This is a genomic window from Paenilisteria rustica (assembly GCF_013820765.1).
Lineage (GTDB): Bacteria > Bacillota > Bacilli > Lactobacillales > Listeriaceae > Listeria_A > Listeria_A rustica.
Genome location: NZ_JABJVM010000010.1, coordinates 1 through 57,671 on the forward strand (window position 1 = coordinate 1; position 57,671 = coordinate 57,671).

General features: G+C 41.4%; 49 protein-coding genes. 43 read left to right on the top strand and 6 right to left on the bottom strand.

Going from position 1 to position 57,671, the window contains the following annotated elements; translation table 11 throughout:
• Window positions 1-37: 37 nt before the first annotated feature.
• From HPK16_RS10340 to HPK16_RS10370, 7 genes are all read left to right on the top strand, one after another.
• Window positions 38-535 carry a T6SS immunity protein Tdi1 domain-containing protein gene (locus HPK16_RS10340; RefSeq protein WP_246369387.1) on the top strand — a complete coding sequence of 166 codons (498 nt, stop codon included), beginning with the start codon at window positions 38-40 and terminating at the stop codon, window positions 533-535.
• Window positions 536-926: 391 nt separating this feature from the next.
• Window positions 927-1,208: a Mor transcription activator family protein gene (locus HPK16_RS10345; RefSeq protein ID WP_181676890.1), complete on the top strand. Its 282-nt coding sequence runs from the start codon at window positions 927-929 to the stop codon at window positions 1,206-1,208.
• A gap of 73 nt (window positions 1,209-1,281) precedes the next feature.
• Window positions 1,282-2,145 carry a hypothetical protein gene (locus HPK16_RS10350; protein ID WP_181676891.1) on the top strand — a complete coding sequence of 288 codons (864 nt, stop codon included), beginning with the start codon at window positions 1,282-1,284 and terminating at the stop codon, window positions 2,143-2,145.
• Between the two features lie 221 nt (window positions 2,146-2,366).
• A complete protein-coding gene (locus HPK16_RS10355; RefSeq protein ID WP_181676892.1) occupies window positions 2,367-3,017 on the top strand; it encodes a DUF998 domain-containing protein in 651 nt (216 codons plus the stop codon).
• Window positions 3,018-3,019: 2 nt separating this feature from the next.
• Window positions 3,020-4,096: a threonine aldolase family protein gene (locus HPK16_RS10360; protein ID WP_181676893.1), complete on the top strand. Its 1,077-nt coding sequence runs from the start codon at window positions 3,020-3,022 to the stop codon at window positions 4,094-4,096.
• A 108-nt stretch (window positions 4,097-4,204) separates the two neighbouring features.
• A complete protein-coding gene (locus HPK16_RS10365) occupies window positions 4,205-5,020 on the top strand; it encodes an AAA family ATPase (protein ID WP_181676894.1) in 816 nt (271 codons plus the stop codon).
• A 19-nt stretch (window positions 5,021-5,039) separates the two neighbouring features.
• A complete protein-coding gene (locus tag HPK16_RS10370) occupies window positions 5,040-5,324 on the top strand; it encodes a hypothetical protein (RefSeq protein ID WP_181676895.1) in 285 nt (94 codons plus the stop codon).
• 88 nt (window positions 5,325-5,412) lie between these two features.
• On the opposite strand, the gene HPK16_RS10375 is transcribed toward HPK16_RS10370, so the two are convergent.
• On the bottom strand, window positions 5,413-7,689 hold the full coding sequence (locus HPK16_RS10375; protein ID WP_181676896.1) for a Cna B-type domain-containing protein: 2,277 nt from the start codon (window positions 7,687-7,689) through the stop codon (window positions 5,413-5,415).
• 901 nt (window positions 7,690-8,590) lie between these two features.
• Between HPK16_RS10375 and HPK16_RS10380 the strand changes: the two genes are divergently transcribed.
• The 21 genes from HPK16_RS10380 to HPK16_RS10480 all read left to right on the top strand — a co-directional run bounded on the left by HPK16_RS10380 (window position 8,591) and on the right by HPK16_RS10480 (window position 32,651).
• The gene (locus HPK16_RS10380; RefSeq protein ID WP_181676897.1) at window positions 8,591-11,563 is read left to right on the top strand and encodes an immunoglobulin-like domain-containing protein; all 2,973 of its coding nucleotides are present in this window, start codon (window positions 8,591-8,593) and stop codon (window positions 11,561-11,563) included.
• 87 nt (window positions 11,564-11,650) lie between these two features.
• Window positions 11,651-14,590, top strand: coding sequence for an immunoglobulin-like domain-containing protein (locus HPK16_RS10385; protein WP_181676898.1), 2,940 nt, complete (start codon window positions 11,651-11,653; stop codon window positions 14,588-14,590).
• Window positions 14,591-14,712: 122 nt separating this feature from the next.
• On the top strand, window positions 14,713-15,372 hold the full coding sequence (locus tag HPK16_RS10390; RefSeq protein ID WP_181676899.1) for an SGNH/GDSL hydrolase family protein: 660 nt from the start codon (window positions 14,713-14,715) through the stop codon (window positions 15,370-15,372).
• Window positions 15,373-15,700: 328 nt separating this feature from the next.
• Window positions 15,701-16,282, top strand: coding sequence for a Crp/Fnr family transcriptional regulator (locus HPK16_RS10395; protein WP_181676900.1), 582 nt, complete (start codon window positions 15,701-15,703; stop codon window positions 16,280-16,282).
• 126 nt (window positions 16,283-16,408) lie between these two features.
• Window positions 16,409-17,050: a Crp/Fnr family transcriptional regulator gene (locus HPK16_RS10400; protein ID WP_181676901.1), complete on the top strand. Its 642-nt coding sequence runs from the start codon at window positions 16,409-16,411 to the stop codon at window positions 17,048-17,050.
• A gap of 35 nt (window positions 17,051-17,085) precedes the next feature.
• Window positions 17,086-17,553: a DUF4352 domain-containing protein gene (locus HPK16_RS10405; protein WP_181676902.1), complete on the top strand. Its 468-nt coding sequence runs from the start codon at window positions 17,086-17,088 to the stop codon at window positions 17,551-17,553.
• Window positions 17,554-17,571: 18 nt separating this feature from the next.
• Entirely contained in the window at window positions 17,572-17,943 is a 372-nt protein-coding gene (locus HPK16_RS10410) for a DUF4352 domain-containing protein (protein ID WP_181676903.1), read from the top strand.
• A gap of 29 nt (window positions 17,944-17,972) precedes the next feature.
• Complete coding sequence (locus HPK16_RS10415) at window positions 17,973-19,247, top strand: nucleotide sugar dehydrogenase (RefSeq protein WP_181676904.1); 1,275 nt, start codon at window positions 17,973-17,975, stop codon at window positions 19,245-19,247.
• Window positions 19,248-19,271: 24 nt separating this feature from the next.
• On the top strand, window positions 19,272-20,465 hold the full coding sequence (locus HPK16_RS10420; protein WP_181676905.1) for a glycosyltransferase family 4 protein: 1,194 nt from the start codon (window positions 19,272-19,274) through the stop codon (window positions 20,463-20,465).
• A gap of 2 nt (window positions 20,466-20,467) precedes the next feature.
• Window positions 20,468-21,709 (top strand): glycosyltransferase family 4 protein, encoded by a 1,242-nt coding sequence (locus HPK16_RS10425; RefSeq protein WP_246369386.1) that lies wholly within the window; start codon window positions 20,468-20,470, stop codon window positions 21,707-21,709.
• A gap of 7 nt (window positions 21,710-21,716) precedes the next feature.
• The gene (locus tag HPK16_RS10430) at window positions 21,717-22,373 is read left to right on the top strand and encodes a hypothetical protein (protein WP_181676906.1); all 657 of its coding nucleotides are present in this window, start codon (window positions 21,717-21,719) and stop codon (window positions 22,371-22,373) included.
• Window positions 22,334-24,514 carry a CgeB family protein gene (locus HPK16_RS10435; RefSeq protein ID WP_181676907.1) on the top strand — a complete coding sequence of 727 codons (2,181 nt, stop codon included), beginning with the start codon at window positions 22,334-22,336 and terminating at the stop codon, window positions 24,512-24,514. The genes HPK16_RS10430 and HPK16_RS10435 overlap by 40 nt, the downstream gene beginning before the upstream one ends.
• Window positions 24,515-24,529: 15 nt before the next feature.
• Window positions 24,530-26,677 carry a glycosyltransferase gene (locus tag HPK16_RS10440; protein ID WP_181676908.1) on the top strand — a complete coding sequence of 716 codons (2,148 nt, stop codon included), beginning with the start codon at window positions 24,530-24,532 and terminating at the stop codon, window positions 26,675-26,677.
• Window positions 26,678-26,686: 9 nt separating this feature from the next.
• The gene (locus HPK16_RS10445; RefSeq protein ID WP_181676909.1) at window positions 26,687-26,983 is read left to right on the top strand and encodes a hypothetical protein; all 297 of its coding nucleotides are present in this window, start codon (window positions 26,687-26,689) and stop codon (window positions 26,981-26,983) included.
• A gap of 14 nt (window positions 26,984-26,997) precedes the next feature.
• Entirely contained in the window at window positions 26,998-27,795 is a 798-nt protein-coding gene (locus tag HPK16_RS10450) for an alpha/beta hydrolase (protein ID WP_181676910.1), read from the top strand.
• Window positions 27,796-27,813: 18 nt separating this feature from the next.
• Window positions 27,814-28,863, top strand: coding sequence for an accessory Sec system protein Asp2 (locus tag HPK16_RS10455; RefSeq protein ID WP_181676911.1), 1,050 nt, complete (start codon window positions 27,814-27,816; stop codon window positions 28,861-28,863).
• A 2-nt stretch (window positions 28,864-28,865) separates the two neighbouring features.
• On the top strand, window positions 28,866-29,675 hold the full coding sequence (locus HPK16_RS10460) for an ABC transporter permease (protein ID WP_181676912.1): 810 nt from the start codon (window positions 28,866-28,868) through the stop codon (window positions 29,673-29,675).
• 15 nt (window positions 29,676-29,690) lie between these two features.
• Window positions 29,691-30,587: an ABC transporter ATP-binding protein gene (locus tag HPK16_RS10465; protein WP_181676913.1), complete on the top strand. Its 897-nt coding sequence runs from the start codon at window positions 29,691-29,693 to the stop codon at window positions 30,585-30,587.
• Between the two features lie 26 nt (window positions 30,588-30,613).
• Window positions 30,614-31,444 (top strand): hypothetical protein, encoded by an 831-nt coding sequence (locus HPK16_RS10470; RefSeq protein WP_181676914.1) that lies wholly within the window; start codon window positions 30,614-30,616, stop codon window positions 31,442-31,444.
• Window positions 31,445-31,460: 16 nt separating this feature from the next.
• Window positions 31,461-32,039, top strand: coding sequence for a hypothetical protein (locus HPK16_RS10475; RefSeq protein ID WP_181676915.1), 579 nt, complete (start codon window positions 31,461-31,463; stop codon window positions 32,037-32,039).
• Window positions 32,040-32,078: 39 nt separating this feature from the next.
• Entirely contained in the window at window positions 32,079-32,651 is a 573-nt protein-coding gene (locus tag HPK16_RS10480; RefSeq protein WP_181676916.1) for a helix-turn-helix domain-containing protein, read from the top strand.
• Window positions 32,652-32,695: 44 nt separating this feature from the next.
• On the opposite strand, the gene HPK16_RS10485 is transcribed toward HPK16_RS10480, so the two are convergent.
• A complete protein-coding gene (locus tag HPK16_RS10485) occupies window positions 32,696-33,322 on the bottom strand; it encodes a Crp/Fnr family transcriptional regulator (protein WP_181676917.1) in 627 nt (208 codons plus the stop codon).
• Window positions 33,323-33,594: 272 nt separating this feature from the next.
• On the opposite strand from HPK16_RS10485, the gene HPK16_RS10490 reads away from it, so the two are divergent.
• The 11 genes from HPK16_RS10490 (at window position 33,595) to HPK16_RS10540 (ending at window position 44,205) form a co-directional block, all read left to right on the top strand.
• Window positions 33,595-34,098 (top strand): hypothetical protein, encoded by a 504-nt coding sequence (locus HPK16_RS10490; RefSeq protein ID WP_181676918.1) that lies wholly within the window; start codon window positions 33,595-33,597, stop codon window positions 34,096-34,098.
• Window positions 34,095-34,604, top strand: a complete 510-nt coding sequence (locus HPK16_RS10495) for a hypothetical protein (RefSeq protein WP_181676919.1) — start codon at window positions 34,095-34,097, stop codon at window positions 34,602-34,604. Before HPK16_RS10490 ends, HPK16_RS10495 begins: the two co-directional genes overlap by 4 nt.
• A 21-nt stretch (window positions 34,605-34,625) precedes the next feature.
• On the top strand, window positions 34,626-36,536 hold the full coding sequence (locus HPK16_RS10500; RefSeq protein WP_181676920.1) for a BglG family transcription antiterminator: 1,911 nt from the start codon (window positions 34,626-34,628) through the stop codon (window positions 36,534-36,536).
• Window positions 36,537-36,838: 302 nt separating this feature from the next.
• A complete protein-coding gene (locus HPK16_RS10505) occupies window positions 36,839-38,134 on the top strand; it encodes a PTS sugar transporter subunit IIC (RefSeq protein ID WP_181676921.1) in 1,296 nt (431 codons plus the stop codon).
• A 12-nt stretch (window positions 38,135-38,146) separates the two neighbouring features.
• Entirely contained in the window at window positions 38,147-38,455 is a 309-nt protein-coding gene (locus tag HPK16_RS10510; RefSeq protein WP_181676922.1) for a PTS sugar transporter subunit IIB, read from the top strand.
• Window position 38,456: 1 nt separating this feature from the next.
• Window positions 38,457-40,730: a glycoside hydrolase family 3 N-terminal domain-containing protein gene (locus tag HPK16_RS10515; protein ID WP_181676923.1), complete on the top strand. Its 2,274-nt coding sequence runs from the start codon at window positions 38,457-38,459 to the stop codon at window positions 40,728-40,730.
• A complete protein-coding gene (locus HPK16_RS10520) occupies window positions 40,731-41,036 on the top strand; it encodes a PTS sugar transporter subunit IIA (RefSeq protein ID WP_036059074.1) in 306 nt (101 codons plus the stop codon).
• A 121-nt stretch (window positions 41,037-41,157) separates the two neighbouring features.
• Window positions 41,158-41,490 (top strand): PadR family transcriptional regulator, encoded by a 333-nt coding sequence (locus HPK16_RS10525; RefSeq protein ID WP_036059077.1) that lies wholly within the window; start codon window positions 41,158-41,160, stop codon window positions 41,488-41,490.
• An 18-nt stretch (window positions 41,491-41,508) separates the two neighbouring features.
• Window positions 41,509-42,501, top strand: coding sequence for a pentapeptide repeat-containing protein (locus HPK16_RS10530; protein ID WP_181676924.1), 993 nt, complete (start codon window positions 41,509-41,511; stop codon window positions 42,499-42,501).
• Between the two features lie 14 nt (window positions 42,502-42,515).
• Window positions 42,516-43,457 carry an ABC transporter ATP-binding protein gene (locus tag HPK16_RS10535; RefSeq protein ID WP_181676925.1) on the top strand — a complete coding sequence of 314 codons (942 nt, stop codon included), beginning with the start codon at window positions 42,516-42,518 and terminating at the stop codon, window positions 43,455-43,457.
• A complete protein-coding gene (locus HPK16_RS10540) occupies window positions 43,444-44,205 on the top strand; it encodes an ABC transporter permease (RefSeq protein WP_181676926.1) in 762 nt (253 codons plus the stop codon). Before HPK16_RS10535 ends, HPK16_RS10540 begins: the two co-directional genes overlap by 14 nt.
• A 49-nt stretch (window positions 44,206-44,254) precedes the next feature.
• Here the strand turns inward: HPK16_RS10540 and HPK16_RS10545 are convergent, their stop codons facing one another.
• A complete protein-coding gene (locus tag HPK16_RS10545; protein WP_181676927.1) occupies window positions 44,255-45,784 on the bottom strand; it encodes an AMP-binding protein in 1,530 nt (509 codons plus the stop codon).
• A 182-nt stretch (window positions 45,785-45,966) separates the two neighbouring features.
• Here HPK16_RS10545 and HPK16_RS10550 point away from each other — a divergent pair, with 182 nt between their 5' ends.
• Window positions 45,967-47,607: a DUF2075 domain-containing protein gene (locus HPK16_RS10550; protein ID WP_181676928.1), complete on the top strand. Its 1,641-nt coding sequence runs from the start codon at window positions 45,967-45,969 to the stop codon at window positions 47,605-47,607.
• A complete protein-coding gene (locus tag HPK16_RS10555) occupies window positions 47,604-47,966 on the top strand; it encodes a nucleotide pyrophosphohydrolase (protein WP_181676929.1) in 363 nt (120 codons plus the stop codon). Before HPK16_RS10550 ends, HPK16_RS10555 begins: the two co-directional genes overlap by 4 nt.
• A 43-nt stretch (window positions 47,967-48,009) precedes the next feature.
• Here the strand turns inward: HPK16_RS10555 and HPK16_RS10560 are convergent, their stop codons facing one another.
• Complete coding sequence (locus HPK16_RS10560) at window positions 48,010-49,422, bottom strand: MFS transporter (RefSeq protein ID WP_181676930.1); 1,413 nt, start codon at window positions 49,420-49,422, stop codon at window positions 48,010-48,012.
• 113 nt (window positions 49,423-49,535) lie between these two features.
• Here HPK16_RS10560 and HPK16_RS10565 point away from each other — a divergent pair, with 113 nt between their 5' ends.
• Window positions 49,536-49,925 carry an ester cyclase gene (locus tag HPK16_RS10565; RefSeq protein ID WP_181676931.1) on the top strand — a complete coding sequence of 130 codons (390 nt, stop codon included), beginning with the start codon at window positions 49,536-49,538 and terminating at the stop codon, window positions 49,923-49,925.
• Between the two features lie 208 nt (window positions 49,926-50,133).
• Here HPK16_RS10565 and HPK16_RS17010 read toward each other — a convergent pair whose 3' ends face one another.
• Together HPK16_RS17010 and HPK16_RS10570 are read right to left on the bottom strand one after the other, a co-directional pair.
• Window positions 50,134-50,262 carry a hypothetical protein gene (locus HPK16_RS17010; protein WP_281368041.1) on the bottom strand — a complete coding sequence of 43 codons (129 nt, stop codon included), beginning with the start codon at window positions 50,260-50,262 and terminating at the stop codon, window positions 50,134-50,136.
• Between the two features lie 220 nt (window positions 50,263-50,482).
• A complete protein-coding gene (locus tag HPK16_RS10570) occupies window positions 50,483-51,202 on the bottom strand; it encodes a YebC/PmpR family DNA-binding transcriptional regulator (protein ID WP_181676932.1) in 720 nt (239 codons plus the stop codon).
• A gap of 429 nt (window positions 51,203-51,631) precedes the next feature.
• Between HPK16_RS10570 and HPK16_RS10575 the strand changes: the two genes are divergently transcribed.
• Complete coding sequence (locus HPK16_RS10575; protein ID WP_181676933.1) at window positions 51,632-57,304, top strand: SpaA isopeptide-forming pilin-related protein; 5,673 nt, start codon at window positions 51,632-51,634, stop codon at window positions 57,302-57,304.
• Window positions 57,305-57,671 lie beyond the last annotated feature (367 nt).

Consider the following 57,671-nt stretch of genomic DNA (forward strand, 5'->3'; position numbering starts at 1 on the left):
AGTCCCGTTAGTTTTCGCATCGCGAAATCCATTAGGAATGATACCGAAAACCAACTCATTTCTAAGATATAAAATTAATCGATCGACACCTTATAAATTTTGTTCGAAAAAGGGTTGCCATTCCAATCTGAAAGTAATTGATCCAAAGGAATTTAACGATATACTTGAAGAATCCTACGTTCGGTATGATTCTGCTATTCCTTTATTTACTACTGCGATGGGAGATATTATTGTATGGGAAAAAAATAAATATTTGAATCTGCTGAATTTTCGTCGAGGTATAGTGAAAGTCATTGAGTCCGGGTTTGAGTTCTTTTTAGAAGACATAGAAGATGAGGATTTTTTAATAGAAGAATTAGATTGGAATCCGTATAAGGAAGCTTCTAAAAAATTAGGAAATCCCGCTTATGATGAATGCTTTGGCTATGTTCCAATTCTGGCTTTAGGTGGTTCAGAAAAAGTGGATAATTTGCAAAAAGTAAAACTAAAAGAGCATATTCTGTTAATCTCAGCTTTGACGGGAGCTATCCAGTAAGTAAAGCTGAAATAAAGCCAATATAAATGCTATATTCATGGGTCAATGTCTAAAACAGGCGTTGACTCTATTTTTATGCAGAAAGGAGGCGAAACATGCTTATTTTCAATAAAGAACGTTCTTCAAAAAACAATGTAGTTGAATTTGTGGGTAATTATTCTATATGAAGATATCAGACCTACTTTTTGTCAGTATGAAACGTGGAAAATGGTCGTCACCCCGATATTATGCTCTATTCTTTGCTATTTCTACCAGATTATTATCAGTCCAAAGAGATGATTTTTCATGGAATGTCATAATACACGCATATTTCGTGTGAAACGACTTGGGAATGGGTTTGGAAAATTGGTAAGCTAAGGAAGTAGGTTAAAAAGGGAGGAGTGATAGACAGATGTATACACAACAACACATTCAGCAAGATTGTTTGGCGGAGGTCTATAAGGAGATGGTGGAAGCGATAGGAATGGAGAGTATGCTGAAACTGTATCCGCTTTTGCGCGGTCAACAAATCAATTTTCCAGTCCGCTTATATGCAAAAGAAAAAGTCAGCATGAAAATCAGCCAAGAATATAATGGGAGTAATGTGCACGTACTGTCGCGAGAATACGGATATAGTTCGCGTTGGGTGCAGAAGATTATCAAGGAGCATCAAGAGGCAGGCGAAGCGACATGAAAACAGTGGACGCTAAGATTTGGAAGTCTAAAACTATTTAGAAGAAAAAATACAGAGAATGCGAGGATGAAACATGAAGAAACTAAGTCTAGTGGTATTGAGCTTCCTACTTTTGCTAGCAGGTTGCGGACAAGCGGATACAGAGGATGCCTATAATGCAGCCATACAAAAAGGGCTCGATGCGATTGCTAGTGAAAACTATGCCAAAGCAGAAGCCGCCTTTGAATTAGCATTGGAAGATAAGAAGGCCGATGAAAAAGCAGAGGCATATCTTGTACAAACAAAAGCCATGCAAGCGGCTACAGATGCCTACGTTAACAAAGATTATAAGAAAACCAAGGAAGAAGTAGCGGATGTTATCCAAGAGAAAAAAGGATCAGACGCGCTTGTTCAAAAAGCAACGATACTTCAAACCAAAGTAAATACTTTAGAAAAACAACAGCAGACCTTACAAACAAAATGGGCAGCGATTGAAAAGGCATTAAAAGCTAAAGACTATGACACGGCGTCGAAACAAGTCACAGCGTTGTTGCAAGCGGATTTGGCAGATTTTCCAGCTATGAAAAAACAAGCAGAAGAAGCGAAAACGAAGATAGCGGCGGAAAAGCAAGCGTTAGCGAAACAGCAAGAAGAGGCACAGGTGGCTAAGGAAAAACAAGAAGCAGAGGCGCAAGCAAAGGAATCGGCTTCCATTGAGCAGGATTCAGGAAATACATTGAGTGATGCAGATATCGTGGCTAAAGTAGAGGCGTATAATGGTGAAAGTGGGAACGGTGTCACCTATTCTGTGGAAGCGGTACTAGATGAGCTTACTGGTGGAACGAGCTATGAAATTTGGGTTCGTTCTGATGGGAGTGATGGGTTCCGTCCAGGGGCAGCGTTAGCCCATTACTATTATTATCCAGAAATTGATAAAGTAGAAGCAGTATCATCATAATATTGAAAGAGGCAGCCATCGCGTTGTCTCTTTTTGATAGAGAAAAGAAGGCAATGTATACTTTGCTTCCTACGCAATGTTACATGATTAAGTCACTTTTGTTGTATAATAAAGAGGTTATTGGTGAGTTGGTGCTCAAAAATAGCCTAAATAATACTACCGCCAAACGATATATGGTAAAATAAGCGAAAGTTCGAAATTTTATCACAGGAGGCTCGAAAATGAACTTTTTAAAAAGATATGGCTTCTATTTTCTATTGTTGGGGATATTAAGTGATTTTTTGACGCCTTATGTTTTGGGTATTTTCTATCCGGGCTTGAACCAAATGACGATGGTGATGAGTGTGTTTGGTGACGTGGAAAGTCCTGTTCGCGGGGCGTTTTTGGTGTGGTCGGTGGTATCTGGGGTATTCTTTGTTCTAGCTTTACCGGCGATATACGGAACGTTTGCTGAGACTTCGCGTACGTTGGCGATTTTGCTGGCTTCGGCGATTGGTTTATACGGAGTCGGGGATTGTATTTTCACGGGGTTGTTCAGTATTGATACGGAGCAGGCGACTTGGACGTTTTCTACTTGGGTACATAATATTGGCTCTGGACTGGGGTATATGGGCTTTTTACTGTTCCCGTTATTCTTGATTCTGCTTTACCAAAAACAAGGTCGGAAAACGCATAGGAAGACATACTTGGTGCTTTTCATCGTCAGCCTTATATCTGCGGGTGTGTACGGATTAGCGCGGATTCCGGCGGTTAATGATTTCCCGATTTTAGATCAAATTGGGTTTTGTCAGCGGATTAGTTTCTTTTTCAATTACTTACCGATAGTGATTTTTGCTATAGATCAAATAAAACTTGGAAATAAGGGGAGATAAAGATGGCAAACAGCAATAAATTGAAGGATTCATTCAAAAAAACGACGTATAAACTTTCGCAACATGGGCCGCGCAATGCTAGTGTTTTGAAAGAGGCTTTTGAAGCGGTGGATGGTGATTTGGAAAGTGATATTTACGGAGATGGCGCGGTTATTGAGAATTTTCAGGACAAAATCGCGGCGTTTTTAGGGAAGGAAACGGCTGTGTTTTTCCCAAGTGGGACGATGGCGCAGCAGGCAGCGTTGCGGATTTGGGCGGACGAGAAGGGGAACAAAAAAATCGCGTATCATCCGCTTTCTCATCTCGAAATTCATGAGCAGAATGCCTTGAAAGAGTTGCAATCGATGGAGCCATTATTGCTTGGAACGGCGGAACGGTTGTTGACGATGGACGATATTCGGAATCTTAGCGAGCCGGTTTCTTGTATTTTAATTGAGTTGCCGCAACGTGAAATTGGTGGGCAGTTGCCGTCGTTTGCTGAATTGGAGGAGATTTCGGCGTATTGTCGCAACAATGGGATTAGGCTTCACCTGGATGGCGCGCGGTTGTGGGAAGTTACGCCGTATTATCAGAAGTCGGAAAAGGAGATTTGCGCGCTTTTTGATAGTGTTTATGTTTCTTTTTATAAAGGGCTTGGCGGTATCGCGGGGGCTATTTTGGCTGGGGGCGAGGATTTCACGGCTGAGGCGAAGATTTGGAAACGGCGTTATGGTGGGGATTTGATTAGTCTGTATCCGTATATTGTGTCGGCGGATTATTATTTCGACAAACGAATTGGCAAAATGGGAGAGTATTATGAGGCGGCGAAGGATTTGGCGCACCGATTTAATGCGTGCGATGGTGTGCGTACGGTGCCGGAAGTGCCTGTTTCCAATATGTTTCATGTATATTTTGAGAAGTCAGCCGAAGCTATCGAACCGATTTTGGCAAAAATCCATGCGGAAACGGGCGTTGGTTGTTCGGGGTATTTGCAGGAAAAACCGGGTGGTGCATGTGGATTTGAGCTATCAGTTGGAGACGCGGTGGCAGAAATTCCTGTGGCATCGCTGGATCAGGTTTTTGAGAAATTAGGAGAATAAGTTGAGGGAGGGTCAATGTCGGGAAGTGTGGCAGTGATTCTCTTTTTTGGTTTGCCTCCTCCGCGAAATGGTATAATAGGTCTAAAGCTGAAAAAAGGAGTGCCCGCGATGCAATATGTCAGATGTTTTGAGCTGTCTAGTGGCTCTGTGACGAATCCAAATATTTATCCGTATAATATTTTGCGTGGGAAATCGGGCGAAATACTTATTTTGGATACCATCACCATTTTATACGGCAACAATGGCTCTGGGAAGTCGACATTGCTTAATCTCATGGCGACGAAGCTAGGTGTTGCAGGCGCTGAGCAGAACAAAGCGTGGAGCAAGGTAGATTATTTTTCGAACTACGTAGCAGGAAGTAGGGTGAGTTATGGCACTGCGGAAGATGGTGTTCGGGACCTTGCGCTTCCGGGAAATAGTCGCTATATTAAGAGTGAGGATATTTTATATGAAGTGAAGAAAATCCAGCAAGAGGCGATTTTACGTGAGGGTTATGTGTATGAGCGTGGCCGGTTGGGGCAAACGAAGGAGGAAATCGCGGAGCATCAAGGCTCTTATGCGATGAAAAAAGAAATCAAACGCCTTCAGTTTGCGCAGGAGAAATATTCTAACGGGGAAACGGCGATGCAGGTTTTTGAGGATTATATTACGCCGGATGGGTTTTATTTATTGGATGAACCAGAAAGCTCGCTATCACCGGAAAATCAAATGAAGTTGGCGGAAATGATCAATCAAGCAGCGCGATTTTTAGATTGTCAGTTTGTGATTGCGACACATTCGCCGTTTTTATTGGGTGCGCTATCGGGGACGATTTATAATTTGGACCGGGAAGGCTTGCAAACGTGCGCTTGGACGGAGCTTGAGAATGTGCAATTGTTAGAACGCTTTTTTTATGAGCGGCAGGATGCGTTTCGTAAGCGCTAAGAGAGGAAGGAGATTTAAGATGGTAATAATAATGGTGAGTCATGGCTGGCAGGTGCATTCTGATCAACGGGTGCGTATTTATCAAGAGGAGGACGGGAATCTCGCTATTTTTCTGGACCTCAGAGAATTCGGTGATCCAGCGCCACTGCTCATCGATTTGAGCGAGCAATCAGTAAGCATTGTATCGACACCACATTTGGTCGAAAAAATAGAGGTAAAATTGACAAAAGAAATCGTGATTACGTGGAGTGACGAGCCTTTCCAATTATCTGCGACGGAAGGCATTTACGAAGATACGGAATAATATAATGCAATAAAAAACCTTGTTATGATTTTCAGCATCACACTAAAAATCATAACAAGGAAGGTAGGCTTGATAGCAGTTTATGTTATCAGGCTTTTTTGCGTCTAGATACTAGAGCACCTAATGCGAGCAATAGGATACCGCCAGTCCAGACGAGCGTTTGATTAATCGCATCCCCAGTACTAGGCAAACGAGTTTCTTTGCTGATACGTTTTGTTGGTGTCGTCGGTGTTGTGTTGCTCGTTGGTGTCACGATGATTGTATTTGTCGGTGGTGTCAAGGGTGTAGTAGGTATAACTGGTGTCGTCGGTGTTACCGGTACTGGTGGTGTTGGCAATGGCGGTGTAGGAGGTGTCGGCGGAACAGGCAAATCCGGCACATACACATTCGTGAAATTATAGCCATCTTGGATTGTCATGTAGTTCTCGACAGTTTCCTCTTGTAACGTATAATCATAATCTTTTCCATTCGCATCCAACTTAGGCAACTGATCGAAGCTATAAGCCCAATCATCATCCGCCGTCACCACTTTCGACTGAATCATTTTTCCATTTTGATAAAGGTCAATCGTGATGCTTGCAGGGCGTTTTCCATCTTTATCCCCATTATCATCCCACGTTTTCTGCCCAGCAACCGATGTCGCTAGTTCGTTCGTTTTGTTCAATGTAGCTGTTGTTGTATCGCCATATGTCACAGTAAATGGAACAGGCGTCGTATCTAACAAATAGAGGTCTGGCGCTTTCGTTTCTACAAAAGAGTATTCGCCAGGTCTCAAAATTCCAGTACGCACCATGCCGTCATCATTAGACGTTAAATCAGAGCGAACAGTCATCCCTTGCGCATCTACAATTTTGAAAACCGCTCCTGCTAAAGGATTACCAGTTGTCGCATCTTTTTTTACCAAGTAAGCACTATTTTCAACTGTCGTCGTGATACTGTTACTATAAATATCCGTACCCGCATAGTCAATGTACGATCTGTTCACAATCTCATCGCCAGCACGCGCATCCGGATTCGAATAATTCGCTAAAAATTTCACGGTCGTTTTTTGACCCACATTCAAATTTCTGAGCAAAGTATACTCCAGCGTATTCGTGTCGGCATCATACGTCGCATCTGAAATAAAGTGATTATTAAACTCTATTGTTTTATTAAACGTAATATAGTCTGGCAACGGGTCGACAATTCTTGTTCCAGCTGGCACAGTACCATCCATATTTCCAAGAGTCAATGAATAAGTCAAGCCACCATCAGCCGTCGAGATTGTCGATTTATCAACCGCTTTTGTCAACGTTGTGTAGTTGTAATCAGACGTATCAATGGTTAACGCAGCATCGGCTGATTTGATAACCGCATCATTACTCGTAAGGTCCACGGTATTGTACCGAACCCCAAACGTATCCGCGGTAATATCATCATCCACTTTCTCAGCGTACATCACAACATAACTATCATCTTCCGTTAAATCGCCTAAATCGATAGAAAAGCCGTCCGCTGAGGTTTCAATTTTCCCTGAAAACTGCTCAGTGACATAGTTCCAAGCCGTCGGGAAGCCGTCATCGCCCCATGCCGTTACCTTCGCGATTCGAATATGTTGAAGCGGCGTTGCATCCCCAGAAGCGGTAATGTATTTTCCAGGATCGGCCAATTCAGTATTTTTAGGTGTTGTATCGACTAACTTCGCGTTTTTCACATTTGCTCTACTATAGTTAACTAAAATCGCAAAAATATTAGAAGATGGATTGGTCGTGCTCATCAACGAAACACTTTCTCCATTAATGTCTTTGTGCGACTGCGTGCTTCTTTTTTCTAGTAAAGGTAGGCCAGGATTATCTGTTGCTATGTTTGAAATAGCTTGATCAGAACTCACTTTTTGATTGCCTTTGTAAAGCGTATCGCCAAATGTTACCGAATCAGGAGTGTCTGAATTCCCGCTATAAAACCGTGGTGCCTTAAATTTGACTGTAAATGTTTGTCCTGTTGCGCTCTGCTGATCAATTTTCGTGTGGTCGTAGTGAACCGTTAATAAGTAGTCTCCGTTAGCATCAGTTTCTAGAGCGTTATCTTCTAACAGGAAAGGGTTTCCAATTACTAGCTTGTCTAAAATATCTTTTTTGTCTGCTACGACTGAGCTAGGAATAGATACAGTAACGTAGCCATCTTTATTTAGTTTTCCAGCAGAGGATGCTAATGTGACGGTTAGTTCTACTTGTTGTCGTGAATTAATAGTATCCGGACCACTTATGGTTATCCCCGGATCATCCCCTTGTTTTGCCTGTGCGCTAGGTGTTAATATCAGTGACTGGCTCAATACAACTAGAACAGCCATGAGAAAGTATACGGTTTTCTTCCAAGTTTGCTTCATTCATTCCGCCTCCATTTTTATATGTAATTACCAGATAATTTTACTAATAAATTAATAATTGTCGAGCGTTATTTAATCACTTTATCCGAATAATATGGCGATTTTGTGAATACTCATTATTTCAAAAGCATATTTCCATGAAATTCAGTCAATAAGGAATGCTCCCGTGATAAAGCAAAATAAAACCAAGTAAATCCATAAACCTACTATTAATAGGGAAAATATTTTCTGCAAGTATTATGGTGAGTCTCGGATAAAATAAAAGTTCACCGTAAAACAATTTATATAAAATAGTCACAATTAGTATATCAAACCGTGTAAAACACGCGTGACGATTATTTTTTCTATGCTAATATGTATAGAGTAGTCAGAGACAGGCAAGGCCAGTCAGTGCTACAGTGTTTATTCTAAATACAGCTAGTATAAGCAAATTATATAAAATGTTCACAATTTGTAAATGAAATTGTGTAAAACACACGCAGCCCAGATTTTTTAAATGTTAATATGTATGAAGTAGACAGCGATTTGCGTTAACTAGGACATGATCAGCACTAGATTTAAGAAGAAAGATATAATGGATAATAAATCCTGAATATTTTTTGTATTCCGATAAAATCTAGCGACGTGCGCGAACATAACTATATGAGCCATCCTGTCTTCTTCAAAACACTAAAAATTTAGAATAATACTCTATTGAAAGGTGGTATGTGTATGTGAAAAGACACAAACTGCAAATCAAGGAACAACATTTGAGATAAGCTATTTAAAAGTATGAACATACTTCATGTGAATACAAGCATACTTGATGATTATCTCTAACGAAAGAAGTTACAGGGGGTTTCGATTCCATAGTGAAGAGAAACGTTCACAAAAAAATAGAATTAAGAGGAGAGTTTCAAAAATGACAAAAAGAAACGTATTAAAGAAAACAGGGGTTGCGCTACTAACAACAGCAGTAGTAAGTAGCCAATTAATCGCAACCGTACCATACAACGTGTTCGCGGCAGAAAATGTTCAAGCAACACAACAGGTACAAGCTACTGGCTCAGTCAACATGATAAAGAACTCAGATTTTAGTGGGTCAACCAATTGGACAAGCTGGAAATCACCCAACAGTAAAGAAGCATCGGCACAAGATGCAAGTGGCGTTACGTTTAATGGAAACGGAACAGTGGATATAGCTTCGTTTAGCAGTGTTCAACAAACGGTGACAACTATTCCAGGTCACAAGTATAAAGCAGTCTATTCTTTGGGATCAGCACAAGGCCCTGGTACCCAAGTGAATTACTATGCAGCTATCCGTGATGGTGGTATTTATGATCCTCATACTGGAACTAAATGGGGACAGAGCAATGAGCTTGATCGTCAAGCAGGAGCTGTGTCAGGGCAGATTTATCAGCTTCCTTTCGTAGCGCAATCTACACAGACTACTATGAGCTTTACCAATTCAGAACTGGAACAAGGTGGTCCTGGTACTGTAAATCAGGTACGTGTAAGAGACCTTGTGGTACTAGATGTGACAGACCCTAGTGTTGTCAAAAAACCAACGGTAGACCCTGTAACATCGGCAGATACAGTGATTACAGGAACTGCAACGCCAGGTGTTTTTGTATATGCTATAAATCAAAATTCTACTGGCGATCTGATTCCTGCATTCACCAAGCAACAGACTGTAAAAGTAGATGCAACAGGGCATTATGAAATTAAATTACCAAGTACTCTGGTAGTGGGCACGCAATTTGCTGTAGTAGATGGAGTGAACTATGTTGGTTCAGGTCCAACTGAGGCTGATTACGATGACGATGGTGTTAGTTCTTCTCTAGATGATAATGAAATGAGTGCTGTGCAAACAGTAATGACTAACGAAAAACCAGTCATCAGTGGAGCAGCCAACAAATCCATCCAAGCAGGTACAGCGTTTGACGTGAAAGCAGGCGTAACAGCAACCGATAAAGAAGATGGTAACCTAACAAGCGCCATCAAAGTAACAGGTACAGTGAACAACAATGTAGCAGGCACATATCCAATCACTTATTCTGTAACAGATAGTGCTGGCAACGTCACAACAAAATCAATCACGATTACCGTAACAAGCAATGAAAAACCAGTCATCAGTGGTGCAGCCAACAAATCGATTAAAGCTGGAACAGCATTCGATGCAAAAGCAGGCGTAACAGCAACCGATAAAGAAGACGGAAGCCTAACAAGCGCAATCACAGTAAGTGGCACAGTAAACAGCAACGTACCAGGCAGCTACCCAATCACTTACACAGTAAAAGATAGCGATGGCAATACAACAACAAAATCCATCACAATCACCGTAACAAGCAATGACAAACCAGTGATCAGCGGTGCAGCAAACAAAACAATCGATCAAGGCACAGCATTCAACGCGAAAACTGGCGTAACAGCAACGGATACAGAAGATGGTAACTTGACAAGTGCGATCACAGTAAGTGGTTCCGTTAATTCTAACGTACCAGGCACGTACCCATTGACTTACTCTGTTAAAGATAGCGATGGCAACACAACAACAAAATCCATCACGATCACAGTGAAAGCAGCCGCAACACAAGGTACAGTAACAACAAACGATTTCACTATCAACAAAGATAGCTATATCACAGGAACATACACAGGTGATGTTAGCAAAATGAGCGTTATCGTGAATGGTAAAAAACTAACAACAGTTAATACATCCGGTTCACCATTCAAATACTATGCAGGTAGAAACGTTACAGGCGTGAACGATGTCGTAGAAGTAGTTGTTTACGATGCAACTGGTAAAGAACTAGACCGTTCGACTGTCACTGTGAAAAAAGAAATCAACACACAAGGTACAATTACAGCAAACCCATTTGTCATCGGTAAAGATGGTTATGTCAAAGGTAACTTGACTGGCGACGTAGCGAAAATCAGCATGATCGTGAACGGTAAAGAATTCAGCCGTATCGACAAAGCAGCTGGTGCGTACCAATACTATGCTGGTGGTAAAATTCTAACAGCAAACGACGATGTAACCATGGTCGCTTATGATGCTCAAGGAAAAGAATTATCTCGTGCGAACGTAGCCGTATCGAAAGATGATGCACCAGAAGTAGGAACGATTACAACGAACACTTTCACAATCGGTAAAGATGGTTATGTGACAGGAACATTCACTGGTAAAGCAGCACGTGTCGGCCTTATGATTAATGGAACTGCGCTATCACGTATTGATGTCGCTTCTAGCCCATTCAAATACTATGTAGGTAGCAAAATTGCATCTACCAACGATGCGGTAACAGCCATTATCTATGACGCAAAAGGACGCGAAATGGCACGTTCAAACGTGAAAGTAGAGAAAGCAGCACCAGTAACATCAGGAACAATCGCAGCGAATGCCTTCCAAGTAGGTGGCACCGATTCTTACATCCACGGAACAACAACAGGTGACGTTGTCAAAGTGAAAATGATGGTGAACGGAACAACAATTTCTCAACGCGCAGTCAATGCCGACGGTTCATACGATTACTATGCACGTCCAAGTATCACATCTGTGAACGACGATGTATACATGGTTGGATTTGACGCAACAGGCAAAGAACTAAGCCGCGTGAAAGTAGCATTAACAGCAGCAAAAGGAACAGTAGCAGCATCTCCATTCACAGTAGGTGGAGCAGACAAATACCTTCACGGAACAGCAACAGGAGACGTTGTGAAAGTACAAGTATTCATCAATGGCACACTAGATTCTCTAGCAGTTGTCAAAGCTGACGGTACTTTCCAATACTACTTGAACAACAAAGTAACATCTACGAACGACAAATTAGAAATCGTTGGTCTTTCAAACAACGGTCAAGAACTAGATCGTCAAGCCGTAACATTAAACTAAAAATTAGATAAAGCAGTATGGGTATATTAGAGGGTTCCCATAGAGCCCTCTAATATATAGAACTGCTAAAAAAGAGGAGAAAATAATATGACAAAAAGAAACGTATTGAAAAAAACAGGGGTTGCGCTACTAACAACAGCAGTAGTAAGTAGCCAATTAATCGCGACCGTACCATACAACGTGTTCGCGGCAGAAAATGTTCAAGCAACACAACAAGTACAAGCAATATCACAAAATATTGTTCAAAATCCAGAATTCAACACGTCTGCGAATTGGACAGGATGGAATCATTTAGCTGGATATAATCCAGGTCAATCATTTAATGGTTTCACATTCAACGCGAATGGTTCGGTAAATATCTCGCCAACAACAACTGGTTCTGGCGGTCGTCAAAAGAAATATTACCTACAACAAGCAATGACTACAGTATCAGGAGTAACCTATGAGATTAAGGCTGTAACTAATAATGTAGCTATTACAACGACAGATGGCGATGTACATTCCCCAACGGCTTCTGTGACGAATGTGCCAGTAACTAATGGGAGATTTACAGCTCAATCATCTCAGACAACGATTAATATGACAACTGCACCATACGGTACAGGTATTACATCAGCGAGCGTGTCTGGTCTCTCAATCACACCAATCGCATATGACAAACCAACTTTAGATGCTAACTATACTACAGATAACGTCCTCACTGGGACAGCAACACCAGGAACAAAAGTATTTGCATGGCCGATAAATGCTGCCGCGCAAGGCTATATGACTGACTCAGAGCAAATGCTCGCTATAACGATGGCACAAAATCCGGATAAATACCTTGTCACAGTAGATCCGTCAGGTCATTATTCTATCCCACTGCCATCACCACTTGCAGCTGGAACCGAATTTTATGTAGCTTATGGTTCTGTTACTGACGGTACATCTACATTGATTGATACTATTCCTGAGACAGAAGATAAATATGACTGGAATTTAATGAGTAACTACGTGACAACTGTTGCGAAAAGCAATGAAAAACCAGTCATCGCTGGAGCAGCAAACAAATCCATCCAAGCTGGAACAGCGTTTGACGTAAAAGCAGGCGTAACAGCAACGGATACAGAAGACGGTAACCTAACAAGCGCGATTACAGTAAGTGGCACAGTAAACAGCAACGTAGCTGGCACCTACCCAATCACGTATTCAGTTACAGATAGCGACGGCAACGTCACAACAAAATCCATCACAATTACTGTAACAAGCAATGAAAAACCAGTCATCAGTGGAGCAGCCAACAAATCGATCAAAGCTGGAACAGCGTTTGATGCAAAAGCAGGCGTAACAGCAACCGATAAAGAAGACGGAAGCCTAACAAGCGCAATCACAGTAAGTGGCACAGTAAACAGCAACGTACCAGGCAGCTACCCAATCACTTACACAGTTAAAGATAGCGATGGTAATACAACAACAAAATCCATCACAATCACAGTAACAAGCAATGAAAAACCAGTGATCAGCGGTGCAGCAAACAAAACAATCGATCAAGGCACAGCATTCAACGCGAAAACTGGCGTAACAGCAACGGATACAGAAGATGGTAACTTGACAAGCGCGATCACAGTAAGTGGTTCCGTTGATTCTAACGTACCAGGCACGTACCCATTGACTTACTCTGTTAAAGATAGCGATGGCAACACAACAACAAAATCCATCACGATCACAGTGAAAGCAGCCGCAACACAAGGTACAGTAACAACCAACGATTTCACTATCAACAAAGATAGCTATATCACAGGAACATACACAGGTGACGTAAGCAAAATGAGCGTTATCGTGAATGGTAAAAAACTAACAACAGTTAATACATCCGGTTCACCATTCAAATACTATGCAGGTAGAAACGTTACAGGCGTGAACGATGTCGTAGAAGTGGTTGTTTACGATGCAACAGGTAAAGAACTAGACCGTTCGACTGTTACTGTGAAAAAAGAAATCAACACACAAGGTACAATTACAGCAGGCGCGTTTGTCATCGGTAAAGATGGTTATGTCAAAGGTAACTTGACTGGCGACATAGCGAAAATCAGCATGATCGTGAACGGTAAAGAATTCAGCCGTGTCGACAAAGCAGCTGGTGCGTACCAATACTATGCTGGCGGTAAAATTCTAACAGAAAACGACGATGTAACGATGGTTGCTTACGATGCACAAGGAAAAGAATTATCTCGTGCGAACGTAGCCGTATCGAAAAATGATGCACCAGAAGTAGGAACAATTACAGCTAACACCTTCACAATCGGTAAAGATGGTTATGTAACAGGAACATTCACTGGTAAAGCAGCACGTCTAGGCCTTATCATCAATGGAACTGCGCTATCACGTATTGATGTCGCTTCTAGCCCATTCAAATACTATGTAGGTAGCAAAATCGCCTCTACCAACGATGCGGTAACAGCCGTTATCTATGACGCAAAAGGACGCGAAATGGATCGCGTAAACGTGAACGTAGAGAAAGCAGCACCAGTAACATCAGGAACAATCGCAGCAGGATCTTTCCAAGTAGGTGGCACAGATTCTTACATCCACGGAACATCTACAGGTGACGTTGTCAAAGTAAGAATGATGGTTAATGGAGAAACGATTTCCCAACGCGCAGTCAATGCCGACGGTTCATACGATTACTATGCACGTCCAAGTATCACATCTGTGAACGACGATGTATACATGGTTGGATTTGACGCAACAGGAAAAGAACTAAGCCGCGTGAAAGTAGCATTAACAGCAGCAAAAGGAACAGTAGCAGCATCTCCATACACTGTAGGTGGAGCAGACAAATACCTTCACGGAACAGCAACAGGAGACGTTGTGAAAGTACAAGTATTCATCAATGGCACACTAGATTCTCTAGCAGTTGTTAAAGCTGACGGTACTTTCCAATACTACTTGAACAACAAAGTAACATCTACGAATGACAAACTAGAAATCGTTGGTCTTTCAAACAACGGTCAAGAACTAGATCGTCAAGCCGTAACATTAAACTAAGAAACATAACATGTATAAATTATATAAGGGGGAGAGCTATACGCTTTCCCCCTTATATTGATTAGAGACAAAATGCGCAAACCTTATTTTGCCAAGATATTAAAAATTGCAGGAGGAACGAAATGGAAAAAATGACATCAGTAAATACAATGAAAATAAATGAATCTGAGATGGTAGATTGGACAATGGTGACCTGGAACGTTTTAGGAGACAGCCTAACAGATACAAGTAATCCACACTCGGAAAAAAAATATTATGACTACATCCAAGAAAATCTACACATCAAAAAAATCAATGACTATGGCATCAGTGGTTCTACAATTGGAACTAATTCTGAACCAATGAGTGAACGCTATGTAACCATGGCAGATGATGCGGATTTGATTACCGTTTTCGGAGGACTTAATGACTATGGAAGGAATCACCCACTTGGAGATTTGGGCGATACTGAAAATGATACTTATTACGGTGCACTAGATGTTCTTTTAAAAGGACTAGTTGAAAAATATCCCGATAAAAAAATTGGCTTCATATCGATGTATGCTCGAACTGCCACGCCACCAACGAATAGTCTAGGAGTTCCCGATTATGCATATGTTAATGCCGGATTAGAAGTTTGTGAACACTATGGTATCAAGCATTTAAATTTATATGAAATAGCTTCATTGAACCTGTCTTCAACAGAAGGAAGTGCGTATAAATCTGATAGAAGCCATTTAAATGATCAAGGCCAAGAACATCTTGCAAAGATAATAGAGCGTTTTATTAAAAGTTTATACTAACTTATGCAAACAGAATCTTCGGGTAAAAACATTATTTTGAGAATACTAAAGAAAATCAGTTCATAATTTGACGGTGTTAAAAAGCCATGAATTCAGCTACTTTCTTCCAAGAGATTGCAGTATTTTAATCAAAATATGCATTTATTGCGTACTTGAAGTATACACTCCGATAAGGCTGGAACAATAAATTAGAACAGGGGAACATCTAAAAACGTCGCCAAATTGCAATACTTTAGAAAGCAAAGTGTGTTTTTTACACAATCGAGTACGAGGATGTTTGGTAGTATTAGTAGTGTAATAAGAAATAGAGAAAGGACGGGGGTAACTGATGAATGATTTTGAAGAAAAAATGGTAGAAGAACTATATCGAAATGAACCGACGACGAAATTGGTTAGAATCATTGACTATCTAGAGAAAGAAATACTACCCACTCATCTACTCGCCAACAATATTATTTTTGTTAAACACGGGGTTTTGCATACCGAAGTGAAGGTGGACAATGAGTTTTGTATTTTTAACTTTATCCAGTCGGGCGAAGTTTTTTATCCGAATCATCTAGATGAAATCGAAGAACGACAAGTGGTTGTGGATTGCGATACGACACTGATTATCTTGAATTACGAGTTCTTTTTAAACTATGCGACGATGAAGCCGCCTTACATGAAGTGGTTGCTTGAGAAGACGAACCTGCATCTTCAAAAAGTGCTTTACGAGAGCACCAAGCAGAAAGATCAAGATGCGATCATGATGAATCTGGACTACATTCACGATATATTAGAGCAAGAAGGTCAGGATTCTGATATGGCACTGTTTGATTTATTCACAAAACGTAAACTTGCTTCATATTGCGGTGTATCACGTTCTACCTTTTATACGAAGCTCAAAGATTTAGAAGAAGCAGTAGGCTAATAAAGACCTTTCGCGTAATGTACAGGCTGTCAAAAAGAAGTCACAAATTAAAACGAAATGTGTTTAAAAGTAACGATGACATTCGTGTATGCCATGCTATAATTCTAAATGAAGGAGATGAGACTGGTGGCACCGTTCATAGAGAGCGAGTTAATAGAGTGGTTGGAAAATGATTATGGAGAAACGAGAAAAACATTTCCAGCTAATACAATTTTCCCTTTTGTGGAAGAAAAAATTATTCTTGTGTTAGGCGGTATATTGCATTTAGAGAATGACTCAGGAAGTGAACAACGAATTCTAACATACTTAAAAGGCTTTTACCTGTTAGATTTAGATGCTTTGTTTGAAGGTACACCAAGAGAAATAACCTTGATAAGTGATACAGAAGTGGAAATTATCGAGATTGACAGAGATATTTTTTTAAGATATGCGCTGAAAAAACCTTCCTACATGGAACTGGTTTTGGTATCACATGCAAGAGTTTTATCTAAAATATATACTGAATCTTCAAAAATTTACAAAAAAACATCGCTAAAAGTAAAAAATGCCTTACAAAATCTATACAATGACGATATTTTAATGATGTCTGACAAAGAGTCAGGTTGGTACGGTATTCCCGATTTTATGACAAAAAAAGGTCTCGCAAGCTATGCACAAGTATCACGTAAGACGCTTAGCATGGAGATACGAAAGCTAGAACAAAATAATGGCTTGAAATTTATTAACAATCAAATGTTTATTAACCCACAGTTTCTATGGCAAACATAGATTCTAAATAATAATAAAGAAGGATGTGCAAGATTTTGAATAAAGTATTAAAAAAAGTTGCAACAGGATGTATCATCGGAGCAAGCGCGCTAACGTTATTGGTAGGATGCTCCAACACTAGTGATGACAGTAGCAAGGTGGCAAAAGCAGATGCACCAATTACTTACGAAAAACAAGATGCCAACAACCTAATTATGAATGTCAAAAAAGTAGAGACTGTCAAAACACAAAAAACGAAAGATAAAGTGATTGTAACGATGACTATTAAAAATAACAGTCCAATGACGCAAGATATCGGTTCCATTGATTTTGTTCTGAAGACGGCAGACAAAACGTACACTGTTGATCCAGATTCCATTGCATTCGGTCAACCGATTAAAGCAGGCGCGTCGCTCGATGGTGATGTTACTTTTGTAGTACCAGATTCTGTTGAAAAAGGGACTGTACAATATAAACCAGCCAAAGAGAGTCTAGCGGAGTGGAAAATCGACATCGAAGAATAATAGAAGGGAAGTGCTGATATGAAATTAGGTTTCGCACCGAAAGCATATGTGTACGAGAAGCAAGACGCTAATAATTTTATTTTAAATATCGATACCGTTGAGACGATTCCGACGAATAATAATCAGACGAAAGTACTCATTACGATGGAAATCAAGAATAATGCAGGTAACACGCAAGATATCGGATCGATTGATTTTTGTTTGGCAGCAAACAAAGAGGTATACGATATTGACACGGATTCTAATGCATTCGGTCAACCAGTAAAAGCTGGCGAAACGATAATGGGCGATGTTACCTTTGTAATCCCAAGCAAGATAAAAAAAGCCAATTTAGCATACAAGCCGTCAGAAACTTGTTTAGCAGAATGGCATATATCGATTAAAAAATAAATGGTATGAAATAGAGAGGATGTTCCAATTTGAAAATCACTGTTTTAGGTTTAGGTTATATAGGTCTTCCAACCGCTGTAATGTTTGCGAATCACAATCAAGAGGTGCACGGAGTAGACGTGAATAAGCGAGTTGTAGCAGAGTTAAGCCAAGGTCGCGTTCATATTGAAGAACCTGGTTTGCAAGATGCGCTAAACGACGCACTACAAGCGAAAAAATTCGAAGTTGGCATGGAAGTGACGCCATCTGAGGTGTTCATTATTTCCGTTCCAACACCAAACAACGATGATGCGCTAAAATCATGTAACCTTGATTACGTGAAGTCAGCAGTAAACATGGTATTGCCAGTACTCGAAAAAGGTAATACAATCATCGTCGAGTCGACAATTGCTCCACGTTCGATGGAAGATCATGTGCAGCCAATGCTCGAGGCAGAAGGATTTAACATCGGTGAGGACATCTTCCTAGTTCATTGTCCAGAACGCGTATTACCAGGCCAAGTCTTACACGAACTCATTCACAACAACCGCATCATCGGCGGAATGACACCGGCTTGTACGCAAAAAGGTAAAGAAATCTACAGTGTATTCGTTGAAGGTGAACTAATCGAAACGAGTGCATCCGCAGCAGAAATGTCCAAGCTGATGGAAAACACATATCGCGACGTCAACATTGCACTTGCCAATGAACTAGTCAAAATTTGTGATGAGCTAAGCATTGATTCTCTAGATGTTATCAAAATGGCTAATAAACATCCGCGTGTGAACTTACATTTACCAGGTCCCGGCGTTGGTGGACACTGTTTAGCGGTTGATCCATATTTTATCGCAGCAGAAGCTCCAACCGTTTCACCACTAATCCAAACAGCTCGGAAAATCAACACAAGCATGCCAGAATTCGTCGTTCAAAAAGCCGAAGAAGCGCTTGAATACGAAGCGAACAAGAAAATTCTTGTGATGGGACTAACATACAAAGGCGATATCGATGACATTCGTGAAAGTCCAGCAATGGAGATTTATGAAATGTTGAAGAACAATTCGCGCTATGAAGTTGTTGCATATGACCCACACGTTCAGGCGGATTTTGTTGAAACGGACCTCAATACGGCAACGAATCAAGCTGATTTAGTATTAATTTTAACCGATCATAGTGAATTTAAATCACTACAACCTAGTGATTTCAAAAATACGAATGATGCCATGATTATCGACACAAAACATATTGCAGAAAAATATCAAGGTGCTGAAAATTACTATCATTTGGGTAATATCTCAAAGGTTGGTCAGAAATTAGTGCACATTTAAAAAATGACTCAAAGGATGCGACCAATGAAAAAAAAGATACTAATAATTACTCAAAATTTTTCTCCAGAGATTGGTAGCGCAGCGAATCGCATGAAAGGCGTCAGCGAAAATTTGAGTACTAATTATGATTTAACCATTTGGACAACGGCTCCGCAATATCCACGAAAAGATATTTACGATCAGTCAGAATTTCAACAAGAGGAATTAAAGAACGCGGAAGTAAAGCGAATTGCAACGAAAAATAAACGTTTCGAAAAAATCCTTTTCTTCCGTTTTTTATTATATTTAGAAGTGTTATGGAAACTTCTTCGGCTGGTTTGGGAGGATAAAAACGAGTATGACAGCATCTTAGTGACGACACCGCCTTTATCCATCCCAATCATCGGCTTGATTGCTAAACGGAAATTCAAATCTCGACTCATTGTTGACGTGCGTGATTTGTGGCCAGAAACGCTAAAAGCTGTCAAAGGCTTTTTCCCGAGGTGTATTCGTTATTTGGCTTATCCATTAGAACGGTTGATTTACCGACGCGCTGATAAAATTCTTGTGAATAGTGAAGGGTTTATCGATTATATTCGCCGTATTGTTGGCGATGAGAAGGAGATTTGTTTTATTCCGAACTCGCTAACAAAGAATGAGCTAATCGTTGAAAAACAAGAAGTTGTAGATAATCAAGTTACGATTATTTATGCAGGAAATTTAGGTGTGGCGCAAGATTTGACGCTCTTTCTTTCTTTGGCCCACAGTTTTAAAGAACAGTCCGATGTCCGATTTTTAGTCATTGGCTACGGCATCCATTATAAACAAATGCAGCAGGATATTATCGATCGAGAACTGACGAATGTGGATATCAAGCCACCAGAACCACGAGAAAAAGTTTTTCAGCGTTTACTTAAGGCAGACATTGCATACATGGGATTGGATAAACATCCAGTATTCCAGACCGTAATTCCCGGAAAAGTCATTGACTACATGGGAGCCTCATTGCCGATTATTGGCGTTACATCAGGCTACTCTAAGAAAATTATTGAACAAGCCGGTGCGGGTGTTGTTATCGAGAAAGACGGCGATTTTGAGATTCTTAAAAATACCGTCAAAGAATGGATTGAATCACCTGAAATACGGACGCAGCATGGGCAATGTGGTAAAAATTTTGCAATGGAACATTTTAATTGGGAGAAAAATAAAGAACCATTAGAAAGGATAGTTGCGAAATAGCGATGAATAGTAGCGTAACGATGTTTGTATGGAATGAATTCGAGAATGACGGACGCGTTTTGCGAGAATGCACGGCGCTTGAAGAGGCTGGATACGACACGACTTTACTTGCTCTTAGCAAAGACAAAACATTCACCGAAAACTACTCCGATCAGTTGAAAATAAAACGTTTAGGTTCCCAGTTGCCAATCCTCACGAAAACATGGCAAAAAAGTCTCCTCTTTATTACTTTACTCCTCCTCATTTACTACCTCCCACTTCTCGCGATTGCTTTTATAAGTGTCTATGCTCTGCTTTATAAAACGAAAATTCGTTTCTTATACCGCAAAGTTGCCTTGATTTTCAAAATGATTTACTGGGGTTGGAAAGAAAATACGGATATATATCATGCTAATGATTTAAATACGTTACTCCAAGCCGTCATTTGTGGAAAGTGGTTGAGACGCAGAAAAGTATTGTTTGATTCGCATGAAGTGAATTTAAGTCGGTCGGGCTATGACTCATTCATATATCCGCTTGCCGAGAGTTTTCTATTACGTTTTGTCGATCGAAGCATTCAGGAAAATCACACACGAGCCAAGTTTATTGAAAAAGTATATCATTTTTTACCAGATGTGATTTATAATTACCCGTTTTACCAAGCTGATATTGAGAACTCGGTGGATTTGCACAGTCAATTAGGACTCGCTGAAAATGAGCCGATTTTGCTTTATCAAGGTGGTTTGCAAAAGGATCGCGGGTTGGATAAATTGCTCGAAGCTGTGCCTTTTATCGAGCGTGGAACAGTCGTTTTCATCGGTGACGGTAAAATGAAGCCATACTTGGAGGAAGAGACGAAGCGCAGAAATTTAGGTGATAAAGTCAAGTTTTTGGAGAAGGTTCCTGTTGAAGAATTGCCACGCTATACTCGAGATGCCTATCTTGGTTTTCAATTACTAAACGATACGTGTTTCAATCATTATTCCGCGGCTTCTAACAAGCTTTTTGAATATTTAATGGCCGGAGTTCCCTTGGTTGCTTGCGATTTTCCAGAAATAAGACAAGTTGTACGGGAGAATAAGGTCGGTATTGTTGTGAAGTCTGACGAGCCTACATCCATTGCCAAAGGAATTAATCAGCTAGTTGCAGATCCAGAAATGCGTGAAAAAATGCATCAAAACGCGCTGATAGCAAGAGAAAGATACAACTGGAACAACGAGAAAGTAAACTTTTTGAAAATTTATCAAAAGCTAGTAGAGGTGTAGAGCCAAAATGAAGGGTAATCAAGTTAAAAAATATGATAAAAAGCAGAAAAATAAACCGTCTAATAAATACCAAATCGAACTGGCAAAAGAGCAAATTCAGCTGGTTACAGAAGAAAATGAACAAATGAAGCAAAAATTAGATGCGGCGTTACAGGAAAATGAGCGATTGAACGAGAATTTGGAAGAAAGTGTGCATCACGAGATTTCGTTACGCGTTGAGATAAAAAGGCTAGCACAAGCGAATGAAGTCCAAGCTAAAGCACTTGAATCTGAAAAAAAAGAACATCTGAAATGGAAAAATAAGTGTCAGGAAGTTCTTGCGATAAACGAAGAAATCAAGAATCAGCTCCGAAATGAAGCCGACCTGATGAATCAAATAAAAACAACACAAAAAGAACTGAATCAATACAAAGTCAAAACTTTCGATATCCTAGATAGCCAAAAAGGCGCATTGGCCGAACTAGTCACGGAATACGAACAGACGACTCAGAAAAGTAACCAATTAAAGAAAGAATTACTTAAAGTAAGAAAAGAACATGATGATGTAAACGAACGCTTGAACAAGTTGAGAGCGCGGCACAATCAATTAATGAATACAAAAATGATGAAATGGACTGGAGCATATTGGAAATTAAGAAAAAAACTAAGATTAACGAGCAAATAGACCTAGTACAATATACAATCAATAACTTTCAAAATGAATTAATGTCAGAACTTCATCCAGTATTTTTATCAGAGCAACAATTAAAAGAGGCAGCCAATTGGTGGTGCGTAAAAGACGAAGGATTGCAAGCTCAGACGGAGAATGGTGATTTAGTTTTCGTAAATGCGGATCAGCGTTCGAATTACACATCTTTTAGAGAAGAGAATGTAGCTTTTACACGGTATCCGCGCCATGAACTCAACGTTTTGGCAGAGGAAAGAATCGGAATTTTTGTGGAAGCTGAGCTAGAAGAAAAAATGTCAGTCAGAATCGCAGTTGTTGAATTCGATGGTCGGAAAAAGACAACGACGACAATGGTGGACGTGAATAAGGAGACGCAGATTGTGTTGGGAGAAACAACGAAACATATCCGTTTAGCCTTAAAAATTACTGGAAAAGGCATGATTCGACTGAAGAAAATGGCTTTTCATCGTGTTTTCAATCCTGTGAAAAGTCAGAAGCAACAAGTTATCACGCATAATCCGTTCCAAAGTTTGAAGAAGATTGAGGATTTAAAGATCGCATGTATTTTCGATGAATTCACGATGACGAGTTACCAAGAAGAAGTCGATTTAATCACGTTTACACCGGAAAATTGGCAGACCGTTTTAGAAAATAATCCGCCGCATTTCTTGTTTGTAGAATCAGCGTGGCATGGTAATTTTGACGCTTGGCAATATAAAGTTGGGCGTTATGCGAACGAGGATCGACACGAGTTATTTGAATTGCTGGAATGGTGTAACGAGCGCAGCATCCCGACCGTCTTTTGGAACAAGGAAGATCCGATTCACTTTGATAAGTTCATTGATTCGGCGAAACGCTTTGATTATATTTATACGACGGATGCGAATCGGATTCCGGACTATGTGAAGCACGCGAAACATAAGAATGTGTTTGCTTTGCCATTCGCAGCGGAGCCGAAGCACCATAACCCGGTTCAATTGGAAGAGCCACGAGAAGATGGCGTCTGTTTTGCAGGTTCCTATTATGCGAATCGCCACGAAGAGCGGCGCGCGGTGATGGATCAAATGCTTGAAATCAGTGATGAATTTGGCTTGACCATCTATGATCGTAACTACGAACGCGAAGAACCAGAATTCCGTTTTCCGAAGCAGTTTGAGAAGAATGTGAAGGGAAGTCTCTCCTATAGCGAGATTGACAAGGCGTATAAAGGTTATCGCTTCATGCTGAATGTGAATAGCGTTATCCATTCGCCAACAATGTTCTCACGCCGCGTTTTTGAAGGCTTGGCGTCGGGTACACCGATTTTGAGTAGCTATTCAGAAGGTATTGATAAAATCTTTGGAAACCTTGTGATGATTGCCGAAAAACCTGAGGATCTGCGTGCACAAATGAAACACATCTCGGAGGACGATCATCTTTACCGCAAAAAATCACTCGAAGGAATTCGAGAAGTTTACGGTAAGCATACGTATAAACATCGCCTTCATTTCATGCTCCACAATATGGGAATTAAGTTGCCTGTAGAGGAAAAAGAAGTAACGGTGATTAGTCGTGCCGGTTCTGAGAAGGAAATCAAACAAGTAATTGAGGCCTTCTATAAACAGAGCTACCGTTCGAAAAAACTGATTCTATTGATTCAAAGTATCGATGATTTTAACGATATGAGTCATATTCTGAACACATATCAGGACGAAACAGTGTCGATTTATTTACTGGATTACATGAGAAATTATACGCAACTCAGCGAATTTATTGACTCGGAGTTCATTACAGTTTGGAATCAGCAGCATTTTTACGGGCGACATTACCTGCAAGATTTAATGATTGCGGCAGTGTATACGGATGCCGATTTCATTGGGAAAAGTAGTTATTATACGAACAAAGACGAGACTTGTCAGGACGTCAATACTGATGATGAGTACCGTTTTGTAACGAATTTGAAATCGACACAAGCAATTCTGAGAACGAGATATACCTTCCGCAAAAACGTGAAGAGTTTGCTAGTCGACTTTATGCACGGTATCGATTTATCACCGCATATGAAACAGGGCGCGAAAATGTTCAGCGCTGATAAATATAATTTTATTGAAAACGGAAAACAGTTGGATGAAGCATCGTTTGTCCACGTTGAAATTTAGGAGGAAGATAACGCAATGAGTGAACTACGAATTCTTTTGTACGGAGACATTGATTTAAACTTTATGGACGGCTCGGCGGTTTGGCTTACGTCAATCGCTCCCGTGTTGAGTTTAAACCCTCATATTCAAGTGGACCTGCTGCTTAAGGCGAAAGAGCAGAATGACCGACTGACAGATGCGCTGAAAAACAAACCGAATCTGCGTTTAATCCAACCGTTCGAAGCTTTCCCAGCCATGCCTTTTCAACAACCAACTCGCCTAAAAGTAGAGGAAGCTGTAGAAATCATGGCAAAGTTAAACCAGGAAAAACCGTATGATCTTGTTATCGTGCGTGGCTTTGATTTAGTTCGCGAAGTCATGAAATACGAAGAGTTTCGTCATATTACGGTGCCATATTTGACTGATTTCAAGCATGACGAACGTTCGACGCGAGAAGAAAGAGAAGATTTAACGCGGGTGTACAATCATTTCGACTATCTTTTCTTGCAGACAAAAGAGACAAAACAAGCGTTTATTGACTTAATTAAGGTGGACGGTAAAAAGATTCGCCTGCTGTATCCGATGGTGCCTGAATCGGAAAGCATTCCAACTTTCAGGAATAAGCATCATCGTCTGATTTACAGCGGGAAATTCCACGAAGATTGGCATACCGAAGAGATTATTTCCGCCACAAAAAAATTAGCAGACATGGATTCGCGGATTCATACGCAGATCGTGGGCGACAAGTTCCAGGAACGTCTGCGCGAGAAAGAAACGCAACTTCGCATCAAAAAGGCGTTTAACGAAGAGGCGTCAATCGATTGGGTTGGAGCTGTTTCACGTGAGAAATGTCAAGAGTTGATTGAAGAAGCAGATGTCGGGATTAGCTGGCGCAGCGCTTCACTCGATAATGATGACAGTGTCGAATTATCAAGTAAGTTGCTGGAATATGGCAGACTCGGCAAACCAGCTTTAGTCAGAAAAACGAAGATGCATGCCGATTTACTAGGCGCTGACTATCCGCTATTTGTGGACACAGAAGCCGATTTTATTCAAAAAACAGAGGCCGTTTTGAACGACGAAACATTGTATTTAAAAGCTGCCACGATGATGTTTGAAGCGAGTCAGTATTTCACTTTTCAAGCTGCATATAATCGCTTAAAAGAATTTATCTGGTCTTTTGAAAAACGCAAAAAAAGAATTGTATTTGCAGGTCATGATTTGAAATTTGCGACGATGATTATGAAACATTTTGAAGAACATCCAGATTTTGAAGTGATGACGGATGTTTGGCAATCGCACGAGAAACACAGTGAGAAACATAGTAAGGCTTGCGTTGAATGGGCCGATATTATTTTCTGTGAATGGGGTCTGGGTAACGCTGTTTGGTATTCGAAACATAAGCAGCCGCATCAAGAACTCATCGTTCGGATGCATTTCCAAGAGAAGGATTTGAAGTTTCCACGTCTGATGGACGTCGATAATATCAACAAAATTATCGTGATTACGCCTTACATGATGGAAGAATTTCAACGGATTTTCAAAATTCCGCGTCATAAAATGGTCTACATTGATAATTTACTAGATGCGGAGAAATTTGACCTTCCGAAAAAAGAGGGCAAGGAATTCCGACTCGGTATCTGTGGTATTTTGCCAGCGCGTAAACGGGTGGATTTGGCTGTGGATTTATTTGAACAGTTGTGGCAGCAAGATCATCGCTACCAATTGTCGATTAAGAGTAAGCATCCGAAAGACGTTTCATGGTTGATGGCTCGTGAGAAAGAGCGCGCATATTATGATGGCGTTTTTGAACGGATTGAGCAGGCTCCTTGGAAAGATAACGTTATTTTTGAGCCGCACGGTGATGATGTGAATGAGTGGATGAGCACGATTGGTTATTTGCTTTCGCCAAGTGATTATGAAGGTTCGCACGTCTCGGTTTCTGAGGCGATGGCGAGTGGCGCGGTACCAATTATTAGAGACTGGAAAGGTGCCGATACCGTCTATCCGGAAATGTATATTGTGGATTCGCTTGACGACGCTATTTACTCAGTAGAACAGAACGGTTTCACGGCAAAAGAGATGCTAGATCGGAAGAATTTTGCGACGAATAAATTTGATCGAAAACGTATTGTGCGGGAGATTGAGAGTTTAGTTTATGGAAGTATTAGAGAAGCGAGGTAGATGAAATAGATGGAGACGCAAACAGTTATTCAAAACGTGGAAGTTTTTTTCACAGATGATTTTTTAGAGGCAAAAGTAATGCTAGAGAGTCCGCAAGAGGATTTAGTATACGCTTTTTATGTATATAAAGTAGGCACAGCTGAGGCAATTTTTAAATCAGCTTACAAGAAATTCGATACGCACCGATTGGAAGTAACCGAGCCAGGTGCGTATAAAGTGAAAGCCTTTGTGAAAAATGTCAAAACAAAACAAACCGTGGCGCAAACAAGCAAGGCGGTCCAAAAAACAGTTGTAAAAGAATACTGAAAGGAGCACGAAACATGTTGCACGGAAGACATCAAATGAACGGAAGCGATACGCTCGTCTTAGTTTTTCAAAATGCTGCGAAGCCTTTGAATGATGCAATACCAGGTATTTATAGTGGCAAGATAACGCAACCGGAAGTAGCCGAGATGCACGAGCGGTACACATGGATGAAATTCGCGCAACGTGTTCCAAGCGCAGATTATTTTTTCGTCAAGGACCATTTTTCAAGTGTGTACGGCTGGTATCTTATCGATAATGGCAAATTTATTTATGAACAATTTAATGCAGAACTAACAGCATTTATTCAAGAACATGGCTATAAAAGAGTCATCGCGTTTGGCTCAAGTAAAGGTGGTACTGGGGCGCTGATTTACGGCTTGATGAATCCACTTATTACCGACGTTTTTTCCCTTATTCCGCAAATTTATGTAGCGCGTTTTATCAATAAACTATGTCCAGATGAGAAAAGCTTGTTTTTTGGCACTAAAAAAGGTTTTGAGAAACAAGTGGACACGATTTTATTTTCCGACGCGTTATATCGTAATTATACAAAGAAGAAATTATATTTTTATACAGGCACGCTGGATATTCAGTTCGATGCGTTAATGAAATACCGCAAGTTCTTATCGAAAAAAGGCATTGACAGTGAATTATTTTTAAACCGAAGCGATGAGCGGCATACACGTTTAGTGAATCAATATACACCATTCATATTTGGCGTGTTGGAAGATTTAATTGATCAAAGCGAACGGCGAATAGAGCAACATGTCGTAACGGTTAACCCGAGTGTTCGGTTATTAAAAGAACAATAGAGATGAGGCATTAAATATATGAAAATCACGATGAAAGACTTGTCATATTCAGATAAAACAATACACCTTCCATTTTCTGTAGAGGGTGATTTGCAAAGTTGTGAGTTTGCTTATTATATTCACCAAGACGGCCAATTCATTGAGAAGCACTGGTACCAAGAGTTAACAGAAGATAGTACTATTCAATTTGAGCCGATTTATAGCGGTATGTATCAAGTTCGTTTATTTATACGTAAAGATGGACAGCTGTTTTTCAATGAATTATCAACGGAATTACATCTAGATCGTCAGCAGGACAAGCTGGTTGAAGTGACTTTCCCGAATGAAAAAGTATTCTATAGTGATGTGCCGGTCAAATATTTATTTCAGCCTGCTAAATCAAAATCTAACCACTTGATTTTATCTTTTTCTGGACTTTATTCAACGGAAATGAGAGGTGGAGCGCCTGTTTATAATCATATCCGGACGTTAGAACCAGTCGATGCACATAAGTTATTTATTTTAGATTCGTATAAAGAGCAATTTTGCTATTACGTTGGATTTGGTGGTTCCCATGATTTCGAGCGCAGTGTCGTGAGTTTAATAACGACGATTGCAAATCAGCTGAAAATTCCTCCAGAAAATATTATCGCGACAGGTTCGAGTAAAGGCGGAGCTGCTGCACTTTATTACAGCATAAAATACCATTTTGGCAAAGCGATTATTGGTGCTCCACAAATCTATATTGCGAAATATTTAGATCGACGTGCTACTTCGCCATCGATGCGTGAACGTTTTGATCGCCTTCTTGGAGATACCCCTGATTATGGTATGAAGTTCTGGAACGGTTTGATTCTAAATCAAGTAGCGCTAAATACGACTTTTCCAGAATTACATTTTCATGTCGGAAAAGGAGATTTTCATTACAAGGAGCATTTGGTGCCGTTATTTAAGAAATTCGATCAGAAAGAAATTCCGTATACGCTAGATTTAGCGGACTACATGGAACATAATCAAACAGGTCTGTATTTTACGCCATTCTTGCTGAAAAAAGTAGAGGAAATCGTAAAGTTCAGAAATGAGGTGTAAGTTTGAATGTTTTAATCAACTGGTGTCGCGTACAATTATACAGCACTAGTAAAATTTTTCGTGTGGCGCGATTCGATAAGAAAGCAACACATCAAAATCATTTTTTAGGCTTGCTTTGGGAATTTTTGAGTCCGACAATTCAAATTGTGATATATTATTTGATTTTTGGTTTGCGCTTAGGTGGACAAAATATGGTGAATTCAGATGTCCCGTATGTCTATTGGATGCTGATGGGTGTCATTCCTTGGTTTTATATAAGTGCGAGTATTAACGCAGGAGCCAATTCGATTAGTTCGAACTTGAACTTGATTTCTAAAACGAAATTTCCGGTAGAAATTTTACCAACGATATCGATTGTGAAGGGGTTAAATGGCTTCTTCTCGATGCTCGGGTTGTTCCTTTGTCTCTACATTGGGACGGGACATTTTCCAGATATATATTGGTTACAGCTGATTTATTATTTCCTAGCGATGCTGTTACTGCTCGTTTCGATATCAACGCTAAACGCTGTGGTTGTCATCTTTTTCCGCGATTATCAACTCATCATTAGTTCGACGATGCGCCTGCTATTCTTCATTTCAGGTGTCGTGATTGATGTCTCGGTGAACCCAGATTCGCTACTTACGAAAATCTTGCATTTGAATCCATTTGTATATGTGATTGAAGGATTCCGGGATGCGTTACTTGGTCGAGCTGGGATTTTGGATCATTTCTGGTGGGGTATTTATTTCTTCAGTGTGACTTTCTTGATTCTGGTAGTTGGCATTTATGTGACAAACAAGTATAAACGGCATTTTGTGGAATACATGTAAGGAGACGATACGCGTATGGAGAGAATTTTAAAACTGGAAGGCATCGATAAGATTTTTTATCTCGAACGGAAAAAGTGGAATACGATTTGGCGCAACCCGTTCCGTAAGAAAAAGGAGAAATTATTTCAAGCATTAGAGAATATTTCGTTTGACGTGAAAAAAGGGGAATGCGTCGGTTTCATTGGTCTAAATGGATCGGGGAAATCGACATTAGCTAATATTATCGCGGGGCATTTGGCGCCGACAGCAGGGGTTCTGGAGCAAAAAGGAAGCGTCTCATTACTTGCGATAGGTTCAGCGTTGAAGCCAAATTTGACAGGTGTCGAGAACATCCGTTTAAAAATGTTGTTGATGGGATTCAAGCCGAAAGAAATTGAGCGGCGGATTCAGAACATTATTCAATTTACCGAACTACAGGATTTTATCGATCAGCCATTAAAGCAATATTCGAGTGGGATGCGCGCAAGGTTAGGTTTTGGGATTGCGATTCAAACTGATCCAGATGTGCTTATTATTGATGAAGCGTTGTCCGTGGGGGATTCGACGTTTTATCAGAAATGTTTCGACGAGATTGAACAGATGAAAGCAGACGGAAAAACAATCTTTTTTGTCAGTCATTCTATGAAGCAGATTAAAGATATTTGCGATAAAGTGGGTTGGTTGCATTACGGACACTTAGAGGCTTTTGGTGAGAGTGATGAGATTTGCTTAGAATACAGTAAGTTCATACACCATTTTGCGAAAAAAACGCCAACTGAAAAGGCACAATATCAAAAAGAGATGATTTCAAAGCAAAAAAAGACGGTATTAAAAAAGCAGAAGGCTGAGAAAAACAGTTTTCCGATACTATATTTTATCATGTTACTCCTTACTTTTTGTGCGAGTGCAAGTAAACTACTTGGCTTGTGGTAAGCGAGATTTAGAAAGGACAGAATCAGATGACAGTTGCATTTAATGGGAAACATATTCAGAATCAATCCGATACGCTAGTTGTTATTTTTCAAGGTGTATTTACGAAAACGAATGAGGCTTACGCGACGAGAATTGTAAATGGGCAAATGCCAGATGAGAACGTGAAAAACCTCCATTCATATTATCATTTTATGAAAGTATCCATGCGAAATGAGACGCGTGATTATCTATATTTGGAAGACTATTATTCGAAATTGTACGGCTGGTACTTGTTTGACAATGGCCGTTTTATATATGAGGAATTGAGTGCGCAATTAAACGAATTTATCGAAAAGCATGGCTACAAGCATGTGTATCTTGTGGGGAGTTCAAAAGGTGGCGTTGGAGCGATTCTGATGGCACTACATTGTCCGAGTGTTGAACAAGTATACACGATGGTACCAGATTTACGAATTTCAACAGATGGTTTTGGGGAAAGCGGGCGGCGCTTGTTTTTCAACCAGGATGCGGCGTTTGAGAAGCAAGTGAAGACGATTTTTGAAGGAGAAGAGATTTTCAAAGCATTCAAGAAACAAGAGAAGAAAGCGCGATTCTTCTTTTTCACAGGAGTGCGCGATTACGGATTCCGGCCAGTGACGGCTTTTCATAATAAATTAATAAACGATTTTCAAGCGGAGAGCCACTTGTTGATTTTGCCGACGCCTGAACCGCATAGTCCACTCATCAAGAACCATTCGAATTTGATGAACCATCTAATCCAAAATATCGATAAAGATGTGCCGTGGGAAGCCGATGAATTCACGTCGGTCTCTAAGCACGCTCATATAGCAACATATAAAACAATCGGTATGAAGTAGAAAGGGGAAACCGTACATGAAAAAAATATTACTACTATGCAGCGCCTTTCTTGTCCTAAGTTTCGGATTAGCAGCCTGCGGTCAAGAAGTAAAAACACCAACAAAAACACCAGAAAAAACGACAGCAAAAGCAGTCACAACTAGAAAAGATACACGCCAATATTTCGAACAAAGTTGGAAACAAACGTGGAAAGGGCTAGAAACAAACATTAAACACGTGACGGTAGTTCAACTATCCAACGCCTCCAAAACGAAAATGAAAACCAAGGATCAAGGCGTTATCAGTGTGAAAATGCACGTCAAAAATACAACCGATCAAGATATGTACGTTTTTTCTGACCAAGCAACACTGGTCGTTGATGGCAAAACTAATCCAATTTTTAAAAATGATAGCCAAAATATCACGGAGAAATTAGCTAAAAATAGTGAAAAAGATATTTTACTAATTTTCCATATTCCAACATTGACATCGGTGACACAGTATAAACAAGTCATTCTGAAATGGGCAATGAGCACGCAAAAAGATGCAACGAAAACAGATGGTGACAATTCTAAAAAAGAGGAAGTAACACTGTCCTTAACAAGCGCGAAATAGATACTTAAATCATTTGAATTAAGAAAAGAAGGTGAGAAGATGCGGAGTATAGATGCTACGATGACGCTTCAACAAGGCGAGGAATTAAAGGAAAATGGAGAATATATTGTTTTGTCGGGGCATCTTACTTGTTGTATAGGAGACCAATTACTATGCTTTCTAAGAAAAAGTGAACGTGCGATAGTGCATAATCACTTACTACCTGAAAAGCTTCGATATCAAGCATGCGACACAGTGAAAGTACTGAAATTAGACAGTCATACAACGAATAGACGGATTGAATACCGATATCGAGCGTTTGAGAGAGAGCTAGTAGACATGATGGTGCAACGAATGGAGATGCTCCTGCTACGAAAAAAAGAGCGACTAGTTTATGCGCTTTCGAAGTTAGGCAATGAAGTGGGGATTTTAGAAGGCGGAGATTGCCATATCCCAAATGTCTGGAGTCAGGCCGAGTTAGCCAGTTATATTAATTGTACGAGAGAGTATTTATTAAACCAGAAAAAGGCGCTAAAAAAAGAAGGTCTCATATTAGATAACCGCCATTGGGTACTGCTAGACTGGAATCAATGGACCAAAGAGGAAGAGAAATACCATTTAATATATGACTAATAAAAAGACACCGAACCACGAAATTTGTGGGGCGGTGTCTTTTTTCATGATGCGGAAGTTTTAATATAGAGTTTTTGATTGTGTTGTTTAATAATATCTTGTTCCTCTAAAGAATCTAATTTATCATATAAACTTTTACGTGAGAAATTACCGTAGTGAGCGAGTTTGCTTTTATTTAGAAAGTCGGGAATTTCTTGATACTCACCATGTAAAGTGGGTGCTACTCGATCACAGAATTTTTGAAGCGTATAAGTAATACGAGGCTCTACAGTTAAATCGTGTTTCATCAATTCAAGGCAGAGATCCGAGGTGTTTTTGAGAACAGATTTTAAAAGGACTTCCATGTATTCTGTTTTATTTGCGGCAAAATCAGAAAAAATTTCGCGATCGACGAAGATAAGTTTAGTATCCGTATCACAAACAATGCTTACTTGATCGTGCACATTAATGTCGTACGGTGATTGGTAAATCATATCGCCTTCTTTATAAAACTGGAGTATTTGCGCGCGTGTAATTTCCAAATGGATAATACCATCCGCTACAATGACAAAATGGCTTATTAGATTTTTGTTGTTAATAACAGTATTCTTGGTAAATGTTTTATGGCTAATCCAAGTTGCGTCTGGTTCATTTTGGCTAATTTCCTCTATAATAGAAAGAATGCTTTTCATGATTATCGCTCCCTTAGATTTGATATACCTTAATTTTAGCAGGGAAATATGAGAGAGTTGATTTAATAAGATGAGAGACAGATGAGAAATGAAAATTTAGTATAACTACTAACACAAAAAATTTATACGCAGGCCTGTATTTCAGCATATATACCAAAGGAGTAAATACAATAACCAAGCTCAATTAGCAGAGACGGACATAAAGAGTCGTGGTATAATGGGCATTAGAACGCTTTCAGTACATAGAAAAACGGCAAAAGGAGGCCCAACCAATGCAGACATGCAAAACACAAGATCCAGTCATCCGAGTTAGTAGCTGGTTACTCATCATCTATTCCATCATCGAAATAGCGATTTACCTCCTATTTTTTATCCTAGGAAAAGTCGCCTCCAAATATTTAGGTGGACTCATCGACCAACTGGCGACAGGCTACATCGATTTCGCATTCCACGAACAAATCACGAAATTCGCGAGTTCATGGCTCATCAACCTAATACTCGATTCGTTCGTATTCACCACCGAAATATTTCTAGTGTTCAGCATCATTCGAATTATCGCAGCAACCCTCATCCTAAAGCAAAATAAGTTCTCATTCTTGCTTATTATCACTATGATTATCTGGGGAATATGGATTGCTGTAACCGCGATTATTTTCGTTCCACTGCTCACAATTATCGCGTTAATTGCGAACATTGGACTGTTTCTACTGATTGTGTGCAGAAAAGAATATCGATTACTCATGCGGAGTAATTGGAAACGAGGATTTGGTAAATGAAAAAAATCGCAATAATTATATTGGCGCTGCTCCTGTTATCTGGATGCGGAACCGTTACAAGTATGGAGGACCAAATCGAACAAACCACTCCAAAAATCACATTGAAATCATCACCAAGTACGAAAATCAAGCCTTCGAGAACGGATTTCAGTTGGAATGGAGCCGTAACGGATGCCTATTTTCCCGCACCGCAAGATTTTCTGAACAGCAAAACATTAGTTCAGACGGATAACACGGATAAAGTACAAATCAAGATACAGCAGAAAGTAAAAACTGGCATAATCAAAGTCTCAGATCTGAATTCGATTACATTAGAAATGGTCCCCAAATCTGGCGATAATTTTCTGCCAATCGATGTAAAGGAATTAGATCGGGGAACTTGGCAATATGATGTTCCGTTCAAACCTGGGGAATATATGTATATGCTGAAAGAAATGTATAGTGGCGACGGATACGAAGAGGGCTATTATGTCACTTACTTTTTTGGACTGGAAGTAACCGAATAATGAAGGAAGGAGGCGGACTGGATGATTTCTGTGCCGAGATGGCGGGACTTACTTCAACTATTATACGTAAAAATGGATTTTGTCAGTGGGAAGGAACTTGGAGAGCAATTGCGCGTCGATCCGCGTACGATTCGAAATGATATTAAAGCGCTTCATGATGTTTTAGCGGATTCAGCTAACGAAATTATTGCGGTTCGCGGCGTGGGATACAAGCTAATCGTGGGGGATGAATCGACACTGCGCCATTTACTGATCACAGATACTAGTGAACGATCGAACCTCCACATTACACCGATGCTTGCCGAGGATCGCGCAGACTATATCATTCGCTACCTCCTTCTAAAAAATAAATATGTCAAACTAGAGGACATTGCGGATGAACTTTACGTCAGCAAATCGACAATCAACACGAATATCCCGGAAGTGAAGAAAAAACTAGCCCAATTTGAGTTGAAGTTAGGCAAAAAAGCGGGATACGGGGTTAAAATACTCGGTACGGAGCTAAATGTTCGTTTTTGTTTTTCGCATTATTTGCTGACAGAATCGCGTAGTTTGCTGATTAGTGAGGCGGAGAAATCCTTTTTTAACGATGTCAATTTAGAAGGAATCCAGCATATTGTCACGAAAAATGTATCTAAATATGCGATTCATATGACCGATATTGCCTTGAAAAACCTAATTATCCATATTGCCATTGCGATTTGTCGGATTCGGGATGACTGCTATGTTGCGGCGGAAGAATTATTGAACATTGAATTCAATATGCAAGAGTTGCGGGCAGCGGAGGCGATGATTCAAGCGATTGAGCAGCAGGAAAAGGTGGCGTTTCCGGAGACAGAGCTTTCTTATTTATTATTGCATCTCAGCGCGAAACATACGGCAAGCGATTACGATGATTACCGGGAACTCCTATTGGTGAATAAAATGCTAGAACGTATCCAAAAGCGCTACGGCTACGCATTGCTAGGCGATCAAGCGCTCATTTCCAACCTCGTATTGCATCTAAAACCAGCGATTAATCGGATAAAATTTCACATGAATATTCAAAATCCATATTTGCCGAACTTAAAGCAAAATCACCCATTAGCGTTTGAGCTAGGACTGACAGCGAGGGATGTTCTGGAAGCGGAGCTGGAAACCAAGGTGAACGAGGCGGAAGCGGGTTATTTAGCTATTCATTTATTGTACGCGTTGGATAAAGTGCGAGAAGGTGCTAAAAAACAGGTTTTGATTGTATGCGCATCGGGATTAGGCACCTCACAGCTTTTGCAGTCGAAGGTTAAAAAGGCTTTTTCTGAGGAATTGGAAATTATCGGCGTTTACTCGTTTCATGAATACGAGAACGAGTCCGTTGTGTGCGATTTTGTCATTGCAACCGTGCCACTTCGGAATCAGCGCCACCCGTTTGTGCACGTTTCGCCATTCCTAACGAAATCGGATATGCGCGCGATTGAATCGATGCTAGGAAATAGTGCGCCATTTCAGATGGAGAGTGTATTTTCCGGAGCGCTATTTACAATCTCAGAAAAGAATTGGGATAAAGAGCAAGTTTTGCGGGAGTTAGCAAGGCTTTTGGAGAAACAAGGCTACGTTGGGGAAGATTATTTGCCGTCGATTTTTGAGCGGGAATTGGTTGTTCCGACGTTTTTGGGAAACGGATTGGCGACGCCACATCCGATTCAAGCTGATGTAGTACGGACGGCGATTGCGGTTTGCATTTGCGAGACTTCGGTATTGTGGAACGAGGAAGATTATGCGCAAGTCGTATTTATGCTGGCCGTGAAAAACAAAGAACAATCGCAACTTACGGATACGTATGAGTTAATTAGTGACATCGTTGAAAATCCGAAAGTGATGCGCCAATTGAAGGCAATTCGGGATTTTGACGGATTTATGGACATTTTGAAGAGTCTAGGACAAAACGCGAGATAAAGCAAAAACGCCTTCTCTTTAATTCGGGTAGGACGAAAAATTTTGCTTTACACAAATCGAGCGAAAGCGTTTGTATTCAGAGAGTTTGGTGGAAGCCGGAAGCGGAGCATACTGGTGTATGTGAGAACCGGAAGTCCGCCAAACTCTCTGAATGCGAACGCTTGCCGCCGATTTATCCGGATTATGTCCCAGCCCCTTTTTATGGATTTCCTTTGTGAGGTGACTCTTGCGGAAAAAGACTGGCTTTATTTCGACAAAAGAAAGCGCTACACTTAAGCTATAATTAAGAGGAGGTTTACAACATGAAAAAATTTGTTGAAAAATTAGGCTGGCTCTCGCAAAAGTTAGGAAATCAAATTCATTTGAAGTCAATGCGTGACGCGTTTGCCACGATTTTACCGTTTATTATGCTCGCTGGTTTTATGGTGTTGATCAATAACGTCATTATTAAACCAGATGGCTTTATGTCAAATGTAATTAGTTCGGAGACGCTGACTTCTTGGCAGGAGCTCGGGAATAGTATTGTGAATGGGACGCTGGGAATTATTACGATTTTGATTGGTGCATCGGTTTCTTATTTTCTGGCGCAAAACCGGAGATTTGAAAACCCTTTTGCACCAGCTTTGCAAACGATTGCATTGATTGTTATTTTCTTACCGCTTGTCAATGATGTGATTCCGATGGGCGCGACGAAGGCTGTGGAAGTGGCGGGCGTGATTCCGATGGCGCTTACTGGCTCGGCAGGGATGTTCGTGGGAATTGTGACGGCACTCTTGTCGACAGAACTGTTTATTTATTTTTCGAAGAGCGAGAAGTTGAAAATCAAGATTTCGGGCGAAAGTGTACCGCCTGCTGTTATTAAATCGTTTAACGTGCTGATTCCAACAATGTTGACGGTGCTTGTGTTTGCCTTTGTATCCTTCTTGTTGACGCAATTATTTACGCTTAATATTTATGCACTAATTGGCGCGATTATTCAAAAACCGTTGACGTTCTTGGTGACAAGCGTTCCAGGGTTCCTAGCGCTAATGACGATTTCACAAATGCTTTATTCGATTGGTATCGCAGGAAGTGGGATTTTGGGACCGATTATGGATCCGGTTTTGCTCGCGAATATGCAAGATAATATGACAGCTTATGCAAGTCATGCGGCGATTCCGCACATTATTAATACAACTTTCCGTGATATTTTTGGTGTTATGGGCGGTGGCGGAAATACGATAGCGCTACTGATTGCGATTTTTATTTGGAGTAAGCGGAAAGATTATCGCGAAATCGCGACGCTTTCTTCTGCACCAGGGCTTTTCAATATTAATGAGCCGGTCGTTTTCGGATTGCCGATTGTGTATAATTTGAGTTTGATGATTCCGTTTATTATTTCGACGCCGCTTTGTTTATTGCTTGCTTATATTGCGACAAAAATAAACATGATTTCTGAAGTTGTCGTGATGGTTCCGTGGACGACACCTGTTGTTGCGTCTGGGTTCCTGGCGACAGGTGGAGATTGGCGCGCCGCAGTTTTCCAAATTTTCTTAGTGGGCGTTTGCGTACTATTATACCTACCATTCTTGAAGGTAAATGACCGTATCAAAGTATAAGGAGCGTTTGAAATGAAAAAACTAATGTTGATGTGTAATGCTGGCATGTCTACAAGTGTGCTCGTTCGAAAAATGCAAAATATAGCGAATGAGAAGGGAATTGCGATTGATATTTGGGCGATTTCCGAGATCGATTTTGAGAAGAATTGGCGCCTGGCTGATGCGATTTTGCTGGGGCCACAGGTGAGCTATATGGAGGGCAAGGTGAGCGAGGCGGTAGGAGGTACGATTCCAGTGGGCGTGATTGCGATTGTGGATTACGGTCGGATGGATGGTGAAAAAGTTTTAGCGCAAGGCTTAGCGTTGTTGGAGGAGGATTAAGATGTCGCGATATTTAGACTATAAATTGGACACCGAGGAACGTGTGGCGGACCTCTTGGCACAGATGACGTTGGAGGAAAAATGCGGACAGTTGAATCAGCGACTCTACGGCTGGCAAACGTTTGAGCGTGTTGGCGAATCGTTTGAAGTGACGCCGAAATTCCAAGAGGAAGTCGCAAAATTTGGCGGGATTGGTGCGTTGTATGGCCTGTTCCGAGCGGATCCTTGGTCAGGCATGAATCAGGAAAATGGGATTAGTCGGGCGAATTCGGCGCGAGTTGCGAATCAGTTGCAAAAATACGTGATTGAAAACTCGCGACTCGGCATTCCGATGCTGTTTTCGGAGGAGGTTCCACATGGACATCAGGCGCTAGATAGTGAATCGTATCCGGTGAACTTGGCTCGCGGTGCATCGTTCAATACGGCGTTACAACAGGAAATTGCGGAGGCGATTGCTGCGGAAATAAGCGATAAAGGAGTACACCTTGCTTTGGCCTCTGCGCTTGATATTTTGCGAGATCCGAGATGGGGTCGCGCGGAGGAGTGTTTTAGTGAGGATCCGTTTTTAGCAGCGGAATTCACGAAGGCAATCACGACGGGTTTCCAAGCGAGTGGCCGGGTTGCAGTGATTTTGAAGCATTTTGCCGCGCAAGGCGAACCAGTGGGTGGACATAATTCAGGTCCAGTTTCAATCGGGATGCGCGAACTACGCGAAATTTTCTTACCGCCGATGGTTGCTGCGGCTGAGTCTGGCGCGCTTGGCGTGATGGCAGCGTACAATGAAATCGACGGCATACCGTGCCATGCGAATGGAGCGTTGTTGACAGGAATTTTGCGAGAAGAGTTGGGCTTTGATGGCATTGTGATGGCGGATGGTTGCGCACTCGATCGTTTGCTAGCGATGAATCCAGACGTGCGAAAAGCAGGTGCGATGGCGCTTACGGCGGGCGTGGACTTGAGTTTATGGGACGAAGTATTCCCTAATTTGGCGTCGGCAGTTGTTTCAGGCGATTTGGATGAGGCCGTATTGGATGTCGCAACGAGTCGGATATTACGATTGAAATTCCAACTCGGCCTATTCGAAAATCCATACGTGTCGGAAAACGTGCCAGAACGCGCAAAATCATGGCGTGACTTGAATCTAAAAGCCGCACGTGAATCAATCTGTCTACTCGAAAATCGCCGTGAAGTTTTACCACTTGAAAATACGCAACGTATCGCGGTTATTGGGCCAAACGCGGATGCTTTATACAACCAACTCGGCGACTACACAGCACCGCAAAATTTGGCGGATGGCGTCACCATTTTGCAAGGAATCAAGAAAATCGCGCCTGAAAATACGCGAATCAGCTATGAAAAAGGCTGCGATATCCGTGAAAAAGTAGTGGGTGGCATCGAACGTGCATCAGAACTCGCAAAATCAGCAGATACCGTCATCCTTGTTTTAGGCGGCTCGAGCGCGCGGAATTTTGATATGGAATTTTTGAATAATGGGGTGGTGAGCTCTAAGGGACCGAACATGGATGCTGGCGAGAATGTGGACTTGGCGGATTTAGCACTGCCAGCCGTTCAGTTGGAACTTTTCCGAGCGTTGAAAAAGCAAGGTAAGCCAGTCGTGGTTGTACTCGTGCAAGGGCGTCCGAATGCGATTCCAGAGATAAGCGAACAGGCCGATGCACTGCTCACAGCTTGGTATCCCGGTGCGCAAGGCGGAATCGCGGTCGCAGAAACGTTGTTCGGTATCGTGAATCCATCAGGAAAACTGCCAGTCAGCATCCCGCGCTCATCCTGTCAACTTCCGGTTTACTACAACCAAAAGGCGGGCGAATATAAAGAAGATTACTTCGACGAACGAGGCGCGGCGCTATATCCATTCGGGCATGGCCAGAGCTACAGCGACTTCGCGTATCAAGAAATCCACGCAATCCATCAAAGCAGGTCCATTGCCGAGTTAGAAGCGGGCGGTAAGTTCCAGTTCAAAGTAACCATTCAAAACCGCGCCAATCGTGCCGGTTCCGAAGTCGTGCAACTCTACATCCACGACCAAGAAGCTAGCATTACGCGACGCAAAAAAGAACTAAAAGCATTCCAAAAAGTCGAAATTGGGGCTAGTGAAACGGTAGAAGTGACGCTCGAAATCGGGCTTGCCGAACTACAAATCTGGTCGAATCAAAATCGATGGGAATTAGAAACAGGTACCGTGCGAATTTTTGTAGGTGGAAGTTCGGTGACGGCGCTTGAAACAGTGATTGAGATAACAAACGGGGTGAGGTAAATGGAAGGAATGGAGCTGGCTTCTTTTCAAATTATCGGGGCTGTTGGCGGTGCACGAAGCAAAATTACAGAGGCATTGCAACTCGCGAGACAGCGCAAATTTACAGAAGCATATCGAAAAATCGATGAAGCGAACCATTATTTAAGCGAAGGCCATAAAAATCACGTAAGCCTTATCCAAAAAGAAGCAGAAGGTCAGAAAATCCCGATGTCGATGTTGTTCATACATGCCGAAGATCAGTTCATGACGACGTATTTACTTCGAGATATTGCGTATGAGATGGTGGCTTTGTGGAAAGAAATTTAATATTTTTTGAGCGTATACCTTGATTGGTATGCGTTTTTTGATGTGTAACAGTAACTTGTCGAATCTAGTACCTTGACTGTCATAGTAATATGGTGTATATTATACTCATGGAGGCGATCACATGGCTGATAAGAAACTTTCCTCTGATTTACTGAGAGGACACACGGATACGATTATTTTGAAGTTACTGATGAGCGGCGATAAATATGGATATGACATTTTGAAGTTGATTCATTTGAATTCAGACGGGGAATATGAACTGAAAGAAGCCACGATGTATTCCAGTTTGAAGCGTTTGGAGAAAGAGGAGTGTATTGCTTCTTACTGGGGCGACGATGCTACCAAGGGCGGACGGCGAAAATATTATACATTGACCGAAAAAGGCGAGGAACTATACGCAGAAAATAAACGGCAGTGGGAATCAGCAAAACGCATTCTCGAACAATTATTATGAGGAAAGAGGTTAGGAAAAATGAATGAGAAATTGGTTGGATACATTGATGGGCAATTCAGCGCATACGAGGATACGGCGGAAATTAGCGAGCTAAAAGAAGAGCTGGTGCATGATTTACAAGAGAAATACGGTGAGCTAGAAGAGCAAGGTTATGATACCGAAGAAGCTTACGAGCTGACGATTCATTCGCTAGGCGATATTTCTGAGGTCATAGAAAGCATTGGTGTGAAACGGAAAATGTCACTGGAAGATAACCCAGCGTGGCAAGAAATTGAAGAAGCGAAAGCGCGTGCGGCGAATAATGACGGAACAATCCGAAGAAAAGTGACAGAAGGCTTTAATTTCAGTAATTCTGACTTGAGAAATAGCCGCTTTGATGAGGGCGAATTTCGTGGCGTGAATTTTAAGCATTCCAATTTATCCGGGGTTAATTTCGATCATCGGGTGTTTATAGATGCTAGGCTGGATTACGTGAATCTAACTGGTGCTTCTTTTGAACAGGCGGAATTTCATAACGGTTCTTTAAAAGGTGTGTACGCTAAAAAAGGTGAGGGATCGCCGAGCTTTCGAGGTGCTTTCATGCAAGGTGTTAACGTTTCGGTTGCGATGTTAAAAGGTGCAGATTTTAGCTATGCGAATTTGGCCAACTCGAAATTTAATGCTTCCGAGCTCTCTTACACTTCATTTGAAGGCGCAGATTTGACGTTTGCTGAATTGAAGCAGTCCAGTATAAGCAAGTCGAAATTTGACAATGCGATATTTGATCAAACGGATTTCAGCTATTCTGATTTATCAAAAATGAACTTTGACGGCGAAACGTTTAGAGGTACTATTTTCAGAAGTACTGGGCTTGTTGGCGCGACTTTCCGAGATGCGACTTTTGAGAATGTTTTTTTCAAAGGAAGTTATGTGAAACGGGCGGATTTCACTGGTGCGGTGATGGATATGGCGTCTTATGAAAGCTTGAAAACGAATCGGAAAGCGGATCTTAGCGGTATAATTCTAATGTAAAGGAAGCGTGTAAAATGGTACAAAATACGATTTCAGTCCATAATTTGGAGAAGTCTTATAAAAATGTAGAAGTGTTGAAAAAAATCAGTTTCACCGTTGAAAAAGGCACAGTTTTCGCGCTATTAGGGTCAAATGGTGCTGGAAAAACAACCACAATTCGGATTCTAGCAACGCTTTTGAAGCCAGACGGTGGCGACGCACAGATTTGTGATGCGGACGTTGTGAAGCAAGGGAATTTGGTGCGTGCGGCAATTAGTTTAACTGGGCAAAATGCGGCGGTCGATGAGATTTTGACTGGGCGCGAGAATTTGCGATTGATTGCGAAATTACGGCATTTACCAGATGCAGCGGGGATCGCGGATGAGTTGCTAGAGCGGTTTGGCTTGACGGATGCGGCCGATCGGGCGCTTTCAACGTATTCTGGTGGGATGAGACGCAGACTTGATCTCGCGATGAGCTTAGTTGGGAATCCGAAAGTTATCTTTTTGGATGAGCCTACGACGGGCCTTGATCCGCAGAGTCGTTTGGCAATGTGGAAAATTATTCGGGAGCTCGCAAGCAATGGAACGACGGTATTTTTGACGACGCAGTATTTGGAAGAAGCGGAGCAGTTGGCGAACCAGATTGCGATTTTGAATGATGGTAAAATTGTCGCGAGTGGCACGGTCGCTGAGTTGAAGCGGATGTTGCCGAACGGACATTTGGAATTGCGATTTGCGGAGGAACATGAGGTTACAGCTGCGAACGCGGCGCTCGCAGAATTTGAGCCAGTTTTAAATGTGGAAGAGCAGTTGGTAGTGGTGACGATTGATGGCAGTACAGCGCAGTTAATGGCGATTCTTGGGAAACTGGAAGCGGCGAATATAGCGGTACTGGAATTCTCGCAAAAATCGCCGACGCTGGAGGACGTATTCCTCACAATTATCGATAGAAAGGGTGAGCATGATGCGGAATAATTGGAATGATATGCAAGTAATGGTTGGACGCAACATGAAGCATGCCTTTCGAAGTGCGGATACGATTATCACAACCATTGCGATGCCACTGATGATTATGTTGATGTTTGTTTATGTTTTTGGAGGTTCGATTGATACTGGTTCAGAAAATTATATTAATTATGTTGTTCCGGGGATCATGTTTTTATGTATCGCAATGGGTTCAACGTACACGGCAGTAAGACTAAATCATGATGTGACGACGGGTATTATTGACCGTTTCCACTCGATGCCAATCGCGAAATCGTCCATTTTGACAGGGCATGTGGTGACTTCGGTCGTTTTCAATTTAATTTCGACACTGGTCGTTGTCTTGGTAGCATTCCTATTGGGATTCAGGCCGGAAGCAGGATTCGTCGGCTGGCTCGTCGTTATTTTGATCTTACTATTGTTCACGCTAGCGATGACATGGATTGCGGTGATATCCGGATTGCTCGCGAAAAGCGCAGAAGGTTCAGGCTCGTTCAGCTACCTCATCCTACTGCTACTATTCGTTAGCTCCGCGTTCACACCGACAGATTCGATGACAAAAATCGTTCGGGCATTTGCGGAAAATCAACCAATGACGCCGATTATCGAGAGTGTGCGATCACTTCTCGTGGGCAACGTAAACACAGGTGAAGTTTGGACGGCAATTGCCTGGTGCGGAGGAATTTTCATTGTCGCGATGATAGCCTCGATGCAGATTTATAAACGCAAAACTGAATAAGGCAAAAAGATAACCATCCAGTGAGGCGAATGGTTATCTTTTTTTGCGTCTAATTTTCGCTATTTTGAAGAGAACGTTCTAATTCCAAACGCTGAATTTTCATCGTTGCAGTCCGCGGCATCTCATCATATCTCATGAGAATTGGTTCATTCAGATGCGGCAAATCGGATACTTTTTTCCACCACAAATCCCAATTCATTTCCGCGCTCTCATTCACCGCAACAATCGGCTGCGGACTCCCATTTTTCCCACGAATAATCACGACCTCATCTAGAAAAGTCAGTTCATCAAGCAGCGCATCTTCAATCGCGAGCGTACTATCAATTTTATCGACGAGATCAACTTGGCGGTCAAGCAAGGAAAGGCCTCCGAGTCGACTTTTGACACCGTAATCGCCGCTGTCCCACCAAGCGCCGTAGACATTTTCCTCGAAGCGCGGCGTTTCTTTATAATACGTCAGCGCCCGGCCTTTCGAGAACATCTGGATATTGCCGCTCACACCAGCAGCAACCGGTTTCCCGTCCTGATTCACAATCCGAGCCTTCGTCAAACCTGGCATTCCAACACCCATCGCACGCGCATTCGTCCGTTTAAGCGTAGACTTCGTATGGAAACGCATAATCATCGGACCGCATTCACTCTGCCCATACACCTGCAAAAACACCGGCAAGCGATACTCCGAGCAACGCAAAAACGTCGCCATCGTCTCTTTGTTAATCGCATCAAACGTGGAATGATAATACTTCACACTCTGAAAAACGGCAGGTTCCTCCCGAGCAAGCGACGCCCACTGTACAAAATGATTCGGATGCGTTTCCAAAACCATCGGCGCGTAATCCGTCAAAACGCGAGTAATGTTGGCGCGACTCGGATTCGCAATTGGAAGTAGCGGGAATCCCTTCGCCATAAGCGACGAAATCCCGATATTAAAACGAGAATGCACCGGCGAAATATGAAAAGCGACCAAACCACGCTTGCGGATGAGGCTCAAAATATTCTTTTGCCATTTCGTTCGCCACCCCATTGAGTTCGCCGAGTGCGCAATGAGCTTCGGAACCCCCGTCGTACCAGAAGTATGCGTCATGTAGGAAATCGTGTCGGGCGTGAGGAAATCCTGCTCACAAAGCTTGTCAAAAGTCGTTGCGAGAATCTCCTCAACCGCGATTAATTTCGAGGCAGGAAGGTTTTTCAGACTTTGCGCTTTTGCCGCCGTATCCCCATCGAAAATCATCCAAGGATCGTCCAGCCGCGCAACTAAGATGTCCATCGTTGGAGCCGGAAGATGCGCTGAAATCATGATTGGAACCGCGCCGAGATAAGAAATAGCAACCGCTAAGAGGTACGTGTCGAATTTGGCCGACTTGTAAACAATGATCTTTTCGCCCTTTTTGACACCGATTTTTTGTAATTGCGTCGCCTTCATGATGAGTGCATTTTTTGAATCAAGATATGTAGTTTGCAATTGAAGTTCGGGGAAAGCAGTGAGCGGCTCGTCGAAGTAAATCGCCTGACTCGGAAAACGCTCCGAAGCTTCGGCGAAATTGGTATAGAGGTTTAGTGGTTTGTATTTGTTAAACATGGATGGGTGGTCAACTCCTTTTTTGGTTGTGATGGGGTTATTATAGCATTATTGTGAGGGAGTTTACAAAGTGTTAGGAGAAATTTAGTAGAAATCGATAATAATAGGAGGATAATATTTCTTTGTTTGGTATAATAGGAGAATATCATAATGATCTGTTCGATGCTAAAGGGGAAATGAACATGAATTCAAAACTAATCCAAATTAAAAAATTCGAAAAAGAACCAATCCAAGAAATCGATTCAGCGTATTTCAATAACTACCCAATCGTCTATATTCTCTATAACGATACCAAAAGACCAGCCGCATATATTGGGCAAACCGTTCATTTGCAACGACGAATGAAACAACATCTAAGCGATACAAAACGGAAATCGTTAAAAACCGCTCTATTCATTGGTAACGAAAAGTTCAATCAGTCTGCCACCTACAATGTAGAAACGAATCTGATCAACTTTTTTATTGCAGAGAAAAGATATAAACTTCAAAATGTCAGCCAAACTTTGGATAATAAAATGCATGATTACTACAACAAAGAGTATTACGATCAGACATTTTTCGATTCTATCTGGGATGAACTTCGTGAGCAGAATATTGTCAGGGAGACCCTCGACGATCTGAGGAATAAAGACGTTTTCAAGTTGTCACCATATAAAGAATTATCCGCAGAGCAGATGGATTTGAAGCATCACATTATCGATTATTGTAAAAGGCATATTGACGATGACAAGCACAGTATATTCTTCATTGAGGGTGACGCTGGTACGGGGAAAAGTGTGGTTCTAAGTTCGACTTTCAATACCGTACAAGATCTTTCACAGGATAAAGCTTCGAAATTATACGATACGGAAAATTATTTACTTGTAAACCATCAGGAAATGCTGAAAACTTACAAAGAAATTGCAGAAACATTACCGAACCTAAAGAAAAAGAATTTCATGAAGCCAACCAGTTTTATCAATAGAAAAACAAGTCCAGAGAAGGCAGTAGCTGATATAGTATTTGTCGACGAGGCACATTTACTACTTTCCAAAAAAGATAGCTATAATAATTTCAATCAAGACAATCATTTGGAGGAAATCATCAAGCAGAGCAAGATTACAATTGTCGTATACGATCGAAAGCAGGTACTAAAGTTCAAGAGTTATTGGGATGACAACCTAATTAATCATGTCAAACGCGGTATTCATAGTGAGGTACTTATGCTAACAAATCAATTCAGGATTCGAGCAGAGGAAGAAATTCTAAATTGGATGGACGCATTTACAAATAAAAAGGTCCTACCGCTACCAAAATCGGTCACGAACACGAGAAAAGATAGTTTTGAACTTGAAATTTTTTCAGATGCAGGTGAAATGTACAAGAAAATTCAGCAGAAGAATAAGAAGTACGGTCTGTCCAGATTAGTATCCACGTTTGATTATCTGCACAAAAAAGATAAGAAAGACTACTTTATAGAGGAACCCAATTTTAAACTACCATGGAACCGTACCGACTATAAAACAACATGGGCAGAGGTTGACGAAACGATTAATGAAGTCGGCTCCATTTATACGATTCAAGGGTTTGATTTGAATTACGTGGGAATCATCTTGGGACCGTCTGTATCCTACAATTTTGAAAAAGACGAACTGGAGATTATAACTACCAACTATAAGGATTCAGAGGCATTCAAGGCGAGGGCTGATATTCCTGCTGATCAAGTAGAAGAAGTAAAAACACAAATTATTTTAAATTCTATCAATGTCCTGATGAAACGAGGGATTCATGGCTTATATATTTATGCCTCTGATTCAAAACTGCGTCAGAAACTAGAGTCATGAACCAATTAATTTTTAGGAGGTACTTTGAAGTGGATGATCTACTGGCTAAAATAAATGCCTTCAGGGAAGAACGTGATTGGCGGCAATTTCATAATCCGAAAGACTTATCTATTTCGATTTCATTGGAAGCAGCGGAATTACTAGAAAATTTTCAATGGAAAACAAGTGAAGAAGTCCTAAATGGGGACATGGAGAATGTGAAAGAAGAGATTGCGGATGTTTTGATATACTCGTTGATGCTCGCGTCAGATTTGAACATGGACGTCAGTGAGATAATTGAGGAAAAGCTGCATAAGAACAGTTTGAAATATCCTATAGCAAGCAGTAAGGGAAGTAGTAAAAAGTACACAGAATTATAAATAAAACGGCTCATTCGCATCATGGAATGAGCCGTTTTTTTGTTCATATCTTCTTCGGCAATCTAAATACCAACACAAAACAAACCACAAGCAGCGCGATATTCACATACATACTCGTCTGTAGCCCATCTGAAAATGCCTCCGCTTGTGAAACCCCAGTAGCGTCCCCAAGCGTCCTGAAAAATACCGAACCAACAACCGCAATCCCAAAAGAGGAACCAACACGTTGCGCCGTATTAAACATTCCGCTTGCACCACCGCGCTCTGGCCCAACTACCGTCGAAAGCGTAAAACTGTTCAGCGGTGCAATAATCAAACCACTTCCAAGCCCTGCGATTAACAACGGCAACGCAATCCACCATGCCGAAAAAACACCATCATGCATCTGAAAAACAATAGAAACCGCAGATAATCCGATTATCACCAAAGCCACCCCAATATGCAGAAGCTTCCGTCCAATTTTCATAATAAACCGATTACTGTTCGCCGCTGCAACTACGCTCCCAATCGCGAAAGGCGTAATGGCAAGCCCGGACGAAATCGCGGACTGACCAAAACCAGTTTGCCATGTAACCGACAAAATGAAGAAAATACTCGTAAATGCCGCAAAATAAACTAATGAAAGCAACATTCCGGATACAAATGGCTGATTTTTAAGCAAGTTAGGTGAAATTAAAGGCTGATTTCCGCGTTTTGCCTGCCGTACACTCCACCAATATAATAACAAGAAGAATGGTATCGAGGACGCCATCCACATATAATCGACGAATCGGAACCCGTTGGAACCTCGTGAAATAACAGGATATAGCAATAACATCAACGCAAGCGTCAATCCGAGAACGCCAGGAATATCGAATCGCACCTTCTCTTTCGGCGCTTGATGTTTCGGCAAGTAAAGCATCGCCAGAACCAGCGTCACCAAAACAATCGGTACATTGACGAAAAACACCGCGCGCCAACCGTTATCTGGTCCAAATAACTCAATCAATAATCCGCCTGCAAGTGGCCCAATCGCGGTTGCAACACCGATTACCGAGCCAAGTATTCCGAAGATTTTTCCGAGTTGTTTGCCGTGATACATATCCATAATAACGGCATTGATTTGTGGAAAGAATAATCCCGCCGCAAGCCCCTGTATTACCCGGGAAATAATCAAGCTTTCCTCAGTTTGCGCGAACCCAGCCGTGATACTCATAATTAAAAATAGCAAAATCCCAAAGATATAAATATTTTTCCGACCGAAGCGATCGCCTAGCCGTCCAGCTAAAATAAGGACGACCCCAAACGCCAATGCATATCCCGAAATAATCCACTCAATCGATTCACTCGTTGCATGAAGCGCGGTCGTGATGTCAGGTAGCGCAACATTGACAATCGTTGTATCGAGCAATGATATAAAAGCACCCAGCATGATAGAAACCAGTGCCAACGTTTTTCGTCTATCTGTTTTCTCCATTTTCGAACCCCCTCGTTTAATTAGTCTATTTCCCCCAAGCCAAATTCTAAACGCCTATTCGAAAGTATATGCTATAATCGATACAAAATCCAATCTGAGAGAGGAATTTCGACATGATAAAAAGTGAAAAAGAGATTGTAAGCGAATTTTTCAAGATTGTGCGGTCTGGGAAAGAAATAGAGCGTGCATCGGAGTTTATGGCAGAGACGGTCATCGCGCACCAAGTTCAGGCTGAAAAGGAATATAGTGTGACGCGTTCACCGCAAGATTACTCGGATCATGTGCAGGAAATGTTGGATGAGTACGGTGATTTTTCGTTGGAGGTTCAAGAGGTGCTGGCTGATGGGGCGAAGGTGTATGTGAGGTGGCGGCAAATTGGAGAGAGTCAAAAGGGAAAAGAGATTATCGAGATTGCCAGTGCGGTTTATTTAGTAGAGAATGGGAAAATTGTGGAGTATTGGATTCAGATTGATCGTAAGGGGTTGGAATTGCAGCTGGGATAGAGAAATTCAATTTGAATGGAATATGTTTTAGTGTTGCAAAAAGAATGATGAATTGGTATAATAGTATTGAAAAGAGAGCTATGCGACTAACATAACTCTCCTAACAAGGTCATATTAAGAATGATTGGCCATTTTTGTCATAATAAACTATTCAATAGCCTCCTAAGCATGTGAGTAGTTTATTTTTTTCGATCATTTTTAATGTAGGTTAACAAGGCTGTACACGAAGGAGTAACAGCTCACTTTGTTCGCGCTTATATTGGAGCTGTAACTCATTTACAATTCGAACAGCCCCAACAAACAATAGCATCAACTCTATTGCCATACCAACGTCCATATTATCACCTCCACTCATTTCGAATCGAATGAAGGTACAAACAATCATAGGCATCACCCCGCAATCGCACTAGGATTTAGCCAACTACTCATAACATTTACTTGTTAGACTCTATTCTACATTATATCCTACACAAAAACAACTCGAAAAGAGTTGTTTTTGTGATAAATAAACGCTATGTCTCGGATATGAGACATAGCGTTTATTACAATTTCAGAGATTACTCTCCCAAATCCACATTATGATACACTTTCTGCACGTCTTCTAAATCTTCCAACGCATCTAGCATCTTCTCGAATTTCGCCAAATCTTCTTCTTCGAGTGTTACTTCATTTTGCGCGATCATTTCGATTTCAGCGACCGTAAATTCTTCAATTCCAGTGGCTTTCAGCGCTTCTTGCACGCTATGAAAATCTTCGGGTTCGGCGTAAACAATCGATTGACCGTCTTCATCGACGACATCACGGACATCGATATCGGCTTCCATCAATGACTCCAATAATTCATCCGCGTCTTTATCTGGAATTCCAAAAATCGCGGTATTATCAAACATATAAGCAACGGAACCACTCACGCCCATGTTTCCGCCATTTTTACTGTAAGCGGCACGAACGTCTGATGCTGTGCGGTTTACGTTGTTTGTTAAGGCATCTACAATGACCATCGAACCGTTTGGACCAAAGCCTTCGTAACGTAGCTCGGAGTAGTTTTCATCGCCTGTTCCTTTTGCTTTTTCGATGGCGCGGTCGATGATGTGTTTAGGAACGTTGTATGTTTTGGCGCGTTCAATAACGAAGCGCAGTTTTTGATTGGAATGGGGATCTGGATCGCCTTGTTTTGCGGCTACATAGATTTCAACCCCGAATTTTGCGTAGATACGACTATTATTTGCGTCTTTTGATGCTTTCTTTTCTTTAATATTTGCCCATTTACGGCCCATATTACCACTCTCTTTCTGATTAGGAGTTTCGCTTACTCTTTTTCATTATAAATGTATTAGGAGGATTTGTTAAGTGTGACGCGAAATTAATCGGAAATGATGTTTTCCAAATAAAAGATGCGATATTTCAAACTGGGTCTAAATACCTTATTTTTTTAAGGTCAATAGCGAAATTTTGTACTTTTGAAACTTTTTTGACATGAAAAAGCGCTAATTGTGGCGAAAATGTGTCTAAAAATAAAATTAGGACATCTAGGTGTAATGAATGTTACTATACTATCATTTTTCGATTTAGCCCTAGTTTTTAAAGAAGTTTATGTGTAGACTGAGGCTATTGTTAATAAGTAATATTTCCTTTTTGTTCATGTTTTTAGTTTGGTATGTGTATTTTTGGGAGATATTGCTTTGAGAATGGGAGGAGAATAATTGATGAAGAGGTTTTTTAGTCTTTTCGCTGCTCTTCTTTTGGTACTACAAATGATTTTACCGCAATTGGTTACTGCACAAACAACGGATGATACAAAAGAGGAAGATGTCGTTCAATTATTGGACGTGAGTGCGAAAAAGGGAACAGACGGTGTTGATATTTATGGGCTTAGTGGCCATGTAGTGAATCAAACGGAAAAAGAGATGACGGGGATAATTACGGTTTCAGGAGATGTGAAACTGAAAGCGCTGGATGATACATCGGTTTTTGATGATAATCATGCAGTATGGACTAGTTACAGTGTAGCAAATAATACTATTCATTTTTTAATTCCGGCTAAAACAGATATTGTTTTTAATTTTCAAGTAAATGGGGAGTCTCAAGGTGGTGTTGTGACTTTTTCGGATGGGAAGCGGGTGATTTCTCCTAAGGCTGGTGAAGAACTGGAAGCGCCTACAAACCAAATAGCTGCAAATCCGATTCAAAAAAGTGATGCTCCAAAAGATGTGAAAGACATTTTGAGTTCGCTCGGTTATGGGCCCAAAGAGCAGTCGATTCTGTCGGATATGGTTCTGACGTATACCGATAAGAACGGGAATTTTGTGACGGAGCCAACTGTGAATGACACGATTCATTTTGCGTTTGATTGGAAACTTCCTGATGATGTCGCGATTTTGGTGAATGCGGGGGATTATTATTCGTTTAAACTGCCTGATAACATTAAAATACAGAAAAATATGACACTGCCTTTGAATGAATATGCGTCGGCGATAGTTGGCAAGGATGGTACGGTGAAGATTGTGTTTACCGATGAAGTGAAGGGAAGTTCGGAGGTACATGGGACGCTTCATTTTACGGCTGGATTTAACGAAAATCAAATTGATGGTTCGGGGAATTTGATTATTCAGGTTCCGGATGAGGAGAATTTGCCAAGTACGGAAGTGAACATCAAGCCGACGGAAGGCGCGATGATTGATAAGAATGGGCATTTTGATAAGAAGCAGAATCCGGATAATGTGATTTGGAATGTGGAGATCAATAAAGGGCTTGATAGGCTTGAAAATGCGAAGGTTACGGAGAATTTGCCGGCTGGTTTGACCTATGAATCGGTGCAGGTTTATGAAGTGGCGATTGATTTGCATGGAAAGGTGATTGCGGGTAGCGAAAAGCTTGTGACGACTGGATATACGGTGGATCAGGCTGGGAATGTGCAGTTTACAAATCCGATTAATGGGGCGTATCGCTTGGTGTATCAGACGTCGATAAATGATGACGTGAAGCCATTTGAAGGTGGTGCGGTTAAATTTACGAATAACGCCGTGCTAACGAGTGATGAAAATCAGGAGGGCTTATCGACATCGGCGACGGTGGACGCAGAGTATGGAAAAATACTTACGAAGGACGCGACGAATTATGACCCGAAAAATCAAACGTTTGAATGGACGGTCAAATATAATTACGGCGCAAAACATATTGATAAAGCGGATGCGGTTATTAAAGACACGTTCGGTTCGGACAGAATGGTGCTTGTGGACGGTTCTGCCAAGCTATACACGATGACTTTTGATGCGAGTGGGAAAGAAATTCAAGGCGCGCAGCTTGTCGCGGGCGTGGATTATGAGCTTGTCAAAACAGCGGCGGGTTTTGAGGTCCATTTCCTACATGACGTGGATAGTGCTGTGAAAATTCAATACAAAACGGGTGTTACGGGAACTGTTGATGGCAACGTGGATATTTCTAATCGTGTAGATATTGATACAGGGCAGAGTAGCGGCTCATCAGGCACGGCATATCAGCAAAATTTGAAGAAGCAACTTAGCGCTGTGAATTATGAAACGGGGATTGCGTCCTGGGTAATCGATGTGAATGAAAACAATTACATCATGAAAAACTGGAAATTAACGGATACACTGAGTCCGGGATTGAAGCTTGACGTGGCGACGTTAAAAGTACAGGATGTGGACGGCAAACGTGATCTAGTCGAAGGCACGGATTATGAATTGGTGTACGATGAGGCGACGAATATATTTACGATTGAATTTTTAGGCAAGTATAAAACCGAAACGGAGAATCAGTTCCGAATTTCGTATGATACGGCGTTTGATATGAGCCAAGTTTGGTCGATTAATCCGGATATGAATTTTAAAAATACAGCGAAATCTACGTGGTTAGATCAGTACGATAATTCGCATAGCAGCAGTGATGAGGTCATTTTCAATCCGAATAAGCCTTCGAAATATAACGGTTTTAAAGAGGGGACGTATAACGCCAAAACGAAAGTGATTACATGGTCGATCGGCGTTAACTATGAAGGCACGAACTTGAGTAACGCTAAAATTGTCGATCCGATTCTTGGAAATCAGCGGTTTGTGAAGGACTCTGTGAAAATCTATAAATACTCGGTAAATCCGGATGGCTCGGTTGCAAAAGGCGAGGAAATCACCAATAAATCAGGATTTACTATCAGTGAGCCGTCGGACAGCAATAACGAGACGTTGACGGTTGATTTCCCTGATGGAAAAGTTGGGATGTATCTCGTTGAATTCGAGACGAGTGTGAAGGGTCAAATTGTTACAGAAAATTATAAAAATGATGCAGTTTTCACGAATGACACGTATCCAGATCATACGCTTAGCGCGGACGTGACCGTGAAATATGGTGGTAAGTTAGCGATGAAATCGGGGATGCAAGACGATGATGGCTTTGTAAATTGGTCGATTACTGTGAACCCGAGTCTTTCGCAAATGAGTGATGTTGTTGTGACTGATCGCCCGTCGACGAACCAGACGATTGATTTGGAATCGCTAGTCATTCACCCAACATCGGTAAGCGCGGATGGGACATTGACGGCGAATACGAGTGTGGCGCTTGTTGAAGGCGTGGATTATACGGCCGAATTGACGACGGATAACGTGACTGGCCAGCAAGAGTTGAAAGTCAGTTTTGCGAAGGAAATAAATGAGGCGTATGTGATTAAGTACCGCACGATGGTTCTTATGACTGGCGCCAAGGATAAAGTTTCAAATAATGTTAAAATCACGGGGAATCACGATCAGGAAGTGACTGGCGGAGATAGCAGTACGATTGATGTTGTCGTTTCTGACGGCGGCGGAACTGGCGTTGGAACGAAAGGCAGTATTTCTTTCCAAAAAGTGAATCCAAACGGTGACATTCTTCATGACGCGCAGTTCCAACTTTGGGATAAAAGCAAGCGGATGATTATGCGTGAAGGTAAAATTAACGAAGATGGTAAAATCACATTTGGAAATTTACCTTATGGCACATATATTTTGAAAGAAGTGAAGGCGCCGTCTGGGTACACGATTTCCGATGAGTTACTAAATGGGAAGACAATTACGATTTCTAAGTCGAGCAGTACAGCGAACGTCGTCGAAAAAATCGTAAACGCCCAAAATAAAGTAACGCTTATCAAACACGATGAGCAAGGCCAAACATTGGCAGGAGCCGTTTTTAAATTGCAGTGGCAGGTCGGTGAGGATTGGCTAGATATTCGCGCGGATGAAACATTCCAAACGGATGCGGACGGCAGATTGGTGATTGAAGGTCTTTTGCCAGCGAATTATCGACTGATTGAAACCCAGGCACCCCAAGGCTTTATCGTTAACACAGAGGCTATTCCCTTCACAGTTACGCAAAATGATGCTGGTCAAATTCCAGATGTCACTGTGCCGACTTTTGTGAATTATCAAGGTAGTATTCAATTCATGAAAAAAGATGAGAGTGGTAAAGGGCTCGCTGGCGCTGAATTCGCATTGCAAAACGAGGCGGGGGAAACGCTTAGAACGCTCGCGACAAACAAGGATGGTATCGTAAACGCGGATGGACTCGCTCCGGGAGAGTATACAATCGTTGAAACAAAGGCTCCAGATGGTTATATTATCAACACGAATCCGCTTCGTTTTACAATTGCGGGTCAAGGTGAGGGGAAACCGGCAACGCAGATTTTAAATAATATTATTAACTATCAAGGTAGCGCCTCGCTTGTGAAAAAAGGCGAAAATGGTGATTTACTAGCAGGAGCTATTTTTAAAGTTGTGGATCAAGATGGCGCGACTGTTCGTGAAAACTTAGAGACGAATGAGGAAGGGCGAATCAGCGCAACCGACCTAGCGCCGGGCACGTATAAATTTATCGAAGTTACTGCACCACAAGGTTATTTAGTAAACACGACGCCAGTGGAATTCACGATTGCCGATACATCGGACGGCAAACCGCAAGAAATTCAAACAACATTTACCGATTATCAAGGTAGTTTTGAATTATTAAAAGAAAATAGCAGCAAAGAACCTTTGCAAGGAGCGGTTTTTGAGCTACGAGATGCGGACGATAACGTTATTGAAACGATAACATCAACAGATAATGGGATCGTGGCCGGAACTGGTATTGCGCCAGGAAAATACACATTAGTCGAGGTAAAAGCCCCGCCAGGATACATTTTGAATAGCTATCCAATCGAGCTAGAAATCCCCGAAACAGCAGAGGGCGAGCCGATTTCTGTAGATCTAGGCGTATTCACAAATTTCAAAGGAAAAGTGGCATTAGTGAAACAAGGCGCAAATGAAGAAGCATTGGCTGGAGCGGTTTTCACCATTTATGATATCGATGGAAAAGTAGTTGGCGAGCCAGTTGCGGCATCTGATGGCCGAATTGAGTACGGAGATTTAGCGCCAGGATACTACAAAATTGTGGAGACAAAAGCACCAGATGGCTATATTATCAACACGAATCCAACCTATTTCACAATCTTAGACAAATATCCAGGGAATCCTAATTTGATAGACGTCGGTCGAATCGTGAATTATCAAGGTGAAGTGGAGCTAACGAAGACAAACGAGGAGCATCAAGCCCTTGCAGACGCACATTTCAATTTGTTAAGCCAAGAAACCGGCGAAGTTTTGCAGACAGATATCGTAACTGACGCAGATGGAAAAATTAAATTGACTGACCTGCGTCCGGGCGATTACCAACTTGTCGAGACAAAAGCGCCGCAAAACTACATTTTAAATACAGCACCGATCAACTTCACCGTGCATGCAGATTTATTAGGAAAACCAGAAGCAATTCAGTTAGCAGATTTCGTCAACTATCAAGGCGCTGTCACGTTAAAAAAAATAGATAGCGGCATGAATCCATTGGCAGGAGCGGAGTTCAAGTTACTGGATGACAAAAATGAGGTTATCGCGGACAGTCTGATCTCAGGCGAAAACGGCGAAATAAGCGTCGATAAGTTGGCACCAGGAAGTTACTATTTCGTGGAAACCAAGGCACCTGTTGGCTATGAAAAAAATGAAACCCCGATTCCATTCCAAATTGAGGCGAACGCAAAAGATAAACCTGCATCCGTCCAACTACAGTTTGAGAATCAGAAAACACCAATCAAAATACCACCAGTGGAGCCAGTACCAGATAAAGATCCAGACAAAAATCCGGATAAAGATCCAGGTCAAAAACCGGGCAAAATTCCAGAGATAAATCCAGGCGAAACACCAGACAGAATTTCAGTCTCAAGTAGCAGTGATAAAGAGGTAACGCAACGACCAACAACAATGGAAGACAGTAAGCTACCAGCGACAGGCGATAATAATACGGAGTCAATTATATTTGTCATGATGGGCGCATTCTTATTAGCTGGCTGGCTAAGATTAAAAAGGTGAATTTTTTGGTGTTCTCGAATGAAATGAGTTACAGAGTCAATATAGATGAGAGCAAAACGAGCATGTAATCCCTATCGACTGTTCAAAAGAGCCCCAACGCGTCTACGAATTTATGATGAAACGCGCCTTCGGATACAGTAGTGGGGAGTAAAATGTGAATATCTTATGCCGAGTAATAAAAAAAGCACTGCAATCCATTGTGTCACAATAGGTGTGCAGTGCTTTTTTTATTTTAAATTTAGCGATAGTAGGATTTTGATAGGCCGCCTGATTTTAAATGGCAGTCTAGTAGCAGGAAAATTTGGTACATGACTAGAAGGTTCCTGTGCTATTACCTATAGCTACAAGTCACGTCACCAGTTGTTAT

Excerpts from the sequence above, each read along its gene's own strand:
- HPK16_RS10395 (WP_181676900.1), top strand. The coding sequence starts at position 15,701 with ATGAATGATTTTGAAGAAAAAATGGTAGAAGAACTATATCGAAATGAA.
- HPK16_RS10560 (WP_181676930.1), bottom strand. The coding sequence starts at position 49,422 with ATGGAGAAAACAGATAGACGAAAAACGTTGGCACTGGTTTCTATCATG.
- HPK16_RS10570 (WP_181676932.1), bottom strand. The coding sequence starts at position 51,202 with ATGGGCCGTAAATGGGCAAATATTAAAGAAAAGAAAGCATCAAAAGAC.
- HPK16_RS10455 (WP_181676911.1), top strand. The coding sequence starts at position 27,814 with ATGAAAATCACGATGAAAGACTTGTCATATTCAGATAAAACAATACAC.
- HPK16_RS17010 (WP_281368041.1), bottom strand. The coding sequence starts at position 50,262 with ATGGACGTTGGTATGGCAATAGAGTTGATGCTATTGTTTGTTGGGGCT.
- HPK16_RS10555 (WP_181676929.1), top strand. The coding sequence starts at position 47,604 with ATGAACCAATTAATTTTTAGGAGGTACTTTGAAGTGGATGATCTACTG.
- HPK16_RS10365 (WP_181676894.1), top strand. The coding sequence starts at position 4,205 with ATGCAATATGTCAGATGTTTTGAGCTGTCTAGTGGCTCTGTGACGAAT.
- HPK16_RS10385 (WP_181676898.1), top strand. The coding sequence starts at position 11,651 with ATGACAAAAAGAAACGTATTGAAAAAAACAGGGGTTGCGCTACTAACA.
- HPK16_RS10390 (WP_181676899.1), top strand. The coding sequence starts at position 14,713 with ATGGAAAAAATGACATCAGTAAATACAATGAAAATAAATGAATCTGAG.
- HPK16_RS10440 (WP_181676908.1), top strand. The coding sequence starts at position 24,530 with ATGAGTGAACTACGAATTCTTTTGTACGGAGACATTGATTTAAACTTT.
- HPK16_RS10540 (WP_181676926.1), top strand. The coding sequence starts at position 43,444 with ATGATGCGGAATAATTGGAATGATATGCAAGTAATGGTTGGACGCAAC.
- HPK16_RS10470 (WP_181676914.1), top strand. The coding sequence starts at position 30,614 with ATGACAGTTGCATTTAATGGGAAACATATTCAGAATCAATCCGATACG.
- HPK16_RS10465 (WP_181676913.1), top strand. The coding sequence starts at position 29,691 with ATGGAGAGAATTTTAAAACTGGAAGGCATCGATAAGATTTTTTATCTC.
- HPK16_RS10370 (WP_181676895.1), top strand. The coding sequence starts at position 5,040 with ATGGTAATAATAATGGTGAGTCATGGCTGGCAGGTGCATTCTGATCAA.
- HPK16_RS10350 (WP_181676891.1), top strand. The coding sequence starts at position 1,282 with ATGAAGAAACTAAGTCTAGTGGTATTGAGCTTCCTACTTTTGCTAGCA.
- HPK16_RS10360 (WP_181676893.1), top strand. The coding sequence starts at position 3,020 with ATGGCAAACAGCAATAAATTGAAGGATTCATTCAAAAAAACGACGTAT.
- HPK16_RS10495 (WP_181676919.1), top strand. The coding sequence starts at position 34,095 with ATGAAAAAAATCGCAATAATTATATTGGCGCTGCTCCTGTTATCTGGA.
- HPK16_RS10425 (WP_246369386.1), top strand. The coding sequence starts at position 20,468 with ATGAATAGTAGCGTAACGATGTTTGTATGGAATGAATTCGAGAATGAC.
- HPK16_RS10380 (WP_181676897.1), top strand. The coding sequence starts at position 8,591 with ATGACAAAAAGAAACGTATTAAAGAAAACAGGGGTTGCGCTACTAACA.
- HPK16_RS10445 (WP_181676909.1), top strand. The coding sequence starts at position 26,687 with ATGGAGACGCAAACAGTTATTCAAAACGTGGAAGTTTTTTTCACAGAT.
- HPK16_RS10420 (WP_181676905.1), top strand. The coding sequence starts at position 19,272 with ATGAAAAAAAAGATACTAATAATTACTCAAAATTTTTCTCCAGAGATT.
- HPK16_RS10510 (WP_181676922.1), top strand. The coding sequence starts at position 38,147 with ATGAAAAAACTAATGTTGATGTGTAATGCTGGCATGTCTACAAGTGTG.
- HPK16_RS10340 (WP_246369387.1), top strand. The coding sequence starts at position 38 with ATGATACCGAAAACCAACTCATTTCTAAGATATAAAATTAATCGATCG.
- HPK16_RS10430 (WP_181676906.1), top strand. The coding sequence starts at position 21,717 with ATGAAGGGTAATCAAGTTAAAAAATATGATAAAAAGCAGAAAAATAAA.
- HPK16_RS10530 (WP_181676924.1), top strand. The coding sequence starts at position 41,509 with ATGAATGAGAAATTGGTTGGATACATTGATGGGCAATTCAGCGCATAC.
- HPK16_RS10525 (WP_036059077.1), top strand. The coding sequence starts at position 41,158 with ATGGCTGATAAGAAACTTTCCTCTGATTTACTGAGAGGACACACGGAT.
- HPK16_RS10480 (WP_181676916.1), top strand. The coding sequence starts at position 32,079 with ATGCGGAGTATAGATGCTACGATGACGCTTCAACAAGGCGAGGAATTA.
- HPK16_RS10450 (WP_181676910.1), top strand. The coding sequence starts at position 26,998 with ATGTTGCACGGAAGACATCAAATGAACGGAAGCGATACGCTCGTCTTA.
- HPK16_RS10375 (WP_181676896.1), bottom strand. The coding sequence starts at position 7,689 with ATGAAGCAAACTTGGAAGAAAACCGTATACTTTCTCATGGCTGTTCTA.
- HPK16_RS10565 (WP_181676931.1), top strand. The coding sequence starts at position 49,536 with ATGATAAAAAGTGAAAAAGAGATTGTAAGCGAATTTTTCAAGATTGTG.
- HPK16_RS10500 (WP_181676920.1), top strand. The coding sequence starts at position 34,626 with ATGATTTCTGTGCCGAGATGGCGGGACTTACTTCAACTATTATACGTA.
- HPK16_RS10520 (WP_036059074.1), top strand. The coding sequence starts at position 40,731 with ATGGAAGGAATGGAGCTGGCTTCTTTTCAAATTATCGGGGCTGTTGGC.
- HPK16_RS10490 (WP_181676918.1), top strand. The coding sequence starts at position 33,595 with ATGCAGACATGCAAAACACAAGATCCAGTCATCCGAGTTAGTAGCTGG.
- HPK16_RS10505 (WP_181676921.1), top strand. The coding sequence starts at position 36,839 with ATGAAAAAATTTGTTGAAAAATTAGGCTGGCTCTCGCAAAAGTTAGGA.
- HPK16_RS10550 (WP_181676928.1), top strand. The coding sequence starts at position 45,967 with ATGAATTCAAAACTAATCCAAATTAAAAAATTCGAAAAAGAACCAATC.
- HPK16_RS10535 (WP_181676925.1), top strand. The coding sequence starts at position 42,516 with ATGGTACAAAATACGATTTCAGTCCATAATTTGGAGAAGTCTTATAAA.
- HPK16_RS10485 (WP_181676917.1), bottom strand. The coding sequence starts at position 33,322 with ATGAAAAGCATTCTTTCTATTATAGAGGAAATTAGCCAAAATGAACCA.
- HPK16_RS10345 (WP_181676890.1), top strand. The coding sequence starts at position 927 with ATGTATACACAACAACACATTCAGCAAGATTGTTTGGCGGAGGTCTAT.
- HPK16_RS10410 (WP_181676903.1), top strand. The coding sequence starts at position 17,572 with ATGAAATTAGGTTTCGCACCGAAAGCATATGTGTACGAGAAGCAAGAC.
- HPK16_RS10545 (WP_181676927.1), bottom strand. The coding sequence starts at position 45,784 with ATGTTTAACAAATACAAACCACTAAACCTCTATACCAATTTCGCCGAA.
- HPK16_RS10515 (WP_181676923.1), top strand. The coding sequence starts at position 38,457 with ATGTCGCGATATTTAGACTATAAATTGGACACCGAGGAACGTGTGGCG.
- HPK16_RS10355 (WP_181676892.1), top strand. The coding sequence starts at position 2,367 with ATGAACTTTTTAAAAAGATATGGCTTCTATTTTCTATTGTTGGGGATA.
- HPK16_RS10575 (WP_181676933.1), top strand. The coding sequence starts at position 51,632 with ATGAAGAGGTTTTTTAGTCTTTTCGCTGCTCTTCTTTTGGTACTACAA.
- HPK16_RS10475 (WP_181676915.1), top strand. The coding sequence starts at position 31,461 with ATGAAAAAAATATTACTACTATGCAGCGCCTTTCTTGTCCTAAGTTTC.